Source organism: Streptomyces sp. NPDC047049, from assembly GCF_040643995.1.
GTDB lineage: Bacteria > Actinomycetota > Actinomycetes > Streptomycetales > Streptomycetaceae > Streptomyces > Streptomyces mooreae.
This window is the reverse complement of record NZ_JBEYVM010000007.1, coordinates 173,015-230,685: the sequence shown is the minus strand read 5'-3', so window position 1 is coordinate 230,685 and position 57,671 is coordinate 173,015. Positions and strand designations below refer to the sequence as shown.

General features: G+C 71.3%; 44 protein-coding genes and 1 pseudogene (2 of these 45 running past the window's edge). 29 read left to right on the top strand and 16 right to left on the bottom strand.

All coding sequences use genetic code 11. The features are described 5' to 3' along the window. Positions 1-2,179, top strand: partial view of an AAA family ATPase gene (locus ABZ851_RS19035; RefSeq protein ID WP_361128933.1) — the 3' portion only. It extends 950 nt beyond the left edge of the window; only the last 2,179 of its 3,129 coding nucleotides appear in the window; its start codon lies off the left edge, out of view; its stop codon occupies positions 2,177-2,179. 23 nt (positions 2,180-2,202) lie between these two features. Here the strand turns inward: ABZ851_RS19035 and ABZ851_RS19030 are convergent, their stop codons facing one another. The 3 genes from ABZ851_RS19030 to ABZ851_RS19020 form a co-directional block, all read right to left on the bottom strand. Further along, a complete protein-coding gene (locus tag ABZ851_RS19030) occupies positions 2,203-2,424 on the bottom strand; it encodes a DUF6191 domain-containing protein (RefSeq protein WP_361128656.1) in 222 nt (73 codons plus the stop codon). Between the two features lie 85 nt (positions 2,425-2,509). Continuing rightward, the gene (locus ABZ851_RS19025) at positions 2,510-3,685 is read right to left on the bottom strand and encodes a PQQ-dependent sugar dehydrogenase (protein WP_361128653.1); all 1,176 of its coding nucleotides are present in this window, start codon (positions 3,683-3,685) and stop codon (positions 2,510-2,512) included. A gap of 189 nt (positions 3,686-3,874) precedes the next feature. Then, a complete protein-coding gene (locus ABZ851_RS19020) occupies positions 3,875-4,915 on the bottom strand; it encodes an aldo/keto reductase (RefSeq protein WP_361128650.1) in 1,041 nt (346 codons plus the stop codon). An 88-nt stretch (positions 4,916-5,003) separates the two neighbouring features. Between ABZ851_RS19020 and ABZ851_RS19015 the strand changes: the two genes are divergently transcribed. The 8 genes and pseudogenes from ABZ851_RS19015 (at position 5,004) to ABZ851_RS18980 (ending at position 16,137) form a co-directional block, all read left to right on the top strand. Beyond that, positions 5,004-5,966 carry a 2-hydroxyacid dehydrogenase gene (locus tag ABZ851_RS19015; protein WP_361128647.1) on the top strand — a complete coding sequence of 321 codons (963 nt, stop codon included), beginning with the start codon at positions 5,004-5,006 and terminating at the stop codon, positions 5,964-5,966. Between the two features lie 341 nt (positions 5,967-6,307). Then, positions 6,308-9,205, top strand: a complete 2,898-nt coding sequence (locus tag ABZ851_RS19010) for an EAL domain-containing protein (protein ID WP_361128930.1) — start codon at positions 6,308-6,310, stop codon at positions 9,203-9,205. 207 nt (positions 9,206-9,412) lie between these two features. Then, positions 9,413-11,272 carry an acetolactate synthase large subunit gene (locus ABZ851_RS19005; RefSeq protein WP_361128644.1) on the top strand — a complete coding sequence of 620 codons (1,860 nt, stop codon included), beginning with the start codon at positions 9,413-9,415 and terminating at the stop codon, positions 11,270-11,272. A 40-nt stretch (positions 11,273-11,312) separates the two neighbouring features. Beyond that, on the top strand, positions 11,313-11,837 hold the full coding sequence (gene ilvN / locus ABZ851_RS19000) for an acetolactate synthase small subunit (RefSeq protein ID WP_030816355.1): 525 nt from the start codon (positions 11,313-11,315) through the stop codon (positions 11,835-11,837). Between the two features lie 100 nt (positions 11,838-11,937). Continuing rightward, positions 11,938-12,936 carry a ketol-acid reductoisomerase gene (gene ilvC / locus ABZ851_RS18995; protein WP_088800215.1) on the top strand — a complete coding sequence of 333 codons (999 nt, stop codon included), beginning with the start codon at positions 11,938-11,940 and terminating at the stop codon, positions 12,934-12,936. A gap of 301 nt (positions 12,937-13,237) precedes the next feature. Beyond that, the gene (serA, locus tag ABZ851_RS18990) at positions 13,238-14,830 is read left to right on the top strand and encodes a phosphoglycerate dehydrogenase (RefSeq protein ID WP_361128639.1); all 1,593 of its coding nucleotides are present in this window, start codon (positions 13,238-13,240) and stop codon (positions 14,828-14,830) included. Between the two features lie 136 nt (positions 14,831-14,966). After that, a pseudogene (locus ABZ851_RS18985) lies at positions 14,967-15,287 on the top strand (PRC-barrel domain-containing protein); the annotation flags it as partial. 250 nt (positions 15,288-15,537) lie between these two features. Beyond that, positions 15,538-16,137: a TetR/AcrR family transcriptional regulator gene (locus tag ABZ851_RS18980; protein WP_361128636.1), complete on the top strand. Its 600-nt coding sequence runs from the start codon at positions 15,538-15,540 to the stop codon at positions 16,135-16,137. Between the two features lie 49 nt (positions 16,138-16,186). Here ABZ851_RS18980 and ABZ851_RS18975 read toward each other — a convergent pair whose 3' ends face one another. After that, positions 16,187-17,551 (bottom strand): helix-turn-helix domain-containing protein, encoded by a 1,365-nt coding sequence (locus tag ABZ851_RS18975; RefSeq protein ID WP_361128633.1) that lies wholly within the window; start codon positions 17,549-17,551, stop codon positions 16,187-16,189. A 337-nt stretch (positions 17,552-17,888) separates the two neighbouring features. On the opposite strand from ABZ851_RS18975, the gene ABZ851_RS18970 reads away from it, so the two are divergent. Further along, positions 17,889-18,815, top strand: coding sequence for a proline dehydrogenase family protein (locus ABZ851_RS18970; protein ID WP_088800219.1), 927 nt, complete (start codon positions 17,889-17,891; stop codon positions 18,813-18,815). Between the two features lie 149 nt (positions 18,816-18,964). Further along, positions 18,965-20,596 carry an L-glutamate gamma-semialdehyde dehydrogenase gene (pruA, locus tag ABZ851_RS18965; protein WP_336050081.1) on the top strand — a complete coding sequence of 544 codons (1,632 nt, stop codon included), beginning with the start codon at positions 18,965-18,967 and terminating at the stop codon, positions 20,594-20,596. 63 nt (positions 20,597-20,659) lie between these two features. Here the strand turns inward: pruA and ABZ851_RS18960 are convergent, their stop codons facing one another. Next, positions 20,660-21,292, bottom strand: coding sequence for a Uma2 family endonuclease (locus tag ABZ851_RS18960; RefSeq protein ID WP_361128629.1), 633 nt, complete (start codon positions 21,290-21,292; stop codon positions 20,660-20,662). A 352-nt stretch (positions 21,293-21,644) separates the two neighbouring features. Here ABZ851_RS18960 and ABZ851_RS18955 point away from each other — a divergent pair, with 352 nt between their 5' ends. After that, positions 21,645-21,776, top strand: coding sequence for a hypothetical protein (locus ABZ851_RS18955; RefSeq protein WP_088800221.1), 132 nt, complete (start codon positions 21,645-21,647; stop codon positions 21,774-21,776). A 165-nt stretch (positions 21,777-21,941) separates the two neighbouring features. Here ABZ851_RS18955 and ABZ851_RS18950 read toward each other — a convergent pair whose 3' ends face one another. Continuing rightward, entirely contained in the window at positions 21,942-23,543 is a 1,602-nt protein-coding gene (locus ABZ851_RS18950; protein ID WP_361128624.1) for a fibronectin type III domain-containing protein, read from the bottom strand. A gap of 129 nt (positions 23,544-23,672) precedes the next feature. Here ABZ851_RS18950 and ABZ851_RS18945 point away from each other — a divergent pair, with 129 nt between their 5' ends. Beyond that, positions 23,673-24,713: a 3-isopropylmalate dehydrogenase gene (locus ABZ851_RS18945; RefSeq protein WP_361128621.1), complete on the top strand. Its 1,041-nt coding sequence runs from the start codon at positions 23,673-23,675 to the stop codon at positions 24,711-24,713. Positions 24,714-25,099: 386 nt separating this feature from the next. Beyond that, positions 25,100-26,188, top strand: a complete 1,089-nt coding sequence (locus ABZ851_RS18940; protein WP_361128618.1) for a branched-chain amino acid aminotransferase — start codon at positions 25,100-25,102, stop codon at positions 26,186-26,188. 95 nt (positions 26,189-26,283) lie between these two features. Here the strand turns inward: ABZ851_RS18940 and ABZ851_RS18935 are convergent, their stop codons facing one another. Further along, positions 26,284-27,741, bottom strand: a complete 1,458-nt coding sequence (locus ABZ851_RS18935; protein ID WP_361128615.1) for a cytosine permease — start codon at positions 27,739-27,741, stop codon at positions 26,284-26,286. 244 nt (positions 27,742-27,985) lie between these two features. Between ABZ851_RS18935 and ureA the strand changes: the two genes are divergently transcribed. From ureA to cimA, 8 genes are all read left to right on the top strand, one after another. Beyond that, the gene (gene ureA / locus ABZ851_RS18930; protein WP_361128612.1) at positions 27,986-28,690 is read left to right on the top strand and encodes an urease subunit gamma; all 705 of its coding nucleotides are present in this window, start codon (positions 27,986-27,988) and stop codon (positions 28,688-28,690) included. Further along, complete coding sequence (locus tag ABZ851_RS18925; protein ID WP_361128609.1) at positions 28,687-30,381, top strand: urease subunit alpha; 1,695 nt, start codon at positions 28,687-28,689, stop codon at positions 30,379-30,381. Before ureA ends, ABZ851_RS18925 begins: the two co-directional genes overlap by 4 nt. A gap of 159 nt (positions 30,382-30,540) precedes the next feature. Beyond that, complete coding sequence (locus ABZ851_RS18920; RefSeq protein ID WP_361128606.1) at positions 30,541-31,581, top strand: agmatine deiminase family protein; 1,041 nt, start codon at positions 30,541-30,543, stop codon at positions 31,579-31,581. Positions 31,582-31,616: 35 nt separating this feature from the next. Further along, positions 31,617-32,249: a TetR/AcrR family transcriptional regulator gene (locus ABZ851_RS18915; protein WP_361128603.1), complete on the top strand. Its 633-nt coding sequence runs from the start codon at positions 31,617-31,619 to the stop codon at positions 32,247-32,249. 133 nt (positions 32,250-32,382) lie between these two features. Then, entirely contained in the window at positions 32,383-32,718 is a 336-nt protein-coding gene (locus ABZ851_RS18910) for a hypothetical protein (protein WP_361128600.1), read from the top strand. Between the two features lie 259 nt (positions 32,719-32,977). Next, on the top strand, positions 32,978-34,279 hold the full coding sequence (locus ABZ851_RS18905) for an MFS transporter (RefSeq protein WP_361128927.1): 1,302 nt from the start codon (positions 32,978-32,980) through the stop codon (positions 34,277-34,279). A 118-nt stretch (positions 34,280-34,397) separates the two neighbouring features. After that, the gene (locus ABZ851_RS18900; protein WP_361128597.1) at positions 34,398-35,807 is read left to right on the top strand and encodes a S28 family serine protease; all 1,410 of its coding nucleotides are present in this window, start codon (positions 34,398-34,400) and stop codon (positions 35,805-35,807) included. 282 nt (positions 35,808-36,089) lie between these two features. Further along, positions 36,090-37,793: a citramalate synthase gene (cimA, locus tag ABZ851_RS18895; protein WP_361128594.1), complete on the top strand. Its 1,704-nt coding sequence runs from the start codon at positions 36,090-36,092 to the stop codon at positions 37,791-37,793. Positions 37,794-37,884: 91 nt separating this feature from the next. Here the strand turns inward: cimA and ABZ851_RS18890 are convergent, their stop codons facing one another. After that, positions 37,885-38,526, bottom strand: coding sequence for a YceI family protein (locus ABZ851_RS18890; protein ID WP_361128591.1), 642 nt, complete (start codon positions 38,524-38,526; stop codon positions 37,885-37,887). Between the two features lie 253 nt (positions 38,527-38,779). Between ABZ851_RS18890 and ABZ851_RS18885 the strand changes: the two genes are divergently transcribed. From ABZ851_RS18885 to ABZ851_RS18870, 4 genes are all read left to right on the top strand, one after another. Beyond that, complete coding sequence (locus ABZ851_RS18885) at positions 38,780-41,221, top strand: polysaccharide lyase 8 family protein (RefSeq protein ID WP_361128588.1); 2,442 nt, start codon at positions 38,780-38,782, stop codon at positions 41,219-41,221. Between the two features lie 216 nt (positions 41,222-41,437). Continuing rightward, positions 41,438-43,021, top strand: a complete 1,584-nt coding sequence (locus tag ABZ851_RS18880) for an acyl-CoA carboxylase subunit beta (RefSeq protein ID WP_088800235.1) — start codon at positions 41,438-41,440, stop codon at positions 43,019-43,021. A gap of 55 nt (positions 43,022-43,076) precedes the next feature. Next, a complete protein-coding gene (locus ABZ851_RS18875) occupies positions 43,077-43,286 on the top strand; it encodes an acyl-CoA carboxylase epsilon subunit (protein ID WP_129294023.1) in 210 nt (69 codons plus the stop codon). A gap of 487 nt (positions 43,287-43,773) precedes the next feature. Then, on the top strand, positions 43,774-44,430 hold the full coding sequence (locus ABZ851_RS18870; protein WP_361128584.1) for a DUF4360 domain-containing protein: 657 nt from the start codon (positions 43,774-43,776) through the stop codon (positions 44,428-44,430). A gap of 146 nt (positions 44,431-44,576) precedes the next feature. Here the strand turns inward: ABZ851_RS18870 and ABZ851_RS18865 are convergent, their stop codons facing one another. The 8 genes from ABZ851_RS18865 to ABZ851_RS18830 all read right to left on the bottom strand — a co-directional run bounded on the left by ABZ851_RS18865 (position 44,577) and on the right by ABZ851_RS18830 (position 55,029). Beyond that, positions 44,577-45,155: an ATP/GTP-binding protein gene (locus tag ABZ851_RS18865; protein WP_073447656.1), complete on the bottom strand. Its 579-nt coding sequence runs from the start codon at positions 45,153-45,155 to the stop codon at positions 44,577-44,579. Beyond that, positions 45,136-45,672: a DUF742 domain-containing protein gene (locus ABZ851_RS18860; RefSeq protein WP_361128581.1), complete on the bottom strand. Its 537-nt coding sequence runs from the start codon at positions 45,670-45,672 to the stop codon at positions 45,136-45,138. The genes ABZ851_RS18865 and ABZ851_RS18860 overlap by 20 nt, the downstream gene beginning before the upstream one ends. A gap of 138 nt (positions 45,673-45,810) precedes the next feature. Further along, positions 45,811-46,224, bottom strand: coding sequence for a roadblock/LC7 domain-containing protein (locus ABZ851_RS18855; protein ID WP_018087204.1), 414 nt, complete (start codon positions 46,222-46,224; stop codon positions 45,811-45,813). A gap of 10 nt (positions 46,225-46,234) precedes the next feature. After that, entirely contained in the window at positions 46,235-49,345 is a 3,111-nt protein-coding gene (locus ABZ851_RS18850; RefSeq protein ID WP_361128578.1) for a nitrate- and nitrite sensing domain-containing protein, read from the bottom strand. Between the two features lie 401 nt (positions 49,346-49,746). Continuing rightward, positions 49,747-50,340, bottom strand: coding sequence for an ATP/GTP-binding protein (locus tag ABZ851_RS18845; RefSeq protein WP_129294020.1), 594 nt, complete (start codon positions 50,338-50,340; stop codon positions 49,747-49,749). Further along, positions 50,321-50,731: a DUF742 domain-containing protein gene (locus ABZ851_RS18840; RefSeq protein ID WP_030087818.1), complete on the bottom strand. Its 411-nt coding sequence runs from the start codon at positions 50,729-50,731 to the stop codon at positions 50,321-50,323. The genes ABZ851_RS18845 and ABZ851_RS18840 overlap by 20 nt, the downstream gene beginning before the upstream one ends. Before the next feature lie 104 nt (positions 50,732-50,835). After that, positions 50,836-51,249, bottom strand: a complete 414-nt coding sequence (locus ABZ851_RS18835) for a roadblock/LC7 domain-containing protein (protein WP_018087200.1) — start codon at positions 51,247-51,249, stop codon at positions 50,836-50,838. A 9-nt stretch (positions 51,250-51,258) separates the two neighbouring features. Beyond that, positions 51,259-55,029: a nitrate- and nitrite sensing domain-containing protein gene (locus tag ABZ851_RS18830; RefSeq protein WP_361128574.1), complete on the bottom strand. Its 3,771-nt coding sequence runs from the start codon at positions 55,027-55,029 to the stop codon at positions 51,259-51,261. A 590-nt stretch (positions 55,030-55,619) separates the two neighbouring features. Between ABZ851_RS18830 and ABZ851_RS18825 the strand changes: the two genes are divergently transcribed. The 3 genes from ABZ851_RS18825 to gltX form a co-directional block, all read left to right on the top strand. Next, the gene (locus ABZ851_RS18825) at positions 55,620-55,811 is read left to right on the top strand and encodes a hypothetical protein (RefSeq protein WP_088800241.1); all 192 of its coding nucleotides are present in this window, start codon (positions 55,620-55,622) and stop codon (positions 55,809-55,811) included. An 83-nt stretch (positions 55,812-55,894) separates the two neighbouring features. Continuing rightward, positions 55,895-56,668 (top strand): fumarylacetoacetate hydrolase family protein, encoded by a 774-nt coding sequence (locus ABZ851_RS18820; RefSeq protein WP_311622768.1) that lies wholly within the window; start codon positions 55,895-55,897, stop codon positions 56,666-56,668. Beyond that, positions 56,661-57,671 carry the 5' portion of a glutamate--tRNA ligase gene (gltX, locus tag ABZ851_RS18815; protein WP_361128569.1) on the top strand. The gene runs 480 nt beyond the window's last position, so only the first 1,011 of its 1,491 coding nucleotides appear in the window; its start codon is at positions 56,661-56,663; its stop codon lies beyond the right edge, outside the window. The genes ABZ851_RS18820 and gltX overlap by 8 nt, the downstream gene beginning before the upstream one ends.

Below are 57,671 nucleotides of genomic sequence, written 5' to 3'. Positions count from 1 at the left end.
CGAGGACGACCTCATCGAGGCGCTGCGGTCCGCCGTCGGCAGCAACACCCTGGTGCCCACCCGGGACGGCACGGGCTACCGCTTCCGGCACGCCCTCGTCCGCGAGGCCGTCGTGGACGACCTGCTGCCCGGCGAGCGCACCCGCCTCAACCGCCGCTACGCCGAGGCACTGGAAGCCAACCCGTCGCTGGTCCGTGCCGATGTCTGCGCCGCCCGGCTGGCCAGCTACTGGTACAAGTCCCACGACGCCGCCAAGGCGCTGCCCGCCGTCCTCGCCGCCTCCGTCCAGGCCCGCCGCCGCCATGCCTACGCCGAACAACTGCGGCTGCTGGACCGCGCCCTGGAGCTGTGGGACGACGCGCCCACCGAGGTCCGCCAGGGGGTGCGCCCGGTCGACTACGCCGAGGCGTACCCGGCCTGCGGCTGCCACGACGGCGACGCCCTGCGCTTCCTCGACCTGCTCGCCGAGATCGCGGTGGCCGCCCGGCTCTCCGGCGACAACGAACGCGCCTTCACGATCGTCAAGCGCGCCCTGCGATCGCTGCGCGGCGAGAGCGACCCCCTGCGTACGGCGTGGTTCCTGGTACAGCGCTCCCGGCTCTGCCAGTGCACCGGCCGCGGCAACGGCTGGCAGGACCTGGGCGCCGCCCAGGAGCTGATGCGCGGCCTGCCGCCGTCCTCCGTGCACGCCGAGGTGCTTGCCGCCGTCGCCAGCTGGGCGATCCTGCACGAACCGGGTCCCGGCAGCTTCGCCACGGCCGAACGCGCCGTGGAACTCGCTCAGTTGGTGGGTGACGAAGAGGCCGAGCTCAACTCCCGGCTGACCCTGGCGGGGCTGCGGGTCGACTCCGGGGAGGTCGACGCGGGCCTCGACGATTTCCGCACCAGCCTCGCCCTCGCCGTCGACCGCGGCTACTTCGCCGTCATCGCCCGCGGCCACATCAACTTCCCGTCCGCCCTGGAAGGCGTCGGCCGCTCCCGCGAAGCCGTCGAGGTCAGCGAGCAGGGCGTCGAACTCACCACCCGCTACGGCCTCAAGGACAGCACCAGCTGGGTCCTGGGCAACCGCGCCGAATCCCTGCAGTCGCTGGGCCGCTGGGCGGAAGCCGGCCGGGCCGCCGCCGACGCCCGCCGCCTCGCCCAGACCCCCCGGACCATCGCGCTGGCCGCCAGCCGCCACACCGATCTCGCGCTGGACGAGGGAGACTTCGCCGCCGCCGCTCGCGAACTGGCCGTCGCCCAGGAGCACTACGGCACCCACGACCCGCAGCCGCAGAACGTCCTGGTCATGGCGCGGCACGCGCTGCGGATCGCCGCCCACCAGGGCCGCGTCCTCGATGCCCGCAGCATTCTCCAGCAGGCCCTGGACGCCGGCTTCCCGCCCGGCACCCAGCGCTACGCCTGGCCGTTGCTCTGGTCGGCCACCACCGCCGAAGCGGACGCCCGCGGGCTTCCCGCCGCCGAGCCGGGACGGGCCGCGGCCCTCGCCCGCATCCGGGAGGCCGGGAAGCAGCTGCCCCGGCTCTGCCCGGTCTGGGCGGCCCACGGCCTCGCGCTGGACGCCGAACTCCGCCGCGCCGAAGGCCGTGAAACCCCCGACGCCTGGGCGGAGGCGGTCGCCGCCTTCGAACCCCTGGAGCGCCCGCACGAGCTCGCCCGGACCTGCTACCGCTGGGCGGAATCCCTCCTCCACGGCAGCGAGCGGGCCACCCTCGGACTGCACGGCCGCACCCCGCGCGAGGCCGCCGTACTCCTGCTCACCCGGGCGCACACCGCCGCTGTGACGATGGGCGCCCGCCCGCTCGCCGAAGAATTCGCCCTCCTCGCCCAGCGGGCCCGCGTCCCGCTGCCCGGCCCGCAGGCCGGGGCCGCGACGGAGCCGGCCTGCGAAGCCGTCTCCGCGGCGGCCGCCGATCCGTCACCCGCCGGCGCCGTCCCCGCCGAATCCCTCGGCCTGACCCCGCGCGAACGCGACGTACTGCGCCTGGTCGCCGACGGGCGCAGCAACCGCCAGATAGCCGACGCCCTGTTCATCTCCCCGAAGACCGCCAGCGTCCATGTCTCGAACATCCTCGCCAAGCTGGGCGTCTCCGGGCGCGGAGAGGCGGGCGCGGTGGCGCACCGCCTGCGCCTGTTCGGGGAGCCGATACCCGGTCAGGGGCCGGCCCCGGCCCCCTGACGGACACGGCCGGGCGCTCCCGCCTACGACCGTCCCCGGTCCTGCTCCCCGCTCCGTTCCCGGCCGCGGTCCGCGTCCTGCCGCTGCCGGGGTGCCCTGACGACGACGGTCCCCGAGGAGAGATCGATCGGGCCCTTGCCGGGGTCCCCGTCCCCCACGTCATCGACGACGAGCGACATCTTCTGCCGCTCCTCGTCGGTGTGCTTGCGCCCCGGTGCGAACAGTTCCTCCGCGATGTTGAACATGGTGCCCTGCCCCCTCGTCGGTCGACACGCACCCGTCCCCCTGCCCCGAGTGTAGGCAGGCCGCCCGAAAAGGGGATCAGCCCGGTCAGCTCACCTGGAGGCGGAGAATCCGGTCATCGCCCTTGTGTGGTGTGCCCCGTCCGTCCGTGTTGCTGGTGACCAGCCACAACGCCCCGTCATCGGCCGCCACCACGGTCCGCAGGCGCCCGTAGGTGCCCTTCAGGAAGGCCTGCGGCGCCGCCACCGGCTTCGTCCCGTTCAGCGGGATCCGCCACAGCCGTTCACCGCGCAGCGACGCCATCCAGATCGAGCCTTTGGCGTAGGCGATACCGCTGGGCGAGGCGTCCGCGGTCCTCCACACCTCGACGGGGTCCGTGAAAACGGAGCGCGCGGCCCTGCGCTTGCCCTTGCCCTCGACCTCGGGCCAGCCGTAGTTCTTGCCCGGCTCGATCAGATTGAGCTCGTCCCAGGTGTTCTGGCCGAACTCCGAGGCCCACAGGCGCTTGTCGTCGTCCCAGGCCAGGCCCTGCACATTGCGGTGGCCGTAGTCGTACACCACCGAATCCGCTTTTGGGTTGCCGTGCGCCGGCTGTCCGTCCGGCGTCATCCGGAGGATCTTGCCGCCCAGGGACTGCTTGTCCTGCGCCAGCCCGGTGTCGCCGGTCTCACCGGTGCCGGCGTAGAGCATCTTGTCCGGGCCGAACGCGATCCGGCCGCCGTTGTGGATCTGCCCCTTGGGGATCCCCTTGAGGACGGTGTCGGGCGCGCCCAGCTGATTGCCCGGGGCGCGCTTCTCGTCGTAGATCATGCGGGCGATGCGGTTGTCGGACGCGGTGGTGAAGTACGCGTACACCTGGTGGTCCGTGCCGAAGGTCGAGGACACCGCGATCCCCAGCAGTCCGCCCTCACCCCCGGGATCCACCCCCGGCACCGATCCCAGCTCGGTGATCTTCCCGCCGTGCGCCGCGACCCGGAAGATCTTCCCGGTGTCCCGGGAGGAGACCAGCAGATCCCCGCCCGGCAGCACCGCCACGCCCCACGGCGACTTCAGCCCCGTGGCCAGCGTGCCGGTCACCTGCACCGAGCCCTTGGCGGGCGGCGCGGGCGACGACGCCGTGGCGCGCGGCGAGGCGGCTCCGCCACGGTTCTCCGACGGGCCGGTGCCTCCCCCGCCCCGGGGCTGCGCACCGCCGGACGTGCAGCCCGCTGCCAGGAGCAGCGAAGCGGCGGCCAAAGCGGCGGTCTGGAAACGGCGTTGCACGGCAGGGGTCCTCTCGTCGGCAGGACGTGGAGTGGACCAGAACACCACACCGCGCCCTCGCCATGCCGCGCGTTGTCCGTTCCGGCGCCACTCCCACCTGCCATGATCCGGTCGGGGCGGCCGCGCCGCGAGCGGGACACGCGGGGCCTTCCGCGCCGCGCCGCCCTCCCCGCACCGGGGAGGCCCCGTTCAGTACCAGGACCCGCGCGCCGGTGGCAGCGCGGCGATCTCCGCCAGGTCCGCGCGGGTCAGTGTCAGCTGTGCGGCCTTGGCGTTCTGCGCGGCCCAGCGTTCCTTCTTCGTGCCCGGCACCGGCACCACATGCCGGCCCTGCGCCAGTACCCACGCCAGCGCCACCTGCCCCGGCGTGGCACCGTACCGGGCGCCGACCCGCCGCAGCCCCGCCACCACCGGCTGGTTCGCGGCCATCATCTCGGCGGTGAACCGGGGGTGGCGGGCCCGTATGTCCTCCCGTTCGAAGCCCTGCCCCGGGGTGAGGGTGCCGGTCAGATAGCCGTTCCCCAGCGGCATCGCGGCGAGGAAACCGACCCCCCGCGACTCACACCACGGCAGCAGCTCCTCCAGCGCCTCCGGCGACCACACCGACAGCTCCGCCTGCACGCTGCTGACGGGGAACACCTGCTGGATGCGCTCCAGTTGGGCCAGCGTGCCGTCGTGCATCCGGGAGCGGGGCCGCGCCCCGCCGCCCGCCGGGCGCCGCTCCGTACGGGCCGCGCGGGACGGCCGTACCGCCTGCGCGCCCACCGCACACAGCCCCAGCGACCGCACCTTCCCCGCCGCCACCAGCTCCGCCATCGCTCCCCAGGTCTCCTCGACGGGCACCTCGGGGTCGGCCCGGTGCAGCTGGTAAAGGTCGATACGGTCGGTCTGCAGCCGCCGCAGCGAGGCGTCGCAGGCGCGCTTGACGTAGCCGGGCCGCCCGTTGGCGACGATGTGCTGCTCACCCACCAGCAGCCCGCACTTCGTCGAGACGAACGCCTCCGCCCGCCGCTCCCTGAGCACCCGCCCCACCAGCAGCTCGTTGGTGAACGGGCCGTACATATCGGCGGTGTCCAGCAGGCTGCACCCCCGGTCCAGCGCGGTGTGCACGGCCCGCAGCGAGCTGTCCAAGCTGCGCTGCGACTCGGTGTACCCCCAGCTCATCGGCATACAGCCGAGCCCGATGGCGCCCACGTCGAGAGTCGCCGCACCGATTGTCCTGCGCTCCACCTGGCTCTGCCTCCGTCCCCTCGCCCCCGATCAAGGGCCAGACCAAACTAACGTCTGAGCAGAACGTCTCTTCGCATAGCCTGCGGCCATGGCAACCGCAGACCAGCGCACCGATGCGCATGACGTATGGCTCCCGATCCCGCCCGACGAGATCGACGGCCTCCCCGGCGGCCTCCGCTACGTCCACTGGGACGCGGGCCCCGACTACCCGGCCGACCCGGCCCGCTGCGCCTTCTACGCCGTCCCCTACATGAAGGACACGGAGACCAGCCTGCGCCCGCTGTCCCGGATGAGCCGTGTGAGGGTGGTGCAGACGCTCACCGCCGGTGTCGACACCATGCTCCCGGGACTGGCGCGGATGCCGTCCGGAGCCCAACTGTGCAACGCGCGGGGGCTGCACGACGCCAGCACCGCAGAGCTGGCGCTCACTCTGATCCTCGCCGCGCTGCGCGACGTCCCGGGCTTCGTACGGGGCCAGGACGCGGGGGAGTGGCGGCACGGCTTCCGGCCGGCGCTCGCCGACAAGTCGGTCCTCATTGTGGGCTATGGTTCGATCGGCAGTGCCATCGAAGACCGGCTCACACCCTTTGAGTGTGCGCGGGTGACGCGCGTCGCGCGCACCGCGCGTGACACTGTGCGCGGCCTCGTGCATCCACTCTCCGAACTGTCCGCCCTCCTGCCCGATGCGGACGTGGTCGTGCTGGCGACTCCGCTCACCGATACGACGCGTGGCCTGGTCGGACCCGATTTCCTGGCGCGGATGAAGGACGGCGCACTGCTCGTGAACATCGCGCGCGGCCAGATCGTCGACACCAGCGCGCTGCTCGCCGAACTGGAATCCGGACGGCTGCGCGCCGCACTCGATGTCACCGATCCGGAACCCCTGCCCCCCGGGCATCCGCTGTGGCACGCTCCGGGCGTACTCATCACTCCACACGTCGGTGGCCCCAGCTCTGCCTTCCTGCCCCGTGCGAAGCGGCTGCTGCGCGATCAGTTGACGCTTTTCGCGGCCGGCGAGCCCCTGCGGAACGTGGTCGCCACCGCCGATTGACCGCTTGCGCGTAGCAGTACGGGGCCGTACGACTGCGAAGCGTGTTCGCCCTTCGCTGACAGTCACGCTCCGTAGAGGCGCTATGTCCCTGAGTGACGGAACTGGTGTATCGTCCCGAGCGGGGACGACGCCGGGAAGGACGCGGCGCGTTGCGAAAGATCCGGAACTCGAGGGGGGCGACGGGCGATGTACAGCCGATGGATGATTCGCGAAAAGCGCGATCCACGACCGCCCACGGGGATACTGCGAGGCCCGCAGGCGCACCGCTCGCGATGCCCGGTACGGACGACGCGGCGCCCGGTACGGACGAGGGGAAGAGTCCGGTGAGCGCCCCCGGGGCGATGCTCTCGCGGCCACCGGCACCGGCCGGCAACCCACCGGGTGTGGGGCCGCAGATCGTCCTCGCCGTGCTCTGCGGCGGCTATGCCGTCGGTGCCGCCTTCGGCTGGGGGTCGCCCGAAGTAGCCGCGATCATGGGGGACTTCGGCCTCAGCTTCGCGGCGTTCCTGGCGGCCTTCTCCTGTGGTCTGTACGCCCGCAAGCGCCGCACCCGGTTCCGTCCGGCATGGATGCTGTTCGCCGCCTCGTCCGGCATGGCCGGTCTCGGCAACGGCGTCTGGGGCTGGTACGAGGTCATCCAGGGCACCACGGTCCCCAGCCCCTGCCTGGCCGACTTCTGCTTCCTGCTGTTCGCGCCACCCGCCATCGTCGGTCTGCTGGTGCTCGCCAAGAGGCCGGTGACCAGGGCCGGCTGGGTCTGCCTGGGCCTCGACTCCTGGCTGATCGCGGGATCGCTGGTCACCCTCTCATGGAGCCTCGCGCTCGCCCACACCGCCCACTTCCAGGGCCGCAGCGTGGCGCAGAGCGCGCTGTCGCTGGCCTACCCGCTGCTGGACATCGTGCTGGTGAGCATGGTGCTCGCGCTGCACTTCCGGCGCTCCTCGGTGCACCGCTCGGCCATCAACACCGCCGTCGCGGCCCTGGCACTGACGGTGCTGTGCGACGCCCTGTTCAGCTCGCCGCTGCTGCGCGAGCACTACCGCTCCGGACAGATCCTGGACGCCGGCTGGTTCGCCGGCTCGATGCTGCTCGCGTACGCACCCTGGGTCGCCCGCCGCGCGGGCGAGGAGTGCCCCGAGGAGGACGTCAAGCCCGCCCGCCGGGTCCCGCCGCACGGCAGCCGCCCCATCGCGGGCTCGCTCGCCGCGCTCACCCCGTATCTCGCCGCCGCCGTCTGCACGCTCGGCATCCTCACCAACGTCCTCGACGGGCGCCGCATCGACCGCGTGGTGCTCTTCACCGGCTGCACGGTCGTGCTGGCGCTGGTCGTCCGCCAGGGCATCATGCTGCTCGACAACATCACCCTCACCCAGGAGCTGGCGCAGAAGGAGAACCACTTCCGCTCGCTGGTGCAGGGCTCCAGCGACGTCATCATGATCGCCGCCCCGACCGGTGTGCTGCGCTATGTGAGCCCGGCGGCGGCCGGGGTCTACGGGCGCGACGCCGAGGAACTGGTCGGCTCCGAACTGGCCTCGCTGATCCACCCCGAAGACCTGGGCCGGGTGGTCCACGAGGTCCGCAGATTCCTCGCCGCCGCCCCCGAGGACGAACCCACCACCCGGATCGAATGCCGCTTCCGCGCGGGCGAACAGCGCTCCGGCGGCGACGGCTGGCTGAACGTCGAATCCACGGTCAACCGCCACCACGGCGGCCTGATCTTCAACTCCCGCGATGTCACCGAACGCGTCCGGCTGCAGGCCCAGCTCCAGCACAACGCCTCCCACGACGCGCTCACCGACCTGCCCAACCGCGCGCTGTTCACCGAACGCGTCACCCAGGCCGTCACCGGCCGCCGGGCCAGCGACCACGACACCGCCGTGCTCTACATCGACCTCGACGGCTTCAAGCAGGTCAACGACACCATCGGCCATCAGGCCGGTGACGAACTGCTGGTGCAGGCCGCCCGCCGGCTCGGTGACTCGGTGCGCTCCGGGGACATAGCGGCGCGCCTGGGCGGCGACGAGTTCGCCGCGCTGATCACCGGCGACGGCACCCGCGACCGCGCCGCCCGCGAATTCCGTATCCACGAGATCGCCGACCGGCTGCGCATCAAGCTCTCCGAGCCCTACCGCATCGACGGCCGGGACGTCCGGGTGGCGGCCAGCATCGGCGTAGCCTTCGCCGACCCCGGGGTGAGCCCCGCCGGCCTGCTGCGCAACGCCGACCTGGCGATGTACCGCGCCAAGCAGGCCGGCAAGGGCCGGGTGGAGCTGTACGCACCCCAGATGCAGAGCGAGGTGGCACACCGTGCCGAGCTCGCCACCAAGCTGCGTACGGCCCTGCACGACGGGGCGTTCACGCTGCTGCACCAGCCGGTGGTGGAGCTGGCCGGCGGCCGGGTCACCGCGGTCGCGGCCCACGCCCGCTGGCGCTCCGCCCAGGGCATCCTCTTCACCCCCGCCGAATTCCTGCGGGTCGGCGACCGCGGCCGGTTCACCGACGACGGCGAGCGCGCCGCGGAGCTGGACCGGTGGCAGCTGGAGGCGGCCGTCGAGCAGGCCGCGGTGCGCCACCGCGCGGGCTACCCGGTCCCGGTCGCGGTCCGGCTCTCCGCCCGCCGGCTGCTGGACCACGCACTGTCCCCCAAGGGCGTCGAGTCGCTGCTCACCCGGCACGGCCTGCCCTCGCGGGCGCTGGTCCTGGAGCTGTCCGACAGCGACTCCCGCATCCCGCTCGACGACCTGGAGCGCCGGCTGGTCGCGCTGCGCCGCCTCGGCGTACGGATCGCCCTGGACGGCTTCGGCAGCGGATACGCCGCCATCAGCGCGCTGCGCCGGCTTCCGGTCGACGTCCTGCGGCTGGACCGCGGGCTGGTCGACGGAGTGGTGGAGTCCGCCCGGCTGCACAAGATCACCGCAGGGCTGCTGCGGATCGCCGGAGACCTGGGGATGCAGTCCGTCGCCGACGGCGTCGATCTGCCCGAGCAGGTCCTCGCGCTGCGCTCCATGGGCTGCACGCACGGCATGGGCATGGCCTTCTCGGGGCCGCTCGACGAACACCGGCTGCGGCGGTCCCTGACGCACGCCCACTACCCGGTGCCGGACCTGCCGGGCCAGAGCCGGGCCGTGGTGCTCACCGGCAGCGGACTGCCCGTCCGGCACGGCGGACCGGCCGGTCCGGATTCGCTCATGCATCCGCCATTGCGCTCAAATAGTGAGACCTCCGTCCCACCCACTTGACACTCGGTGCACGGCGGGGGGAGGGTCTGTGCCATGCGCACCCGAATTCTCGTACTTGGAAAGCGCGTCGGCTGAGGCCGGGTCACTGACGAAACCCGACTCGCACACCGACGCGCTCCCCTCGCTTGCCACCTGGCACGGGGGGTTTTTTGTTGCACAGCAACCTCACATATCCGTCAAAACCCTCAGCTTCGAGAAGAGACGCAGATGACCGAGCAGGCCTCCGGGGCCCACCATCCGCAGCCGCGGGCCCGTCACTCCGGCGGACCGCAGCAGCCCGCCGCCGTCGAGCACGTCACGGGTGCGCAGTCGCTGATCCGTTCGCTCGAGGAGGTCGGGGCCGACACCGTGTTCGGCATTCCCGGCGGTGCGATCCTTCCTGCGTACGACCCGATGATGGACTCCTCGAAGGTCCGGCACGTCCTGGTGCGCCATGAGCAGGGCGCAGGCCACGCGGCCACCGGCTACGCCCAGGCCACCGGCAAGGTCGGCGTCTGCATGGCGACCTCGGGCCCCGGCGCCACCAACCTCGTCACCCCGATCGCCGACGCCCATATGGACTCCGTCCCGATGGTGGCGATCACCGGTCAGGTCGCGTCCAAGGCGATCGGCACGGACGCCTTCCAGGAGGCGGACATCTGCGGCATCACGATGCCGATCACCAAGCACAACTTCCTGGTCACCGACCCCGCCGAGATCCCCCGGACGATCGCGGAGGCGTTCCACATCGCGGCCACCGGCCGCCCCGGCCCGGTCCTGGTCGACATCGCCAAGGACGCCCTCCAGGCCCGGACCACCTTCGTCTGGCCGCCGCACACCGAGCTGCCCGGCTACCGCCCGGTGACCAAGCCGCACGCCAAGCAGATCCGCGAGGCCGCCCGGCTGATCGCCGAGTCCAAGCGCCCGGTGCTCTACGTCGGCGGCGGCGTGATCAAGGCCGGCGCCACCGCCGAGCTGAAGGTGCTCGCCGAGCTGACCGGCGCCCCCGTCACCACCACCCTGATGGCCCTGGGCGCCTTCCCCGACAGCCACCCGCAGCACGTCGGCATGCCCGGGATGCACGGTGCGGTCACCGCCGTCACCGCGCTGCAGAAGTCGGACCTGCTGATCACCCTCGGCGCCCGCTTCGACGACCGCGTCACCGGCAAGCTGGACTCCTTCGCGCCGTACGCCAAGGTCGTCCACGCGGACATCGACCCCGCGGAGATCGGCAAGAACCGCGCCGCGGACGTGCCGATCGTCGGCGACGCCCGTGAGGTCATCGCCGACCTGATCGTCGCCGTCCAGGCCGAGCACGACGCCGGCCACAAGGGTGACTACACCGCTTGGTGGAAGGACCTCAACCGCTGGCGGGAGACCTACCCGCTCGGCTACGACCTGCCCGAGGACGGCAGCCTCTCCCCGCAGCAGGTCATCGAGCGGATCGGGCAGCTCGCCCCCGCCGACACCATCTACGCCGCGGGCGTCGGCCAGCACCAGATGTGGGCCGCCCACTTCATCGGCTACGAACAGCCCTCGACCTGGCTGAACTCCGGCGGCGCCGGGACGATGGGCTACGCCGTCCCCGCCGCGATGGGCGCCAAGGCCGGCCGCCCGGACCGTACGGTCTGGGCGATCGACGGCGACGGCTGCTTCCAGATGACCAACCAGGAGCTGGTCACCTGCGCGCTGAACAACATCCCGGTCAAGGTCGCGATCATCAACAACGGTGCGCTGGGCATGGTCCGCCAGTGGCAGACCCTCTTCTACAACCAGCGCTACTCCAACACCGTGCTCCACTCCGGCCCCGACGCCGACGGCAAGCAGCCGAGCGCCGGCACCCGGATCCCGGACTTCGTGAAGCTGGCCGAGGCGATGGGGTGCGTGGCGATGCGCTGTGAGGACCCGGCCGAGCTGGACGCGGTCATCGCCAAAGCCAACGCCATCAACGACCGCCCGGTCGTGATCGACTTCATCGTGCACGAGGACGCCCAGGTGTGGCCGATGGTCGCCGCCGGCACCTCCAACGACGAGGTCATGGCCGCCCGGGGCGTGCGTCCCGACTTCGGCGACAGCGAAGACGACTGAGCCCAGGACGTCACGGACGCACGGAAGAAGAGAGAAGACCATGTCCAAGCACACGCTCTCCGTCCTGGTGGAGAACACCCCCGGCATCCTCGCCAGGATCGCCGCGCTGTTCTCCCGCCGCGGCTTCAACATCGACTCGCTCGCGGTCGGGGTCACCGAGCACCCCGACATCTCCCGCATCACCATCGTGGTCAGCGTCGAGTCGCTGCCGCTGGAGCAGGTCACCAAGCAGCTCAACAAGCTCGTCAACGTCCTGAAGATCGTCGAGCTGGAGCCGGGCGCCGCGATCCAGCGCGAACTGGTCCTGGTGAAGGTCCGCGCCGACAACGAGACGCGCTCGCAGATCGTCGAGATCGTCCAGCTCTTCCGCGCCAAGACCGTGGACGTCTCGCCCGAGGCCGTCACCATCGAGGCCACCGGATCCAGTGAAAAGCTGGAGGCGATGCTCAAGATGCTGGAGCCGTTCGGCATCAAGGAGCTGGTGCAGTCCGGGACCATCGCCATAGGCCGCGGTGCCCGGTCCATCACCGACCGCTCGCTGCGCGCACTGGACCGTTCGGCCTGACCCTGCGGTCCGACCGGACCGTATGGCGAGACCCACCGCCTTTCCTCACCCCGCCCGACGTACTGTGTGGGCACCCGCTAGATCCAAGGAGATACCCGAAGTGGCCGAGCTGTTCTACGACGACGATGCCGACCTGTCCATCATCCAGAACCGCAAGGTCGCGGTCATCGGCTACGGGAGCCAGGGCCACGCCCACGCGCTGTCCCTGCGCGACTCGGGTGTCGATGTGCGCGTCGGTCTGCACGAGGGCTCCAAGTCCAAGGCCAAGGCCGAGGAGCAGGGCCTGCGCGTGGTGACGCCCGCGGAGGCGGCCGCCGAGGCCGACGTCATCATGATCCTGGTGCCGGACCCGATCCAGGCCAAGGTCTACGAGGAGTCCATCAAGGACCACCTCAAGGACGGCGACGCGCTGTTCTTCGGCCACGGCCTCAACATCCGCTACGGCTTCATCAAGCCCCCGGCCGGCGTGGACGTCGCCCTCGTCGCCCCCAAGGGCCCGGGCCACCTGGTCCGCCGCCAGTACGAGGAGGGCCGCGGCGTCCCGTGCATCGCGGGCGTCGAGCAGGACGCGAGCGGCAACGCCTTCGCGCTCGCGCTCTCCTACGCCAAGGGCATCGGCGGCACCCGCGCCGGCGTCATCAAGACCACCTTCACCGAGGAGACCGAGACCGACCTGTTCGGTGAGCAGGCCGTCCTGTGCGGTGGCGCCTCGGCGCTGGTCAAGGCCGGCTTCGAGACCCTGGTCGAGGCGGGCTACCAGCCCGAGATCGCGTACTTCGAGTGCCTCCACGAGCTGAAGCTGATCGTGGACCTGATGTACGAGGGCGGCCTGGAGAAGATGCGCTGGTCGGTCTCCGAGACCGCCGAGTGGGGCGATTACATCACCGGCCCGCGGATCATCAACGAGAACACCAAGGCCGAGATGAAGAAGGTGCTCGCCGAGATCCAGGACGGCACCTTCGCCAACAACTGGATGGCGGAGTACAACGCCGGTCTGCCGAAGTACAACGAGTACAAGAAGGCCGACGAGGACCACCTCCTGGAGACCACCGGCAAGCAGCTGCGCAAGCTGATGAGCTGGGTGGACGACGAGGCGTAAGCCGAACGGACAGGGGGCCGCGAAACTGCTCGCGGCCCCCTCGTCCATGCGCCCGGCCGGCTGCCGGAGCGCCTTGTCCGCCGCGTCGAACCACGCACGGGTGATCCTTACGCACCGGCACAGGACGCGCCCCCCACCGCCACTACACTTGCCAATCACAAGCGCGTCAGGCTCACAGCGTCGTGCGTCTTCCACGCGGCTTTCCCCCTTCACCGCCTTCGGCCGTCGGGACGGCCGCCCTCCCCCCACAGCCTTGAGGGCGTGGGAGGTACCCCCAGGACTAGTGAGGACTGAAGAGCACGTGAGCCCGAAACCAGTCGTACTGATCGCTGAAGAGCTGTCGCCCGCCACCGTCGACGCCCTCGGTCCGGACTTCGAGATCCGGCACTGCAACGGCGCGGACCGCGCGGAGCTGCTGCCCGCCATCGCCGATGTCGACGCCGTCCTCGTGCGCAGCGCGACGAAGATCGACGCCGAGGCCATCGCCGCCGCCAGGAAGCTCAGGGTCGTCGCCCGCGCGGGCGTGGGCCTGGACAACGTCGACGTCTCCGCCGCCACCAAGGCCGGCGTGATGGTCGTCAACGCCCCGACCTCCAACATCGTCACCGCCGCCGAGCTCGCCTGCGGTCTGCTGGTGGCCACGGCCCGCAACATCCCGCAGGCCAACACCGCCCTGAAGAACGGCGAGTGGAAGCGCAGCAAGTACACCGGTGTCGAGCTCAGCGAGAAGACCCTCGGCGTGGTCGGCCTCGGCCGGATCGGCGTCCTGGTCGCGCAGCGCATGTCGGCCTTCGGTATGAAGGTCGTCGCCTACGACCCCTACGTCCAGCCGGCCCGTGCCGCGCAGATGGGCGTCAAGCTGCTGAGCCTGGACGAGCTGCTGGAGGTCGCGGACTTCATCACCGTCCACCTCCCCAAGACGCCCGAGACCGTCGGCCTCATCGGCGACGAGGCGCTGCACAAGGTCAAGCCGTCCGTCCGGATCGTCAACGCCGCCCGTGGCGGGATCGTCGACGAGGCGGCGCTGGCCACCGCGCTGAAGGAGGGCCGGGTGGCCGGCGCGGGCCTCGACGTCTACGCGACCGAGCCCTGCACCGACTCGCCGCTCTTCGAGTTCGACCAGGTCGTCGCCACCCCGCACCTCGGTGCCTCGACGGGGGAGGCGCAGGAGAAGGCCGGCATCTCGGTCGCCAAGTCGGTGCGGCTCGCGCTGGCCGGCGAGCTGGTGCCGGACGCGGTCAACGTCCAGGGCGGCGTGATCGCCGAGGACGTCAAGCCGGGCCTGCCGCTGGCCGAGCGCCTGGGCCGGATCTTCACCGCGCTGGCCGGCGAGGTCGCCATGCGCCTCGATGTCGAGGTGTACGGCGAGATCACCCAGCACGACGTCAAGGTGCTCGAACTCTCCGCGCTCAAGGGCGTGTTCGAGGACGTCGTGGACGAGACGGTCTCCTACGTCAACGCCCCGCTGTTCGCGCAGGAGCGCGGGGTGGAGGTGCGGCTGACGACCAGCAGCGAGTCGCCCGAGCACCGCAATGTGGTGACCGTGCGCGGCACCCTGGCGGGCGGCGACGAGGTGTCGATCTCCGGCACGCTGTCGGGCCACAAGAACACCCAGAAGATCGTCGCGGTCGGCGAGCACTCCATCGACCTGTCGCTCGCGGACCACATGGCCTTCATGCGCTACAGCGACCGCCCCGGTGTCGTCGGCACCGTCGGCCGGATCCTGGGTGAGGCGGGCATCAACATCGGCGGGATGCAGGTCTCCCGGGCCGATGTCGGCGGCGAGGCGCTGGTCGCGCTGACCGTCGACGACACGATTCCCCCGAACGTGCTCACCGAGATCGCCGAGGAGATCGGCGCGACCTCCGTGCGCGCGGTGAACCTCGGCGACTGAGTCGCAGGTTTTCGCAGGCCAACCGGGCCCGGACCCCGCTTCGGCGGAGTCCGGGCCCGGTTGCGTCCGCGGGGGCGGCGTCGCGCAATGGAAAGTGTGCGTGCCCCCGCCGGTGCGTGCGGAAGGAGGGAACGCCATGGAGGCACCCCTGGACGGCGCCCCCGGGAGCCTGACCGGGCTGCATGTCGTCGATGCGGACGGCGCCAAGGTGGGCAAGGTCCAGCAGGTCTACCGGGACGACGCCACCAACGACCCCGAGTGGATCACGGTGCGCACCGGGCTGTTCGGGATGAAGGAGACCTTCATCCCGCTCGCCGGGGTCCGTCGGACCGGCGACGATCTGCACGTTCCGCACGCCAAGGAGACCATCAAGGCCGCGCCGCGGATCGACGCGGACGGCCACCTCGACCCCTCGGAAGAGGACGAGCTCTACCGCCACTACGGGATGGCCCGGCGGGGTGCGGCGGGCCCCGGCGACATGTCGGGCCCCGGGGAGACGGCGGACCCCGGCTCCAGGGGCACACCGGATCCCGGCTCCGGAACCCCGAACCCCGACGGCACACCGGGCGGCTAGCCGCGGGGCGCCCGGCACCGGCCCGCGGCCGGGAGAGCGCCGCCCGCGGTGCCCCATCCCTGGGAAGGGCAGGTATACGCGCGTCTTATACGGACGTATGGTACGAGCGTATGTCCGGCGATAGGCTGACTCCATGGGACACCGTGAAGACCTTCTGGAGGGCGCCAAGCGCTGCCTCCTGGAGAAGGGGTACGCGCGCACCACCGCCCGCGACATCGTGGCCGCGTCCGGCGCCAACCTCGCCTCCATCGGATACCACTACGGTTCCAAGGACGCCCTGATGCGCCAGGCGATCATCTCGTCCACCGAGGAGTGGGCTGCCGGTGTGACCCGGGCGCCGGCCGCCGGCGACGGGACGGAGAAGGGGGACGCGGCTCCGCTGGAGCGGTTTGCCGCGGTCTGGGACGCGGTCCTGCAGCGGATCGTCACGGAACGGGAGTTCATCGCCGCGCAGGTCGAGGTGCTGGGGCTGCTGCCGCGCGACGCGGCGTTGCGCGAGGCGGTCGGCGAGGTGCTTCCGGAAGGCGGCGAGGGGCTGGTCGCGGCCTTCGAGGGGGTGCCGGACACCGAGGTCGACCCGGAGGCGGCCCGTATCGTCGGCTCCTTCTACCAGGCCCTGCTCACCGGCCTGATGGTCCAGTCACTGCTCACACCGGACACCATGCCCTCCGGCCAGGACCTGGCGACCGCGCTGCGCCGGGTCACCGCGGGCGAGGTGCTGAGGCGGAAGTGACGCACCCGGCGGTGGGGCTCGTTGCCGTCGTCCGGCCCGGCCGTACGCCTCACAGCCGCGCCGCCTTCAGTGCCATGTGCAGCAGCAGCCGGTGCTCGCCGTCGTCCAGGTCGAGGCCGGTCAGTTTCTCCACCCGGCCCAGGCGGTAGTAGAGCGTCTGGCGGTGGATGCCCAGGGCCTGGGCGGTGCGGCTCGCCTGGCCCGCGCAGTCGAGGAACACCTCGGCGGTGCGCGCGAGTTCGGCGTGCGCGGGGGTCAGCAGCGGGCCGACGGCAGGGTCGGGGGCGGAGTCCGGCAGCGCGGTCAGCATGCGGTACGGGCCGAGGGCGTCCCACTGGGTGACCGGGCCCAGCCGGGGCTCGGCGCGGGCCGCGCGGGCCGCGTCCAGCGCTTCTCGCCAGGTGGCCGGGAGGTCGGCCAACTCCTGTGTCCCGGCGCCGATTCCGGCGGCACCCGGCCGGAGCGGAGGGTGCCCGGCGGGGCCGCCGGGGCGCGCGCCGCCGCGGGCCGCCCGGCCCTCGGCCGGTACGGCACCGGCGCGCGGGGAGCGCAGCAGATGTTCGGCCACCGCATGGGCGGGGGCGAGCGCGCCGGCCGAGCGCAGGCGTACCAGCGCGGCCAGGGCGGGTGCGGCGGCCGCGGGCTGCGGACGGGCGCCCGTCCCGGCGCGGCCGGCGGGCCCGCTGCCGGGTGGCGCGGCGGCATCCGCCTCGTCCGCCCGCCCGGCCGCGAGGGCCGGCCCGCCCGCGGGCAGCGCACACGCCGCCAGCAGGCCCGGCAGGCTGGGCAGCGGCGCCACATCGGTGTCCGAGGTGTCCCAGGGCAGCACCGCGACCAGGGTGAGCGGGATGCCCGGGGTGGAGCGCAGGCTGTCCCGCAGCGCATCGCTCAGCGCGGCCGCCGCGGCCGGCCGTCCGGAAGGCGGGGCGGCCAGCAACTCCCGCAGCAGATCGCCGATTTCGGACCCGGCGCGGGCCTCGTCGGCCAGCAACGCGCCGATCCGGGCGGCGGTCTCCATCGCCTGGGCGATCCGCGGGTCCGGCGGTGCGCCACGGCTGCCCAGTTCGAGATCGGTCAGATGCCCGTCGTCCAGCAGCCAGACATAGCCGTGCACGACGCCCCGATGGCGTACGGGCAGACAGATCCGGCCCTTGAAGACCCCGGCCGCCGGGTCCGGGGGGATGCGCAGCGCCGTGCGGGCGCGGGCGATCCCGAACGCCTCGAACCAGGCCCGTACCGCCGCCGACGAGCGGCGCTGCAGGATCGAGCGGGTCCGCACGGGGTCCATGACCTCGTCGTCGTCGCCCTCGTGCGCGCCGAACGCGATCAGTCCGAAATCCCGGTCCTCCAGCGTCGCCGGGGCGCCGAGCGCCGCCGAGATCTCGTCCACGAGCTGCTGGTAGTCGCCCCGCATCCGCCGCCCGGCTCCTCTCCTGTCGTCACACCACCGGTCGCTACCGGCCGCCTGTCACCGCACCACCGGTCGCCTGCCGTCACCCCACCGGCCTCTTGCCACCGCACCACCGGCATCACCAGTACCTCGGACACCTCTCACGCCACCGGCACCACTGACCCGGTCCTCACTCCTCCATTCTCATACATCTGTCTGAGATCCCGACCACGAAGGCGTGACAGCTGTCGATGGCCGGGAAGTGGCGGGATCCTTAAGTTTCAGGTGGCTCAATCTTGCCGACGCGTCCGTCCCGTCCGGCGTCCGCCGGTACTTGTCACCCTGAATCGTGGAGGTGCCCATGCTGGGTCCCGTGCTCCTCGCCGCAGCGCGCAGCAACAGCATCCGCCGCATCGTTGCGGCCGCCCCGGTCACCCGCCCCGTGGTGGACCGGTTCGTTGCCGGCGAGCGCCTGGACGAGTCCATGGCGGCCGTGCGGTCGCTGGCCGCGCGCGGCCTGGAGGTCACCCTCGACCACCTCGGCGAGGACATCACCGACCCGGCAGAGGCACTGCGCAACCGCGATGCCTACCTGCACCTGGCCGCGGCCCTCAAGGAGCAGGGACTGGGCGTCAAGGCCGAGATGTCGGTCAAGCTGTCCGCTTTCGGGCAGGCACTGGCCGGCGGCCACGAGCTGGCGCTGAAGAACGTCACTCCGGTGGTCGAGGCCGCCGCCGAGGCCGGTACGACGGTGACCCTCGACATGGAGGACCACACCACCGTCGACTCCACCCTCGCGATCCTCGCCGACCTGCGGGAGCGCTTTCCCCAGACGGGCGCGGTGCTGCAGTCCTACCTCTTCCGTACCGAGGACGACTGCCGTGCGCTCGCCGGGGAAGGCTCCCGGGTACGGCTGGTCAAGGGCGCGTACAAGGAGCCCGCGACCGTCGCCTTCCAGGACAAGCGGGAGGTCGACAAGGCCTATGTGCGCTGCCTGAAGATCCTGATGGCCGGGGAGGGCTACCCCATGATCGGGTCGCACGACCCGCGGATGGTGGCCATCGGCCAGGACCTGGCCCGCCGCAACGGGCGCAAGCCGGCCGACTACGAATTCCAGATGCTGTACGGCATCCGCGAGGGCGAGCAGCAGCGGCTGGTCGCCGACGGGCACCGTATGCGGGTCTACATCCCCTATGGCACCGACTGGTACGGATACTTCATGCGCCGGCTCGCCGAGCGCCCTGCGAACCTCGGATTCTTCCTGAGGTCGCTGGCGACCCGCGGCTGATCCGCCCCGTGCGGGCGGGCGCGGGTGGATGCTGGAAGCCCGGGGTACCTCCCGGACGGCGCCGCCCGCAGCCGCCCACCCGACGCGGCCGCGGCCGCACCACCGACGTACGACAACCGACGAGCGAAATCGAAGGAGACACGGCCGCTATGGACGCTGTGACCCAGGTCCCCGTGCCGGTGAACGAGCCGGTCCACACCTACGCCCCCGGCAGCCCGGAGCGTTCCCGTCTGGAGGCCAAGCTCAAGGAGCTGGCCGACAACCCGATCGAGCTGCCGATGACCATCGGCGGCGAGCGCCGGATGGGCGGCGGCGAGCGTTTCGACGTCGTACAGCCGCACAACCACGCCTCCCGGCTCGGTACGTACGCCAACGCCACCGTCAAGGACGGCCAGGACGCGGTCGACGCCGCGCTGGCCGCCGCCCCGGCCTGGCGCGCGCTGTCCTTCGACGACCGCGCCGCGATCATCCTCAAGGCCGCCGACCTGCTCTCCGGCCCCTGGCGCGAGACGATGGCCGCCGCCACCATGCTCGGCCAGTCCAAGACCGCCCAGCAGGCCGAGATCGACACCCCCTGTGAGCTCATCGACTTCTGGCGCTTCAACGTGCACTTCGCGCGCCAGATCCTCGCCGAGCAGCCCCCGGCGAACTCCCCGGGCGTGTGGAACCGCTCGGACCACCGCCCCCTCGAAGGCTTCGTCTACGCGATCACGCCCTTCAACTTCACCGCGATCGCCGGCAACCTCCCGACCGCGCCCGCCCTCATGGGCAACGTCGTGGTCTGGAAGCCCTCCCCGACGCAGACCTACGCCGCCGTGCTGCTGATGCAGCTGCTGGAGGAGGCCGGGCTGCCCAAGGGCGTCATCAACCTCGTCACCGGCGACGGCAAGGACGTCTCCGAGGTCGCCCTGACCCACCCGGACCTCGCGGGCATCCACTTCACCGGTTCGACCAAGACCTTCCAGTACCTGTGGAAGACGGTCGGCAACAACATCGAGAACTACAAGACCTACCCGCGCCTCGTCGGCGAGACCGGCGGCAAGGACTTCATCGTCGCCCACCCCTCGGCCGACCGCGCCGTGCTGAAGACCGCCATGACCCGTGGCGCCTTCGAGTTCCAGGGCCAGAAGTGCTCCGCGGCCTCCCGCGCCTACGTCCCGGCCTCGCTGTGGAACAACGGTCTCAAGGAGGAGTTCGCGGCCGAGGTCGACGCCCTGTCCATGGGCGACGTCTCGGACCTGTCGAACTTCATGTCCGCCGTCATCGACGAGCGCTCGTTCGCCAAGAACAAGGCGGCGATCGACCGTGCCAAGGCCGATCCGACCATCGAGGTCGTGGCCGGCGGCACCTACGACGACAGCGAGGGCTACTTCGTCCGCCCGACGGTCCTGGTCTCCACCGACCCGGAGAACGAGATCTTCAAGGACGAGTACTTCGGCCCGATCCTCGGCGTCTACGTCTACGACGACGCCGACTACGACGCGATGCTCACCCAGATGGAGTCCGCCTCGGCGTACGGCCTGACCGGTTGCGTCATCGCCCAGGACCGCGCCGAGGCCGCCCGCACCTGCGAGCTGCTGCGCTTCGCGGCCGGCAACTTCTACATCAACGACAAGCCGACCGGCGCCGTCGTCGGCCAGCAGCCCTTCGGCGGCGGCCGCGCCTCCGGCACCAATGACAAGGCCGGCGCCAAGCAGAACCTGATGCGCTGGACCTCCACCCGCTCCATCAAGGAGACCCTGGTCCCGCCGACGGACTACCGCTACCCGCACATGGGCTGACGCCCGCGTGCGCCGACGGCCCGGCTCCCCTCTCCCCGGGGGCGCCGGGCCGTCGGCGTTGCGTCAGGCGTTCCGCGGGGGGCCGGTGATCGCCTCGGTGATGGTGAAGCCCTTGGCGGGGCCTTCGGGGATGGTTACTTCGGTGCCGTATGCCACGCGGTTCTCGTTGTTGTAGATCGCCTCGTCGGGACGGGGGCCGGTAAGCACGCTGATCGTGCCGTGTCCGTCGTAGGCGTCGATGAGGATGTAGAGGGGAATGCCGGCGCGGGCGTAGGCACGGCGCTTGCGGACGCGGTCGCGCTGCGTCCCATCGTGACCGGGCGAGACGACTTCGATGATGAGTGCCACGCAGCGGGCGTCGAGGCCGAGGCCGTCGTCGGTGACGAACTCGTCGTCGTCTTCGGGAGCGACGACTGCGTCCGGAATCCAGACCTTGCGTCCGTGTACAACGTTTATGTCGTTGTTGACGACGAACGCGCTCGACTGACTGTCCAGATACCGGGTCAGCTCGCGGTGTAGCTGATTACTGACCTTGCTGTGGCTGTGGCGACCAGTGGGCGACACCTCGATGAACCCCTCAACGATCTCGGCGCGAAGGCCCTCTGGGAGTTCCATGGCTTTCCATGCCTGCCACAGGAGCTCGTCCAGGTCCGGTCCGGACGTCATCTCGGGCGCCTCGTGTGCGAGAGCGGTCATGGTGCAGCACCTCCTCCTCAAGTGTGGGCGGGCTTGGCCGGGCGGCACAAGCGACACCCTCAAGCTAGGGAGCCGGAGACCCCTCGACCTGCGAATGTCCGTAGGTCACTCGTTCGAGTACACGCCGGCCGTCTCAGATAGTAGGAAGCCCAAGTAATTGTGCAGACATCACGGCCGAGCTGTCCTAGCGTTGTAGGAAGCCGAACGTAACGCTCGATCGAGCGCATGCGGATGCGGCCCGGTGCGCAAGCGCAGGTGACCCCTGTCGTGCCGAGGCCCCCGCGTTTTCCGGCCGCTTCTGGATCGACGCATCCCATTTGTTCTCGGGGCTCTGGCATAGGAGACGTGAATCATGGCTGAGACTGCCGTCCGCAGGACCCGTCACTCCGCCCGTACGACCAGCGACGCCGACCGCAGGAACGCCGCGGCCGCTCTCCAGCGCGCCCTCGACCGCCGTGACAACGGCGGCTCCACCGGGCACTGAGACGATGCGCGCGCGACCCGGGTCGGTGCTGTCGAGGCCGGCGTCGGTGCCCTGCCGCTGCTGCTGGCGGATCCGGCTGTCGGTGGCCCGGTGGCTCTTTCTCTCCTGAACGATCTTCGCCTGTAGGGGCGCCGTTGTGCGGGCGCCCCTACAGCTGATCGCCGCTCACTGCGCGGGCGAGCGGGTCACCTCGAAGTGGTCGATGCGCTCGCCGGACTCGGCGAGGGCGGTGACCTTCATCCGCGGGCGGTGGCCGGGTGAGACCTCCACGGCGATGAAGGAGTAGCCGGTGTAGCGGACCCGGGACCACTCCACGGTGTCCTTGTTCTTCTCCTGGCCCTTGGCCCAGTGGTAGGTGTCGATGTGGTCGACGTCCTTCACGTGGCCCTCGTAACTGTCGGGTGCGGGGAAGTCGTACAGCGCCCGGCCCGCGCCGCCGGCGGTCACGTACACGATGCCCTCGCGCGTGGTGTCGACGCTCTCGCCGATCGGCATCTTCTTGCCGACCCGGCCGCCCTTGAGGGCATCGGTCCGCTCGTAGACGTGGTTGTGCCCGTTGATGACCAGGTCCACCTGGTGCTTCTCGAACAGCGGCAGCCAGGCATCGCGCACCCCGCCGTCGGAGGCGTGCGAGTTGGTGGTGGAGAAGGCGCAGTGGTGGAAGAAGACCACGATGAAGTCGATGCCGTCGGCCGCGCGCAGTTCCGCCAGCCTGCGGTCCAGCCAGCGGGTCTGCTTGCCGCCGGTGTAGCCCTGGTTGGCGGGGATCTCGTACGAGACGTCGTTGGCGTCCAGGGCGACGACCGCGGTGTTGCCGTAGGTGAACGAGTAGACGCCGGGGGCGTTCTCGGCGTCCGGGCCGTTCCCCGGCAGCGTCCAGCGGGCGTTCTGGCCGCCGTAGCCGTGGGGGGAGTACCAGGCCTCCATGTCGTGGTTGCCGGTGGTCACCATCCACGGCACGGACTGGGCCACCGACTCGGTCTGCGCGAGGAACTGGTCCCAGACCCGGGCGTCGTAGGCGTCGTGCTCGGAGCCGTCGCCGTCGGTGTCCGCGTAGCAGATGTCGCCCGCGTGCAGGTGGAAGGAGGGGTTCTGACCCAGGATCAACTGGTCGTTGGCGAGGGCGTGGTAGCTCACGCCCTGGTCGCCGAAGGCCGTGAAGACGAACGTCCCCGGGCGGGCCGGGGCGGTGCGGAAGGTGCCGATGGTGGAGAAGTGGCGGGGGTCGGCCGGGTCGAAGCCGTCGTGGCCGACGCCGTAGTAGTACGTGGTTCCCGGGCGCAGCCCGTCCAGGGCGGCGTGCAGGTAGTACTGCTGCACGGCGGGCAGCTTGGCGGACAGGGACGGGGTGTGCAGGTCGCGCACCTCGGCGTCGATCTTGCGCCCCAGGTCCCAGGGCGTGAGCCCCACCCGCAGATACGGCCGCCGCACGGCGAGCGGCACCTGCCAGCTCACCCGCATCTGGCTCTTGGGGTCGGCACCGAAGGCCAGGTGACGGCCGAACGGGGCGACCAGCGAACCGTCGACGCGGGCCGTGGAGGGCGCGGCCAGCAGGGTGGGGGAGGCCTGGGCCGAACCGGCCAGCAGGCCGGAGCCCGCCACCACTCCCGCGGTCGCGGCCGAGGTACGCAGCAGACCGCGGCGGCTCAGCTTGGTACGGAGGTAGTCGTGCTGCTCGGGCATGCTCATCCGGGCCGCGAGCCGCTCCGGTATGCCGACGCGCGGGGTGTGCGAGGGCGGGTGGGTGCCCCGGGTGGTTCCAGTCATGCCGCCGAATGTCGCAGGGCGACCCGACCGCGACGGGGACAGCGGGTGAACGGCGGCTGACCGACGGCCCACGTGTCCGTATGGCGGACGTTACGTGTCAATCAATGGGACGGCGAGTAGGGTCCCCCCATGTCTCGCAGCATTCGCCTCGCAGTGATCCCCGGTGACGGTATCGGCCAGGAAGTCGTGGCCCAGGGCCTGAAGGTCCTGACCGCGGTCCTCCCGCAGGACGTCAAGCTGGAAACCCAGGAGTACGACCTCGGCGCCCGGCGATGGCATGCGACCGGTGAGACCCTTCCCGACGCGGAGCTGGAGTCGCTGAAGCAGCACGACGCGATCCTGCTCGGCGCGATCGGCGACCCGTCCGTACCCTCCGGCGTGCTGGAGCGCGGGCTGCTGCTCAAGCTCCGCTTCGCCTTCGACCACTTCGTCAACCTGCGCCCGTCGAAGCTCTTCCCGAACACCACCACGCCGCTCGCCGGCCGCCCCGACATCGACTTCGTGGTCGTCCGCGAGGGCACCGAGGGCCCGTACACCGGCAACGGCGGCTCGCTGCGCACCGGCACCCCCGCCGAGGTCGCCACCGAGGTCAGCCTCAACACCGCCTACGGTGTCGAGCGCGTGGTCCGCGACGCGTACGAGCGGGCCAACGCCCGCCCGCGCAAGAAGCTGACGCTGGTGCACAAGAACAACGTCCTGGTGTACGCGGGCCACATGTGGAAGAACATCTTCGACAAGGTCGGCCAGGAGTACCCCGAGGTCACGACCGACTACCTGCACGTCGACGCCGCGACGATCTTCTTCGTCACCCAGCCCGAGCGGTTCGACGTGATCGTCACCGACAACCTCTTCGGCGACATCCTTACCGACCTCGCCGCGGCCGTCACCGGCGGTATCGGCCTGGCCGCCTCCGGCAACATCAACCCGACCGGCGAGTTCCCCTCGATGTTCGAGCCCGTGCACGGCTCCGCACCGGACATCGCGGGCACCGGCAAGGCCGACCCCACGGCGACGGTCCTCTCCGTGGCCCTGCTCCTGCGCCACCTCGGGTTCGCGCCGCAGGCCGCCCGGATCGAGGAGGCCGTGGCGGCCGACCTGGCGGCCCGGGACGGCTCGCCGCGCAGCACGGACGAGATCGGCGACGCGCTCGCCGTACGCGTAGCCGGCTGAGGCCCGCAGCGCACACAGGCACCACCGACAGCGCCGGGCCGTACCAGGCCCGGCGCTGTCCGTATTGGTCCGCTCCGGTCCTGCCGCCCGGCGGGGTGCGACCATCGGACGGCGACCATCGGACCCGGAACGCGCCCTCGGTTCCGGCGGCACGGACCCACGGGCGATAATCGGACGTGGCATCGCCGCCCGCGAGGAAACTCGGACGTCCCAGTAACGACCGGTACGTTCAAGATCCGAGCGTGGTCGCCACACACCGCACCGGTGCCGCATGGTGGGGGCCGACCCCCCGACCCCCGGCCGGAGGGCTGGGCCGGTGACGCTCCCCCAGTGAACGCTGGGAGGTACCCCCAGGTATCGGAACACGCAGTGAAGGACACGCATTCATGACGACGCCCACCATCGAGCTCAAGCCGTCCTCGCATCCGCTCTCCGACGCGGAGCGGGCGAAGATCCTGGCCGCCCCCGGCTTCGGCCGCCACTTCACCGACCACATGGTGACGATCAAGTGGACGGAGGGCCGCGGCTGGCACGACGGCCAGCTCGTGCCGTACGGGCCGCTCTCCCTCGACCCGGCGACCAATGTCCTGCACTACGCGCAGGAGATCTTCGAGGGCCTGAAGGCCTACCGGCAGCCCGACGGCTCCGTCGCCACGTTCCGCCCCGACGCCAATGCCCGGCGCTTCCAGGCCTCCGCGCGCCGGCTGGCCATGCCGGAACTGCCCGTCGAGACCTTCATCGAGGCCTGCGACCTGCTCGTCCGGCAGGACCGGAACTGGGTGCCGGCGCACGGCGGCGAGGAATCGCTCTACCTGCGCCCCTTCATGATCGCGACCGAGGTCGGGCTGGGCGTGAAGCCGGCCAACGAGTACCTTTTCGTGGTCATCGCCTCGCCCGCCGGCGCGTACTTCGCCGGGGGCGTCAAGCCCGTCTCCATCTGGCTCTCCGAGAACCGGGTGCGCGCCGTCCCCGGCGGCATGGGCGACGCCAAGACCGGCGGCAACTACGCCGCGTCGCTGCTCGCGCAGGCCGAGGCCGCCGCGCACGGCTGTGACCAGGTCGCCTACCTCGACGCCGTGGAGCACAAGTGGGTCGAAGAGCTGGGTGGCATGAACCTGTACTTCGTGTACGGCGACAAGATCGTCACGCCCACGCTGACCGGCTCCCTCCTCGCCGGCGTCACCCGTGACTCCCTGCTGTCCGTCGCCCGCGACCTGGGCTACGAGTCTCAGGAGGCCCGGGTCTCCATCGACCAGTGGAAGGCCGACACCGAGAACGGCACCCTCACCGAGGTCTTCGCCTGCGGTACGGCCGCCGTGATCACTCCCGTCGGCACGGTCAAGAGCGCGGGCGGCGAGTGGGTCCAGTCCGGCGGTGAGCCCGGCAAGGTCACCCTGAAGCTGCGGGACGCGCTCCTCGACATCCAGCGCGGTATTGCCGAGGACCAGCACGGCTGGATGCACCCGCTGGGCTGATCCGGGACCCGGGCAGCCGGCCGGGGCCGCGCCTGGACGGACCGAGGCCGCCGCCGACATCGCGTCGGGGGCGGCCTCCGGCGTGTCCCGGCCCCTCAGCCGGCCTCCGCGGGGGCCTTCGCCGGGGCGGACGCGCCGGGGGCGGGCGGCACCGCGCGCAGCGCCGCGACCGGGCGCGGGTCCCGGGCGGTGAGGGCCAGGTAGGTGAGGCCGCCCACCGCCGCCGCGAGCAGGAAGCTGAGGTCGATGCCACCGGTCAGGGGGAGCAGCGGTCCCTGGAAGAGGGGCGTGTCCACGCCCATCAGGCCGACCGCCGAGCCCAGTGCCCAGGCGACGGCGGCCCGGACGTGCCAGCCGCCCCGGTACCAGTACACGCCGCCCCGGGTGCCGCGGTTGTAGACCTGCAGGGACTTTGGGTCGTACGTGCCGCGGCAGCGGACGAAGCCGATCACGGTGATCACCGCCCAGGGCGTGCCGACGGCCGTCATCAGCAGGACGAAGGAGGTCATCGCGTCCTGCGCGGCCCACAGGAAGTGACCGGCGTAGACCAGCGCGGTCGAGACGCCGGCGACGACGTAGGTGGCCTGGGTGCGGGTGGCGCGCGGCAGGATCGCGTCCAGGTCGAGGCCCATGCTGTAGAGCATCAGACCGGCGTTGCCGACCGAGCCGGCCGAGGCGTTGACCAGCAGCAGCGCCAGGTACCACAGCGGTGCGCCGGCCACCAGCGGGCCCGCGTAGTCCGCGCCCGCCCCGACGGCGAGCGCGGTGAACGTACCGAAGAGCTGCGGCACCAGGAGGCCGGCCAGCAGGCCCAGACAGGTGGCGCCGAAGACCTTCGTGGAGCTGTGCCGCTGCGGGGAGATGTAGCGGCTGTAGTCGCCGAGCAGGGTGATGAACGCGATCGGGCCGCTGAGCCCCGCGGAGACGGCGGCCAGCAGCCAGGTCTGCCAGAAGCCGCCGAGCAGATAGCCGCCGCCGTGTGGCGCTGCGGTGGTGAAGGTGCCCGCGTACGCGACGATGCCGACGGCCAGCAGCACGGTCAGACCGAGGGCGAGCACCTTGCTCAGCCGCAGCAGCACCCGGTAGCCGTAGACCGCGCTCACCGCGGTGGCGCCCGCCAGCAGGGCGTAGACCAGCGCGTACGCCATCCCGCTCGACGGCAGCCCGGTCAGGCGGTGCAGCGTGCCGACGACCGCGTCCCCGCCCACCCACAGCGTCAGCGCGGTGTAGCCCAGCGACAGCAGCAGGCCGATGACCGAGCCGATCAGCCGGCCGCGCACACCGAAGTGGGCGCCGCTGCTGGTGGACAGGTTGGTGGCGCTGCGCAGGGAGACCAGCGCGAGCGGGGCGGTGAGCAGGGTGCCGAGGGCGGTGCCGGCCGCCAGGGAGGTCACCGAGGGCCAGAAGCCGAGCCCGAAGGAGACCGGGAGCCAGCCGAAGATCACCACCCCGAGGGCGAGGTTCGACCCGAGCAGGATCGAGATCAGGTCGCGAGGCCCGCTGGTGCGTTCCTCCTCCGGGACGGTGTCGACTCCGCGTTGTTCTATCGGCATGAGGGCTCCCCTGAGAGGCCGGACAACAGTGGGTGAGCAGGGTTTCGGGGGCCGTGTTCCGTACGGGGGCGGTGGGCGCCGCGTGCTGCTCACGCTGTCGAGATCATGTAGAGCGGCGCGCTGTCCGCCGCAACTTTTAGAGCAGCGCTCAATGTCGCCTATCCCAGTGCCCACGGTCAATGCTTCCCTCCTGGGCATTTTCGGGTTTAGAGTGCTGCTCTAATCGATTGGGAGGAGTGGCGGGATGCGGTTGACCCCGACGGAACGCGACCGGCTGCTGCTGTTCGGCGCGGCCGAACTGGCGCGGACGCGCCGGGCCCGCGGACTGCGGCTGAATGTGCCCGAGGCGACCGCGTTGATCGCGGACACGGTCTGCGAGGCGGCGCGGGACGGGCGCCGCCTCGCCCAGGCCATCGAGGCGGCCCGCGGCGTGCTCGGCCCGGACGATGTGCTGCCGGGCGTGGCCGACGTGGTCACCGAGGTGCATGTGGAGGCCGTCTTCGACGACGGCTCCCGGCTCGCGGTGGTCAGCGACCCGATCGGCGCCGGTGCACGGGACGGGGAGCACCGCCGGGTGCCCGCGCCCGGCGCGGTGCTGCCGGGACCGGCCGCCCCGGAGCCCGCGCCCGCGGTCGTGCTGACCGTGCGCAACACCGCGACCGTGCCCGTCAGCGTCACCTCGCACTTCCACTTCTTCGAGGCCAACCCCCGGCTGGACTTCGACCGCGGCGCCGCGTACGGCATGCGGCTGTGCGTCCCGGCCGGCTCGTCGGTGCGGTTCGACCCCGGCGGCACCGAAGAGGTCGGCCTGGTCCCGATCGGCGGCGACCGGATCGCGATCGGCTTCGCCGGTCTGGTGGACGGCCCGCTGGACGCACCGGGCGCGAAGACCGAAGCGCTGCGGCGGGCCGCCGCCTGCGGCTACCTGGGAGCGGAGGAACAGGCATGACCGGCACCATCGACCCTCACGAGTACGCGTCGGTACACGGCCCGCGGGCCGGCGACCGGGTCGTCCTCGGCGACTCGGGCCTGGTCGTCCGGGTCGAGTCCGACGCGCAGAAGCCCGGTGACGAGTTCCTGGCCGGCTTCGGCAAGACCGCCAGGGACGGGCTGCACCTCAAGGCCGCGGCGGTCCGTGAGACCTGCGATGTGGTGATCAGCAACGTGCTGGTCATCGACGCGGTCCAGGGCATCCGCAAGGTGTCGGTCGGCATCCGTGCGGGCCGGATCCACGCCATAGGACGGGCCGGCAACCCCGACACCCTCGACGGCGTCGATGTCGTCGTCGGCACCGGCACCTCGATCGTCTCCGGCGAGGGCATGATCGCCACCGCGGGCGCGGTCGACACCCATGTCCATCTGCTCTCGCCGCGCGTCATGGAAGCCTCGCTGGCCTCCGGCGTGACCACGATCATCGGCCAGGAATTCGGTCCGGTCTGGGGCGTCGGCGTCAACTCCCCCTGGGCGCTGGGCCACGCCTTCAGCGCCTTCGACGCCTGGCCGGTCAACATCGGCTTCCTCGGCCGTGGTTCCTCCTCGGGCGAGGCCCCGCTGGTCGAAGCGCTCGCCGAGGGCGGCGCCTGCGGCTTCAAGGTGCACGAGGACATGGGCGCGCACGCCCGCGCCCTGGACACCGCCCTGCGGGTCGCCGAGGAGCACGACGTCCAGGTCGCGCTGCACAGCGACGGCCTCAACGAATGCCTCACCGTCGAGGACACCCTGCGCGTCCTGGACGGCCGGACCATCCACGCCTTCCACATCGAGGGCTGCGGCGGCGGCCATGTCCCCAACGTCCTCAAGATGGCCGGCGTCCCCCACGTCATCGGCTCCTCCACCAACCCCACCCTCCCCTTCGGGCGGGACGCGGTCGCCGAGCACTACGGCATGATCGTCTCGGTCCACGACCTGAAGACCGATCTGCCGGGCGACGCCGCCATGGCCCGCGACCGCATCCGGGCAGGCACCATGGGCGCCGAGGACGTGCTGCACGACCTCGGGGCGATCGGCATCACCTCCTCCGACGCCCAGGGCATGGGCCGCGCGGGCGAGACGGTCCGGCGTACCTTCGCGATGGCGGGCAAGATGAAGGCCGAGCTCGGGCCCCTGGAGGGCGACGGCCCGCACGACGACAACGCCCGGGTGCTGCGCTATGTCGCCAAGCTGACCCTCAACCCCGCCATCGCGCACGGCCTTTCGCACGAGATCGGGTCGATCGAGGTCGGCAAGATGGCCGACCTCGTGCTGTGGAAGCCGCAGTACTTCGGTGCCAAGCCACAGCTGGTGCTGAAGTCCGGCTTCCCCGCCTACGGCGTCACCGGCGACCCGAACGCCGCCACCGACACCTGCGAACCCCTGGTGCTCGGCCCGCAGTTCGGCGCGTACGGGGCGGCCCCCGCCGAGATCTCCGTCGCCTTCGTCTCCCGCGCCGCGGCCGAACAGGGCGGTGACCATCTGCCCACCCGCCGCCGCCGGGCCGCCGTCCGCGGCACCCGCGGTATCGGCCCCGGCAACCTCGTCCACAACTCCCGTACCGGACAGGTGCAGGTCGACGAACGCAGCGGTCTGGTCACCCTCGACGGCGATCCGATGCGCTCGGAGCCGGCCGACACCGTCTCGCTCTCGCGCCTGTATTTCCTGTGACAGCACGGCCCCTGGCGCCGCCGCGGCCGGCGGGGCGGGCCACCGTGCCTGCCACCCACCCACCGTGCCTGCCACCCGCCGTGCCTTTCGCCCCGCCACCGACACCCGTGACGCCGCCACCGTGCCGCCGGCCGTCACCGCGAACCGTGAGGACCCCGCATGAACACCCCTGCCGCCGACGGCTTCCGCATGCCCCCGGAGTGGGCCCGTCACGAGCGCACCTGGATGGCCTGGCCGGGCCCCAACTTCACCTTCGGCGAGGAGGGCGGCGAGACCCTGGCCGCCGCCCGCCGCGCCTGGGCCGCGGTCGCCCGCGCCGTGCGCCGCTTCGAGCCGGTCACCGTCGTCGCGGGACCGGGGCAGTCCGAGGGCGCCCGCGCGCTCCTCGGCGACGGCATCGACCTCGTCGAGCGCCCGCTGAACGACGCCTGGATGCGCGACATCGGCCCCACCTTCCTCACCGACGGCACGGGCCGGCTCGCCGCCACCGACTGGGTGTTCAACGGCTGGGGCGCCCAGGACTGGGCCCGCTGGGACCTCGACGAGAAGATCGCCGAGCAGGTCTGCGGGCTGGCCGGCGCCCACCGGTATGCCACGCCCCTGGTCAACGAGGGCGGTGGCATCCACGTCGACGGCGAGGGCACCGTCCTGCTCACCGAGACCGTGCAGCTCGACCCGGGCCGCAACCGCGGCCGCAGCCAGGAGGAGGTCGAGGCCGAGATCCACGCCCACCTCGGCACCACCAAGGCGATCTGGCTGCCGCGCGGCCTGGCCGCCGACTACGGCCGGTTCGGCACCCGCGGCCATGTCGACATCGTCGCCGCCTTCGCCCGGCCCGGTGTCGTCCTCGTGCACACCCAGCCCGACCCCGGCCACCCCGACCACGCGATCTGCCAGGAGATCGCCAAGCTGCTGCGTTCCTCGACCGACGCCAGGGGCCGCCGGCTGGAGGTCGTCGAGGTGCCGGCGCCCACCGTCCTGGAGGAGGACGGCGAGCTGGTCGACTACTCCTACATCAACCACTACCTCTGCAACGATGGTGTGGTGCTCTGCGGCTTCGACGACCCGCGCGACGAGGAGGCGGCCGCGGTCTTCCGCCGGCTCTTCCCCGGGCGGACGGTGACCCTGGTGGACGCCCGTACGATCTTTGCAGCGGGTGGCGGTATCCACTGCATCACCCAGCAGCAGCCCGGGGTCTGACCCGCAGACCCCGGCCGGCCTACCCGGAGGTCCCCGTGCCCGGTCCCGTGCGCCGCCCCCGGCGCCGGCTCAGCCAGCCCCGCGAGCAGGTCCTCGCCGCGGCGATGACGACCATCGCCGCGGAGGGCCTGGACCGGCTGACCATGGCCGGTCTGGGCCGCGAGGTCGGCATGAGCAGCGGCCACATCCTCTACTACTTCGGTACGAAGGACGAGCTGCTGCTGCAGACCCTGCAATGGAGCGAGGAACAGCTCGGCGCCGAACGCCGGGCCGCCCTCTCCCGCCGCGTCCCCGCCCGCGAACGGCTGGACGCGCTGGTCGGCCTCTACCTCCCCGAGGGCCACCGCGATCCGCGCTGGACGCTGTGGCTGGAGGTGTGGAACCGCTCCCGGAGCGCCGACGACGAGGCCCGCGAGCGCCAGCTCGACCTCGAACTCGCCTGGCACCGCGACCTGGTGGCCCTTCTCGTCGAGGGCATCTCGAAGGGCGAGTTCCGCTCCGTCGACGCCGAACGCTTCGCGACCCGCACCCGCGCCCTCCTCGACGGCTTCGGCTCCCAGCTCGTCGTCGGCCTCCCGGGCACGGACCGGGAACAAGTCCTGGACCACGTACGCGAGTTCCTGGACGAGGCGCTGGAAACCGGTACGGCGCGGCCCTTGAATCCGTGATCTTCGTCCCCTAGCGTCGCCGGATGCGCGTGCGTGACCGAACGCCTGGGGGGCGTGCATGACCGACCGCCCCCTCGCACGCGCCCGACCGACGTGCCTGCTCCACGCGCACGTCCACACGAGGGGAACAGAAGTGATCTCACGGAAGAAGGCCCCGTTCGCGGCCCTGGCCGTCCTCGGCGCCACCGCGCTGCTGGGCCCGGCGGCGCCCGCGGCGAACGCCGCGACGCCGGCCACCGCCAAGGCCTCGGCCACGATGACCAAGTGCGGAGTGCACACCGGTGGCAGCGCCGGGCTCTACTACCACAACTGCTCGAAGAAGTACTGGCACAAGGTGACGGTGGACCACATCATGGCGCCGGACCTGACCTGGTGCATCAAGCCGGGCAAGGACGAGTTCCTGGGCACCGTCGCCCCGCTCCCCACGAAGGTGCGCGGCGCCAAGTACCTGGGGCACTGCAAGCCCTGACCGCAACGGAGGAAGGGGCGGGCGCGGCCCAGGGCCGCGCCCGCCCCTTCCACGGGCCGTGTACACAACGCACGCAAGTACGCCCGATCGTTGCCCGCCGTGCTCTTGTCAGCCACCGCGCAGATCGACGAGCGTAACCGCTGGCCGGTCGACCGGCCCGTGAAGCGAGGAGGCTGGCGTGACACAGCGCCCGGGTGAGACGGATCCAAGCGGTGGCAGGGCCAACTGGCGGAAGATCTGGGTGGGTTCAGCGGGGAACATGGTCGAGTGGTTCGACTGGTTCGTCTACTCCAGCTTCGCGGTGTACTTCGCAGGCTCCTTCTTCCCCGAAGGCAACACCACCGCACAACTGTTCAATACCATGGCCATCTTCGCCGTCGGCTTCATCATGCGCCCCATCGGCGGCTGGCTGCTGGGCCGGATCGGTGACCGGCGGGGACGGAAAGCCGCACTGACGCTCACCGTCACCCTGATGTCCGCGTCCGCGATCCTCATCGCCCTCGCGCCGACCTACGCGGTCGCCGGCTACGGCGGGGTGGCTGTCCTGCTGATCGCCCGCCTCCTTCAGGGTCTGTCCGTCGGCGGCGAGTACGCGGCGAGCGCGACCTATCTCACCGAGGCGTCCGCGGAGGGCAAGCGCGGCTTCGCCTCCAGCTTCCAGTACGTGTCGATGACCGCGGGCCAGCTGATCGGGCTGGCGCTGCAGATCGTCCTGCAGAACACCCTGTCGGACGAGGCGCTGCACGGCTGGGGCTGGCGCATCCCGTTCATCATCGGCGCCCTGGGCGCGGCCGTCGTCTTCTACCTGCGACGGAACATGCTGGAGACCGAGGTCTTCAACGAGGCGGGCGAGACGGTCGGCGGCGACGCGGGCCACGACGGGGCCGGGCGCGGCACCCTCAAGGCACTGTGGCAGCACAAGCGCGAGGCGTTCCTGGTCATCGCCCTGACGATGGGGGGCACCGTCGCCTACTACACGTACACGACATACCTGACCAAGTACCTGTCGGGGACCGCGGGCCTGCCCAAACAGACCGCGACCCTGGTCAGCTTCTGTGCGCTGTTCGTGTTCATGTGCCTCCAGCCGCTCGCCGGGGCACTCTCGGACCGGATCGGCCGGCGTCCGCTGCTGATCACCTTCGCGGTCGGCGGCACCCTCCTGACCGTGCCGATCATGTCACTGCTCAAGTACGCCGGCAGCTTCTGGCCGGCCTTCGGCCTGGCCCTGCTCGCCCTGGTGATCGTCACCGGCTACACCTCGATCAACGCCTGTGTGAAGGCCGAGCTGTTCCCCACCGGCATCCGGTCCCTCGGCGTCGCTCTCCCGTACGCCATCGCCAACGCGCTCTTCGGCGGCACCGCCGAGCCGCTGGCACTGCGGCTGAAGCAGTCGGGCATCGAGTCGGCCTTCCCCTGGTACGTCGCCGGCTGCGCCGCCGTCTCGCTGATCGTCTACCTCACGATGCGCGAGACCCGCACCATCGACCTGCACCGGGTCGGCCGGCAGGACGAGCACACGGGAGCCGGCCGCACGCGGGTGGGGGAGCCCGTCGCCGACTGAGCCGCCGGCTGAGTCACCGGCCGAGGGGCGTCCGTCCTGACCGGAACCGGCCTTCCGCGCCCGCGGCAGGGCCGGTTCCGGGATAGGCACGCGGGGCGCCGGCTGGTTGGCTGAACGCTTGAAGATCACGAGGCAGTTATGCCTGCCGCTGCTGCTGACCGGCCTGCTGGCCTCGGCCGTCGCGGCCCCGTCCACAGCGACCGCCCGCACCGGCGGGGCCCACCCGGCCACGGCGCCGCCGGGCACGGTGCGCCCGGCCGCGCCCCGCCGGGCCGCCGACGACATCCGGGCCCGGATCGCAGCCCTCCCCGGGATGCGGGTGGTCAAGGAGAACCCCGCCCCGGCCGGCTACCGCTCCTTCGCGCTGGTCTACCGCCAGCCCGTCGACCACCGGCACCCCGGCAGGGGCAGCTTCGAGCAGCGGCTGTCGCTGCTCCACCGGTCCACCGCCCGGCCGATGGTGCTCTACACCGGCGGCTACGACCTCAACACCCGGGACCCCGCCTTCCGTGCCGAGCCGACCACGATCGTGGACGGCAACCAGATCAGCGTCGAGCAGCGGTACTTCGGCACCTCCCGCCCCCACCCCACCGACTGGTCGAAACTCGACATCCGGCAGGCAGCGAGCGATCACCACCGGCTGATCCGGGCCCTCAAGACGGTCTACCGCGCCGCCTGGATCTCCACCGGCGGCAGCAAGGGCGGGATGGCCACCGTCTACCACCGGCGCTTCTACCCGCACGATGTGGCCGGCTCCGTCGCGTACTCGGCGCCCAACAACACCGACGACCGGGACGACACCGCCGAGGACCGCTTCCTCCAGCGGGTCGGCTCGCCCGCCTGCCGCAGTGCGCTGACCGCGCTGCAGCGCGCGATGCTCGGGACCCGGCGGGCGGAGATGGCGGGCCGCCTCGCACGCTGGGCCGCGGACCAGGGCTCCACGTTCCACACCGTCGGCAGCGCCGACCGCGCACTGGAACTCACCGTGCTGGAGCTGCCCCTGCTCTTCTGGATGCAGCAGGAAGAGGGGGACGACTGCGCGATCCCCGGGCCCGCCGCCCCCGGCGACGCGCTGTTCACCTGGTTCGCCGAGAAGACCATGCTGCCGGCCTTCAGCGACTACCACCTGGCCGCCATGACCGCTTCCTACTACCAGTTGGGCACCCAGCTCGGCCAGGTGGCGATGGCCGCGCCACAACTGGCCGGGCTGCTGCGCTACCCCGGCATCCAGGAGATGCGCACCTATGTGCCGCGCAGCATCCCGCTGCGTTTCCAGCCGGAGGCCATGCCCGACATCGACCGCTGGGTGCGGCACCACGGCAGCGAGCTGCTGTTCGTGTACGGCGAGAGGGACCCCGCCCGGGCCGAGCCCTTCCGTACGGGCCGGGGTAGCCGGGACGCACACGTCTATCTGGCCCCGCACACCAGCCACGTCGTGAGCATCGGGAAGCTGGCGCCCCGGGACCGTGCACGGGCCACCGCCGCGCTCCGGCGCTGGGCAGGGGTGGACAGTCCGACCGAATCGTGAGACGGCCCGCGTGTCCGGTCCGGGGCTGTGGCACACTGCGGACCGTGCTCTCGTTCGCCATGATTATTGGCAGCAGGCGCGCCGGTCCGCAGTGACCGCCCCGTACGAACCGAGTACGGCGCGGCCATCGTCGTCCCAGACCCGCGCGCAGACCTCTCGCACCCGCGAGAGGTTTTTTCGTTTCCGGACCACACCGCACCGGAGGCGGAGCGCGAGGGACCATGGAGGGACGGTGGAACCGGTTATTCCGGTAGACCGAGACCCGACAGGAGCCAGACCAGCATGACGGACGCACCCTCCCACCCGTCTCCCGCCACCACCCCGGCCGGAGCCGCTGCGCGGCGCATCTCCCCGACCCCGTCTCCCGCCCCCCTCCCCGCCGGCGCGGTGCCCGACGACTTCCATGTCTTCGACACCACGCTCCGCGACGGTGCGCAGCGCGAGGGCATCAACCTCACCGTCGCGGACAAGCTGACCATCGCCCGGCACCTCGACGACTTCGGCGTGGGCTTCATCGAGGGCGGCTGGCCCGGCGCCAACCCGCGGGACACCGAGTTCTTCGAGCGGGCCCGTGCGGAGATCGACTTCCGGCACGCGCAGCTGGTCGCGTTCGGCGCCACCCGCAAGGCGGGCGTCCGCGTCGAGGACGATCCGCAGGTCGCCGGGCTCCTGGCGTCCCAGGCGCCGGTCATCACGCTGGTCGCCAAGTCCCATGTCGGGCATGTGGAGCTGGCGCTGCGGACCACGCCGCAGGAGAACCTGGCGATGGTCCGGGACACCGTCGCCTACCTGCGCGAACAGGGCCGCCGGGTCTTCCTCGACTGTGAGCACTTCTTCGACGGCTATGCGCTGGACGCGGCCTACGCCAAGGAGGTCGTGCGCACCGCGAGCGAGGCCGGCGCCGATGTCGTGGTGCTCTGCGACACCAACGGCGGCATGCTTCCGGCGCAGGTCACCGCCGTCGTACGGACGGTCTTCGCGGACACCGGCGCGCGCCTGGGGATCCATGCCCAGGACGACACCGGCTGCGCGGTCGCCAACACCCTGGCCGCGGTGGACGCGGGCGCCACCCACGTCCAGTGCACCGCCAACGGGTACGGCGAACGGGTCGGCAACTCCAACCTCTTCCCGGTCGTCGCCGCCCTGGAGCTCAAGTACGGGCGCCCGGTGCTGCCCGAGGGCAAGCTCGCCGAGACCACCCGGATCTCGCACGCCATCGCCGAGGTCGTCAACCTCACGCCCTCCACCCACCAGCCCTATGTCGGCGTCTCCGCCTTCGCCCACAAGGCCGGACTGCACGCCTCCGCGATCAAGGTCGACCCGGACCTCTACCAGCACATCGACCCGGCGCTGGTCGGCAACACCATGCGGATGCTGGTCTCCGACATGGCCGGCCGGGCGTCCATCGAGCTCAAGGGCAAGGAGCTCGGCGTCGACCTCGGCGACGACCGCGAGCTGGTCGGCCGGGTCGTCGAGCGGGTCAAGGAGCGGGAGCTGGCGGGCTACACCTACGAGGCCGCCGACGCCTCCTTCGAGCTGCTGCTGCGCGAGGAGCTGCAGCGGGCGGCGGGCGGCCGGCCGCGCAGCTACTTCACGGTCGAGTCCTGGCGCGCGATCGTCGAGGACCGCCCGGACGGTACGCACGCCAACGAGGCGACCGTGAAGCTGTGGGCCAAGGGCGAGCGGATCGTCACCACAGCCGAGGGCAACGGCCCGGTCAACGCGCTGGACCGGGCGCTGAAGGTGGGACTGGAGCGGATCTATCCGCAGCTGGCCCATATGGAGCTGGTGGACTACAAGGTCCGCATCCTGGAGGGCGCCCTGGGCACCGGCTCGATCACCCGGGTGCTGGTCTCCACCAGCGACGGCCGGGGCGAGTGGTCCACGGTCGGCGTGGCGGAGAACGTCATCGCCGCGTCCTGGCAGGCGCTGGACGACGCCTACGCCTACGGACTGCTGCGCGCCGGGGTCGAGCCGCAGGAGTGAGCGCCGCGGCAGCGGCACGACCGCGGCCCCGTACGACCCTCGGGGGAGGGGGTCCGTGCGGGGCCGCGGTCGCGTGGCGCGCCATGCCGGGTCAGGCCTGCCCGGCGGCCTTGACGGCGGAGATGTCGAAGAGGAGCTTGACCTTGTCGCTGACCATCACGCCGCCGGTCTCCAGCGCGGCGTTCCAGGTCAAGCCCCAGTCGGAGCGCAGGATCTCGGCGCTGCCCTCGAAGCCGACCCGCTCGGCGCCGTAGACGTCGGTGGCCGCGCCGTGGAACTCCAGGTCGATGGTGAGCGGCTTGGTGACGTCGCGGAGGGTGAGATCGCCGGTGATGCGGTAGCGGTCACCGGACACCTGCTCGGCGGCGGTGCTGCGGAAGGTCATCAGCGGGAAGGCCTCGGCGTCGAAGAAGTCGGCGCTGCGCAGATGGCCGTCGCGGTCCGCGATCCCGGTGTCGATGCTCGCGATCGTGACGTCGAGGGACGCGGTGGAGCGGGACGGGTCGGCGCCGTCGAGGTGCAGCGTGCCCTCGTAGTCGCCGAACGCGCCGCGGACGTTGGTGACCATGGCGTGCCGGACGGTGAAGCCGATGCTGCTGTGCGCCGGGTCGATGGTGTAGTCGCCGGTCAGCGCCGCGAGTGCGGGGTCGGCGTCGAGGACGGCAGCACGGGTGGCGGCGGGGGCGGTGGTGCCGCCGGTGTCGGCGGTGCGCTTGCGGTGGAACAGAGCCATGGCTCCTCCTCGAAGACGGCGCACCGGGTGGGTGCGCAGATTTGTTTAAGCTTCAACGAGATGCACCGTAACGACATCTGGTTCAACATTCAACCTCTCTGTCGGTGGGATCCGCAGGGCGGTTTCCGCCAGGCGGGTGGCGGACGGTGCTCCGGCGCGGTCATTGCCGCTCACCGACGGCTCGTGCTAGACCATCGGGAACTCCCAAGTGCGCAGCGCCACCCTCCAGTTGCCGCCATGGAGAGGACCGACCGTGCCGCCCTTCCCCGCCACGTCCGTCTGCTCACGCCGAGGATTCCTCGCCACCGCCACGGCCACCGCCGCTGCGGGCGCCCTCGGCCTCACCGCCCGCCCCGCCGGTGCCGCCCCCGGGCCGGCCACCGCTCCCGGGGACGAGTTCGCCGCCCTCCGGGCCCGCTGGTGCGAACTCACCCTCGGCAGCGGCTTCGACCCCGCCGCCCCGCCGTACGCCGCCGCCCTCCAGGAGACCGGCGCCCTCGCCGAAGCCTTCCGGGCGAGCATGCGGCCGGCCGCCACATCCCTCTGGCCGGACTGCCGCTACGACCCGCCGTCCGGCATCACCCGGAGCTACAGCCGGCTCGCCACCATGGCCCAGGCCTACGCCCAGCCCGGCACCGGCCGCACCGGCGACCCCGGCCTCGCCACTGCCCTGCTCACGGGCCTCGACCACCTCGAAGCCACCGTCTACAACACTGCCACCACCCGCTACGGCAACTGGTGGGAGTGGCAGATCGGCAGCCCCAGACTCCTCCTCGACACCCTCGCGATCCTCGGCCGGTACCTGCCCGACGGCGGCCCCGACGACGCGCTGCGCGACCGCTGCCTGGCCGCCGTCGACCACTTCGTCCCGGACGGCCTGCTCGGCGACTACACCGGGACCAGCACCGGCGCCAACCGCGTCGACCTGTGCCGGGTGGTCGCGCTGCGCGGCATCCTCGGCCACGCCCCTGCCAAGATCGCCCTGGCCCGCGATGCCCTCTCGCCGGTCTTCCCCTACGTCACCCGGGGCGACGGCCTCTACGCCGACGGCTCCTTCGTCCAGCACACCTGGGTCGCCTACTCCGGCACCTACGGCTATGTCCTGCTGGACGGCCTGGGCCGGCTGTTCACCCTGCTCGGCGGCTCATCCTGGCAGGTCACCGACCCGGCACGGCAGATCATCTTCGACAGCGTCGAACGGGCCTGGGCCCCGCTGCTGTACAACGGCCTGATGATGGACAGCGTCAACGGGCGCGCCATCAGCCGCGGCTACCTCCGCAGCGACGAACGGCACATCCTGCGCAGCGACCACTATCACGGTCATGCGCTGATCGCCGCCATCGCGCTGCTCGCCCAGGCCGCGAGCGGCGCCGAGCGGGACCGCTGGCACGCCATGGTCAAGGGCTGGATCGCCCGGGACAGCACGCTGCCGGTCCGCACCGACCGGCAGTACCCGGTCGCCGACCTGGCCCGGCTCGCGAAGATCGCCGACGGCCCCGCGGCCGCCGCCCCCGAACCCGTCGGCCACCGCCTCTTCCCGGCCATGGACCGTGCCGTGCACCGCCGCCCCGGGTGGGCCGCCGGCCTGGCCATGGCCTCCGACCGCATCGCGTACTACGAGAACGGCAACGGCGAGAACCCGCACGGCTGGCACACCGGCGCCGGCATGCTCTATTGGTGGGGCGCCGACTCCGGGGGCGACCAGTACACGGACGCCTTCTGGCCCACCGTCGACCCCTACCGGCTCCCCGGCACGACCGTCTCCACCAAGAGGCTGGCCGACAACGAGGGCGGCGGCTGGGGCGAGCCCAAGCCCGCGGCGCGCTGGGCCGGCGGCACCACCGACGGGGAATTCGCCGCGATCGGCCAGGACCTGCGCGGCCTGTCCTCCACCCTCACCGCCAGGAAATCCTGGTTCGCGCTCGCGGACTGCCTGGTCTGCCTCGGCGCCGGCATCACCGCCCGCGACGGGGTGCCGGCCGAGACGATCGTCGACAACCGCTGCCTGGGCGAGCGGGGCACCGCCGCGCTCACCGTCGACGGCGTACGCCAACCCGGCACGCTCGGCGTGACCACCTGCTTCCGCCGCGCCCACTGGGCCCACCTCGCGGGGCACGGCGGCTACGTCTTTCCCGGCGGCGCGCCCCTCAAGGCGCTGCGCGAGGCCCGCACCGGCTCCTGGCACGACATCAACACGACCTCCTCCACCGAGCCGTTCACCCGCCGCTACCTCACCCTCTGGCACGACCACGGCACCGACCCGGCCGACGCCCGCTACGCCTACCTCCTCATGCCGGGCGCCACCGCCCGCACCCTCGCCGCCCGCGCCGCCGACCGGTCCTGGCTCACCGTGCTCGCCAACGACGCCGGCCGCCAGGCGGTCGCCGTCGACCCGCTCGGCGTAACGGCCGCCAACTTCTGGCGGGCCGGCCGCGCGGGGCCGCTCACCAGCAGCGGCCCGGCGAGCGTGCTGGTGCGCGAGCGGCACGGGCGGCGGCGGCCGACCGCGCTGCTGTGCCTGGCCGCCCCGGAGCGCACCGGCGACATTCTGGACATCACCTGGTCACGGCCGGTGCGCACGGTGCTCGCCCACGACCCGGCGATCGAGGTGCTGGCCACCGGGCGCGCCCTGCGGCTGCGCCTGACCCCCGGTACGAGCTGCGCCACCCACACCTGCACGGTGCGGCTCGCCTGACCGGCACCGGGCCCCGCCGGTCCACCGGTCACCACAACATCGCTACCCTCCGGTTTGTGGGCCTCCTACAGGCGCGGGGAGGCGCCGCCACCCGAACGGAGGCCGGGACGCGGGGCGCGTACAGCACGGTTCTGTACTGCCTGCCCACCAAATCGCATGCGACGTTGTACGAAACCGACATCGGTGCGGGGCGCCTCGCACACGTACCGTCGAGGCATGACCACTGTCGAAGATCTGCCCGCCGGCGCCAACGACGCCCGCGGGCGCGTCGCCGAGCTGCACGCCATCCGCGAGCAGGTCCGGCGAGGACCCAGCGAGCGGGCGACCGAAGCACAGCGTGCCAAGGGCAAGCTGACGGCGCGCGAGCGGATCGAGCTGCTGCTGGACGAGGGTTCGTTCAACGAGGTCGAGCCGCTGCGGCGGCACCGGGCGACGGGCTTCGGCCTGGAGGCCAAGAAGCCCTACACCGACGGCGTGATCACCGGCTGGGGCACCGTGCACGGCCGGACCGTGTTCACCTACGCGCACGACTTCCGGATCTTCGGCGGCGCGCTGGGCGAGGCCCACGCCACCAAGATCCACAAGATCATGGACATGGCCATCCAGGCCGGTGCGCCGCTGGTGTCGCTCAACGACGGCGCCGGTGCCCGTATCCAGGAGGGCGTCTCGGCGCTGGCCGGCTACGGCGGCATCTTCCAGCGCAACACCAAGGCCTCCGGTGTCATCCCGCAGATCTCGGTCATGCTCGGCCCCTGCGCCGGCGGCGCGGCCTACAGCCCCGCCCTGACCGACTTCGTCTTCATGGTCCGCGAGACCTCGCAGATGTTCATCACCGGCCCCGACGTGGTGCGCGCGGTGACCGGCGAGGAGATCACCCAGAACGGCCTCGGCGGCGCCGACGTGCACGCCGAGACCTCCGGCGTGTGCCACTTCGCCTACGACGACGAGGCCACCTGCCTGGAGGAGGTCCGCTACCTCCTCTCGCTGCTGCCGGCGAACAACCGGGAGAACCCGCCGTCGGTGCCCTGCGAGGACCCCGCCGACCGCTCCGGTGACGCACTGCTGGACCTGGTCCCGGCCGACGGCAACCGCCCGTACGACATGCGCAAGGTCATCGAGGAGATCGTCGACGACGGCGAGTTCCTGGAGGTCCACGAGCGCTGGGCGACCAACATCATCTGCGCGCTGTCCCGGCTCGACGGCCGGGTCGTGGGCATCATCGCCAACCAGCCGCAGTCCCTGGCCGGTGTCCTGGACATCGAGGCGTCCGAGAAGTCGGCCCGCTTCGTCCAGATGTGCGACGCCTTCAACATCCCCATCGTCACCCTGCTGGACGTCCCCGGCTTCCTGCCCGGCGTCGACCAGGAGCACGGCGGCATCATCCGGCACGGCGCCAAGCTGCTCTACGCCTACTGCAACGCCACCGTCCCCCGGATCTCCCTCGTGCTGCGCAAGGCCTACGGCGGCGCCTACATCGTCATGGACTCGCAGTCCATCGGCGCCGACCTGACCTACGCCTGGCCCACCAACGAGATCGCGGTGATGGGCGCCGAGGGTGCGGCCAACGTCATCTTCCGCAAGCAGATCGCCGAGGCGGACGACTCCGAGGCCATGCGGGTGCGCATGGTCAAGGAGTACAAGTCCGAGCTGATGCACCCGTATTACGCGGCCGAGCGCGGCCTGGTCGACGACGTCATCGACCCGGCCGAGACCCGCCACACGCTCATCCGGGCCCTGGAGATGCTGCGCACCAAGCATGCGGACCTGCCGGCCCGTAAGCACGGCAACCCGCCCCAGTAGCCACACCCGCACCCGCTCTCGGCACCACGCCCACCGCGACGACGGAGAACACACCGTGAATCCTGCCCACCGCACCGACTCCATCCGCGTGGAGAAGGGCCAGGCCAGCGAGGAAGAACTCGCCGCCCTGACCGCCGTCCTCCTGGCCCGCGCCGCCCACCGGCCGGCCGCCGCCGCCCCGTCCCGCCCGCACGCCACCGCCGCGCGGTGGCGGCGTCTGGAGCGGCAGGGTGGCTTTCATGGGGCTACCAGCTGGCAGCGGTAGCGCTTCGCTGATTTTGCCGACCAGGGGCCCCGTGTGGTGCGGGGTCCCTTTCGTCTGCCTGCGGGCCCGGTTGTGGCTGGGCACGCAGTTCCCCGCACCCCTTTGGGGCGCCGTTGCGCGCCGGTCTGCGGTGTCGTCGGTTGGTTTGTGGGGGCTGGTGCCTTTGCGGGGGCGGTGAGTGCCGCGGGGGCCGGAGGGGACGCACCCCCGCAGCGATGAGGCGCACCGGGCCTCAGCCAAAGGCAAACCCGCGCCCCCATGAGGCATATACCGCCCAACACCCCGTCAACCAGGGTGATATGGCGCCTCATCACTTTTCGGACGCGGTATTCCGGTTTGGCAGGTGGTGTCCGGATCAAGGCGTAGGTTCGCCCCAACCATGCGGAGCAGAGCTGTTCAAGCCGCTCTGCCCGTGCTGGCATGCGCTCGTCAATCCACTCCTGGCGTTCCCGCACCGCGGGTCCTAGGACGACCGGAAGGAAAGCCCATGCTCAGCACGCTCAGTGCTGGTGCCGCCGTGGCATCGTTGCTCCTCGCCGGATCGGCATCCCCCACCACCGCCCACCGGTTCGGCGACGACCCGCCGAGCGGGAAGATCACCATTACCGTCGCCACGGTCAACGGCTCGGGCTGCAGACCCGGCAGCGCCGCCGTGGCCATCGCCCCCGACAACACGGCGTTCACCGTCACGTACAGCGAGTACCTCGCCCAGGCGGGCGCCGGCAGCAAGCCGACCGACTCCCGCAAGAACTGCCAGATCGCGCTGAACGTGCACGTTCCGCAGGGCTTCACCTACGCGGTCGCCCGGGCCGACTACCGGGGCTACGCGTCCCTGGCCCGGGGCGCCAGAGGGCTGGAGCAGGCGGGCTACTACTTCCAGGGCCAGCAGCAGACGGCCCGTAAGAGCCACACCTTCGTCGGCCCCTACGACTCCAACTGGCAGACCTCGGACGAGACCGACGTCGACGCCCTGGTGTACGCCCCCTGTGGCGAGGAGCGCTACTTCAACATCAACACCGAGATGAGGGTGGACGCCAAGTCGGCGGACCCCAAGGCCACCAGCTACATGGCCATGGACTCCACCGACGGCAGCATCAACACGGTGTACCACTTCGCCTGGAAGGAGTGCCCCGCGCGCAAGTGAGCCCCGCCGCCGGCCCCGGGCCCGTACGGCGCCGCGTACGGGCCCTGAGGCCGGGTACGACGAAGGCCCCCGCACCAAGGAGGTGTGGGGGCCTTTCGTCGTACGGCGCGTGCGGGCACGCGTCCCGTGGGCCGCTTGGCGCGGCCTCAGCGCAGGCGGGCCATCAGCGCGTGCTCCACGAGCGTGATGAGCGCGCTCTTGGCCTCGCTGCGGTGCCGGGCATCGGTCGTGATGATCGGCGCGTCCGGGCCGATCTGCAGCGCCTCACGCACCTCGTCCGGCGTGTACGGCTGGTGGCCGTCGAAGCCGTTGAGGGCGATGACGAACGGCAGGCCGCTGTTCTCGAAGTAGTCGACCGCGGGGAAGCAGTCGGCGAGACGCCGGGTGTCGACCAGTACCACGGCGCCGATGGCACCGCGGACCAGGTCGTCCCACATGAACCAGAAACGGTCCTGGCCCGGCGTACCGAAGAGGTACAGGATCAGGTCCTGGTCCAGGGTGATCCGGCCGAAGTCCATCGCCACGGTCGTGGTCGTCTTGTCCGGCGCGTGCGTGAGGTCGTCGATCCCCGCCGAAGCGGAAGTCATCACGGCTTCGGTACGCAGCGGATTGATCTCTGAGACGGCCCCGACGAACGTGGTCTTGCCCACGCCGAAGCCGCCCGCCACCACGATTTTCGCGGAGGTGGTGGAGCGGGCTGCACCGCTAGAGCTTGCGAAGTCCACTGAGCACCCTTTCGAGCAGTGTCACATCTGGCTGTCCGCCGGCGGTCTCGTCCCCGCCGGGCTGATGGATGGCGACGAGTCCGGCCTCCGCCAGGTCGGCGACGAGGATCCGGGCGACGCCGAGGGGGATGGAGAGAAGCGCGGAGATCTCGGCAACTGACTTGATCTCGCGGCAGAGGTGGCAGATGCGCTGGTGCTCCGGCAGCTGGCCCTGCATCTTCGCGGGGTCGGCGGTCGTGCTGACCAGCGCCTCGATGGCGAGCTGGTAGCGCGGCCTGGTCCGGCCTCCGGTCATGGCGTACGGGCGCACGAGCGGGTTGTTCGAGCCCGTGGGGGAGGGCTCGGGCGCGCGCCGCTGCGGCTGCACCGGCTGGATGCGCGGTGCCTGCGGCTGGTCGTACACCGATGGCTCGTACGGCTGGGAGCCGTACGGCCGGGGCTGCTGCTGCGGGGGCCGCTGCGGCCGGCGGCTCGGCGCAGACGGGAAGTTGAAGCGGTTGTTATGGGTTTCGCCCACAGGCCCGGACTGCTGTCCGGAACCATACGGGTATCCGCTCGGGGGCGTTGCCACGTCTCCTCCTCCAACTTGCCTGTCTGACGCCGGTCGCGCCACCGAACCATAAGGCGCGGTGGCGGGAAACGCACTGCCTGTCTTTTAGTTGAGAAGGCTGCCCTGCAGTTCGGCACGCAGATCCGGCGTCAGTACCGTGCCCGCGCGGTCGACCAGCAGAGCCATCTCGTAGCCGACCAGACCGATGTCGCACTCGGGGTGTGCGAGCACGGCCAGCGACGATCCGTCCGAGACGGACATGATGAAGAGGAAGCCGCGCTCCATCTCCACCACGGTCTGGTTGACGCTCCCGCCCTCGAAGATGCGGGACGCGCCGGAGGTCAGCGAGGTGAGGCCGGAGGCCACCGCCGCCAACTGATCGGCTCTGTCACGAGGGAAACCCTCGGACATGGCAAGGAGCAGCCCGTCCGCGGAGACCACGACCGTGTGGGACACCCCGGGGGTGTTGTCCACGAAGTTGGTGATCAACCAGTTCAGATTCTGCGCCGCCTGGCTCATCGGGCTCACACTAACGCTCCTGATCGTAGGTGCTGCCGGGGCCGAAGCCCTGTTGGTCATTCTGGGGGACCCCGGAGGGGTCCGTGCCGACGTTGCGTCCCTGCTGGACACCGCGGCGCAGGTTACTCAGCCTGCCGCGGACGTCCTCCGGGGCGCGGGAGACCTGGGGGCCGCCCTGCGGCGTCTGCTCCGCGGCACCTTCGACCAGGTTGGCCTTGGGCACCCGCCGGGGGAGACCGGAGGAGGTGACTCCGCCCGCCTTCGGCTCGCGCAGCCGCTCCGCCCTCTCCCAGCGATCATCGTTGGAGCTGCGCCAGTCGGAGCCGTCCTGGCCGGTCTCCGGCGCGCTCCGCTGCTGCTGCACCTGCGGTGCCTGCTGGTCGCGGCCTCCGCGGCGCGGAAGGCCGGCGTCCGTCAGCGACGGGGCGTCGCTCGGTGTGGGGCCCGGACGCTCGAATGGTACGCGCTCGGGGGCGTCAGCGGGAGCGGCAGTGGTATTCCGGTCGGATTCCGCTTCCGTCCCGAAGTAGCCCTCGAAGGCAGGGCGTTCGGGCCAGTCGTCCGACGGTCCCGCTTCGCGGGAGACAAAGGGCTGCTGGCCCGTGGTCTCGGCGAAGCTCCCCTCGCCGAACGCCTGGTGGCCCTGGGACCGGTCGTCGTAGAGCGGTTGATCGGCTTCCGCATATGCCTGGGACGGGTAGTCCTGGTAGGCACCGGGGGATTCCTGGTAGCCACCGGCGGACTGCACCTCGTCACGGAAGAGCGGACGCTCGCCGCCCTCGGCGGCCTGCTCACCGCCCGTCTGGGCCTCCAGGGCTGCCCGGCGCTCCTCGCGGAGCAGCGAGCGGCCCATCATGTCCAGATCCGCGCCGTCCGTACGGCCGTAGCGGCTGTCGTCGAAGCCCAGCTCGGCGGCGGTGCGCTGATGGGACTCGTACGACGCCTGCTGGTGCTCCGGAACGATCCGGGAGACCGTGAAGTCGGCATCGTAGTCGGCGGCGTGCTCCTCGCCGCCACCACCGTGGGTGATCGCCTCGGGCAGCATGACCAGGGACGTGGTGCCCGCCTGCTCGCCGGAGGGGCGCAGCTGCACCCGGATCCCGTGCCGGTCGGCCAGCCGGCCGACCACGAACAGGCCCATGCGCTGGGAGATCGCGGCATCCACGCTCGGCGGGTTGGCCAGCTTGTGGTTGATGTCCGCGAAGTCCTCGGGGGTGAGCCCGATGCCCTTGTCGTGGATCTCGATCATCACCCGGCCGTCGGGCAGCCGGGTCGCGGCGACCCGCACCTTGGTCTGCGGCGAGGAGAACGTGGTGGCGTTCTCCAGCAGCTCGGACAGCAGGTGCACGAGGTCGGTCACGGCGGTGCCGTGGATCTCGCTCTCGGGGACGCCGGTGAGTTCTATTCGCTCGTAGGACTCGACCTCGGAGATCGCCGCCCGCAGGACGTCGACCAGCGGCACCGGCTGGTTCCAGCGCCGGCCGGGCTCCTCGCCCGCGAGGATGAGGAGGTTTTCGCCGTTGCGCCGCATACGCGTGGCGAGGTGGTCGAGCCGGAAGAGGTTCTCCAGCTGGTCCGGGTCCGCCTCGTTGTTCTCCAGGTCGGTGATCAGCTCCAGCTGGCGCTCGATCAGACCCTGGTTGCGGCTGGAAAGGTTGGTGAAGATCGCGTTGACGTTGCCCCGCAGCAGGGCCTGTTCGGCGGCGAGCCGGACGGCCTCGCGGTGCACCTGGTCGAAGGCGCGGGCGACCTCGCCGATCTCGTCGGTGGTGGCGATCGGGATCGGCTGCACCCGGGTGTCGACCCGGCCCGGGTCGGTCCGCGAGAGCTGGTCGACCAGCATCGGCAGCCGCTGCTCGGCGATGCCGAAGGCGGCGGTCCGCAGCTGGCGCATGTTCCGGCTCATCCGGCGGGCCATCAGGCCGGCCACCACGAAGGCGATGATCAGCGCGGCCAGCACGATGCCGGAGTCGACGAAGGTGGACTGCCGGGCGTCCTCGGAGATCTGGGCCGCCTCGTTCACGGCCTTGTTCGCCAGGTCCTTCTCGATGGACCGGTACATGTCGAACTTGCCGGTCGCAGCCGCGAAGTAGCTGTCCGAGGTGACGCCGCGCGCGCCCAGCGTCTCGGGCGCCGCGCCGGTGCCGATCAGGGTGCCCATCTGGTCGATCGACGGCGGGGTGCGGAACGGCCGGCCGGCGGCCTGTGCCTGCGCCTTTGCACGTGCGATCTTCTGCTGCGCGGCCTGCTTGAGCGCGCCGGCGTCCTTGGTCAGCCGCTCGACGTCCTCGGGCGTGCCGCCGGAGGTGTACTCGCCGATGGCGATGCCCTCCAGGTAGCGGTACGACGCGAAGGCGGTCAGCTGCAGCTTGTGCTCCTTGCCGCCCTGCGGGGTCGCCGGGTCCACCAGGAGGTGGGTGCCGATGGAGCGCTCGAGGGACTCGGCGGCCTTGGCCAGCGCGATGGCGTAGACCGTACGGCCGTAGGAGGTGATGTTGCCGGTGCCCAGGCCGAGTTCGTTGGCGAACTCCATCAGCGGGTGCTGGACCTCGACATAGCCCTCTTCGGTCTGCACACCGTGCAGCCGGGAGGTGTAGGCGGCCTGACGCAGCTTCTGGAGCTTGGGCTCGACCTTCTCGAACGCGGCGAGACGGCGGTTGAGGCCCGGCTTGTCCGGAACGGTCTTGGCGGCCTGGTGGAAGGCGTCGGCGGCGGCGTCGGTGGTGTCCCGCGCCTGCTGGACGACGGGGTCGTCCTTCTTGCCCTTCAGCAGCGGCGCCGCGGTGCGGTCGCGCTCGTCGATCAGGGCGGTGCTGTAGGAGAGCGCGGCGCGCACCAGCTTCGCGGTGTTCTCCGCGTCCTGCGCTTCCTGCCAGGTGCCGAACGAGCTGTCCACGCGCAGACCGCCGAAGACCAGGGCGAGCAGCACGGGGATCAGCAGAATGGCGTTCAGGCGGGTCGCCACGCGCCAGTTGCGCGGGGAGTACTTACCGCCACTGACCGGAGGCTTCGCGGCCGGATTTTCGGGCGCGTCGGAAGCCGGTAGGCCACCTCTGGGTGGCGGGGTGAAGTTGCCCCGCCGCGGTTCCTGCGGCTCAGGGCTCGCCTTGCTTCGCCTCACTCGACCAACAACCTCTCGGCGCCGGCACTGATTTGCTGTGCCGTTTCTTCTGGGCGTTCCTACTCCGGAGTTTCAGCGAATTTCAGCACGTCAGGGCGGTGCGTTCCAAACACTGGGTAAAGCCGGAGCGGGGCCGAAAGGGCCTGAGATAAAAGGGGCGTTAAGGGCGAGCGGCGCCAAAATGCAGGAGATCTGTGAGCGCAGCGAAGCCGGGCATGCGCGCGGGGTGTCGAAAGCCCGCTGATTCACTGTCGAAACGTTATGAAGCAAATTTGATGGCGTGTCGAAGGACACAGATCCACTCACGGATGCCGGGAACCCGGCCTGGGCAGGGGGCCACGCCCCGCCGGTGACAACTGCCCTGCGGCCCGCTCCCGGTGCGGGAGCGGGCCGCCTGAGCGCTACTGCAGCCGGGCCATCAGCGCATGCTCCACGAGCGTGATGAGCGCGCTCTTGGCCTCGCTGCGGTGCCGGGCGTCGGTCGTGATGATCGGGGCCCCCGGGCCGATCTGCAGCGCCTCACGCACCTCGTCCGGCGTGTAGGGCTGATACCCCTCGAAACCGTTGAGGGCGACGACGAACGGCAGACCGCTGTTCTCGAAGTAGTCGACCGCGGCGAAGCAGTCGGCGAGACGCCGGGTGTCGACCAGCACCACGGCACCGATGGCACCGCGGACCAGGTCGTCCCACATGAACCAGAAGCGGTCCTGGCCCGGCGTACCGAAGAGGTACAGGATCAGGTCCTGGTCCAGGGTGATCCGGCCGAAGTCCATCGCCACGGTCGTCGTGGTCTTGTCCTGGACGTGGCTGAGGTCGTCGATCCCCGCCGAGGCGGAGGTCATCACGGCCTCCGTGCGCAGCGGATTGATCTCTGAGACGGCCCCGACGAACGTGGTCTTGCCCACGCCGAAGCCGCCCGCCACCACGATCTTGGCGGAGGTGGTGGCGCGGGTGGCGTTCCCGTCGGAGCTGCTGTCAGAGCTTGCGAAGTCCACTGAGCACCCTCTCGAGCAAGGTCACGTCCGGTGTACCGCCGGCCTCACCGCTGCCGCCGGGCTGGTGGATCGCCACCATGCCGGCCTCTGCCAGGTCCGCGACCAGAATCCGCGCCACACCCAGCGGGATGTGGAGCAGCGCGGAGACCTCGGCAACCGACTTCACCTCACGGCACAGGTGGCAGATCCGCTGGTGCTCGGGCAGCAGCCCGGGCAGCTGAGAGGGGTCGGCGGTCGTGCTGACCAGCGCCTCTATGGCGAGCTGGTAGCGCGGCCTGGTCCGGCCTCCGGTCATGGCGTACGGGCGCACCAGCGGCTGGTCACCTTCGCTCCCGTACGGCGCTTGGCTGTAGGCGCCGTACGGGCCGGAAGTGGCAGGTGGCGGGGTCATGGGTCCTCCGGGCGGGACAACTGACGTGTCGTCGGGTTGGGCCGGTGGGGGGTGCGGCACACGGGTGGTTGGGTGCTGAACGGTGCGGCGCTGCGGGCGCCGCTTCAGTGCAGCAGGCTGCCCTGCAGTTCGGCGCGCAGATCGGGCGTCAGGACCGTGCCCGCGCGATCGACCAGCAGCGCCATTTCGTAGCCGACCAGGCCGATGTCGCACTCGGGGTGCGCCAGAACGGCCAGCGACGATCCGTCGGAGACGGACATGATGAAGAGGAACCCCCGCTCCATCTCCACAACGGTCTGGTTCACCGTCCCGCCCTCGAAGATGCGGGACGCGCCGGAGGTCAGCGAGGTCAGGCCGGAGGCCACCGCCGCCAACTGATCGGCACGGTCGCGGGGGAAGCCTTCGGACATCGCGAGGAGCAGTCCGTCCGCGGAGACCACCACCGTGTGCGACACCCCGGGGGTGTTGTCCACGAAGTTGGTGATCAACCAGTTCAGGTTCTGCGCCGCCTGGCTCATCGGACTCAACTAACGCTCCTGCTGGTGTGTGGGATCGACAATGCCGTGATTGCCGGTGGACGACGTCCCGGCCTGCCGGCCTTGCTGGATACCCCGACGGAGATTGGTCAGCCGTCCCCGCACATCGCCGGGCGCACGCGAGACCTGCGGACCGCTCTGGGTGGGCTGCTGTTGCGCGGTGCCCGCGACGAGGTTCGCGCGCGGCACCCGGCGGGGCAGCCCCGAGGTGGTGATGCCGCCCGCGGCGGGCTGGCGGATCTGCTCCGCCTGCCGCCAGGTCTCGTCGTTCGGCGAGCTGCGCCACTGCGCGGCCTCGGCGGGCGCCGCGTTGCGGGCGCCGTTGACCGGTGCCTCGCCGCGGGCGCCACCGCGTGCCTCGCCGTCCTGGGCGGATCCGCGGCGCGGCAGCCGCGGGGCCTCGGGCTCGGCGTCACCCTGGGGCGTCACCCCGGCAGCGGCGGCCGCGGGGGTGTTGAACCAGTTGGACTCGATGGTGTCGAAGATCGGCGTACGGCCGTCGCCGGGACCGGCGTCCGCGTTGCCGAGCACATCGGCGGACGGCGCACCGCCCTCCTGCGGCTGCGGCGCCGGGAACTGCCCGGTGCCCTGCGACTCGTCGGCGTACCCACCGCGGTCGGCGTCCGGCCGCTGGTACTGGCCGGTGTTGCTGTCAGGTCGCTCGTACTGGCCGGTGTCGCTGTCGGGCCGCTGGTACTGGCCGGTGTCGCTGCCGGGCCGCTCGTATGCGCCGGTGGTGCTGCCGGGCTGCTCGTACTGCCCGGTGTCACTGCCGGACTGCGGGAACCGGCCTGTCTCGTACTGGCCGGTGTCGTACCGCCCGGCGTCGTACTGCTCCGTCTCGTACCGGCCCGTCTCGCGCTGACCCGCGCCGGGCCGGCCCGTCCCGGTCTCCGGCACGGCGAACTGCCCGGTGCCGTCGGGCTCGTTGCCCGCGCCCCGGCCGGCCGGACGCGCGCCGGGCCGGCCGCGTCCGCCCTGGGAGCCGTCCGCGGCGGGCGGCGGCCCGTTGAAGTCGGGACGGGCGAACGCCGCGGTGTCACCGGGGCCGCCGCCCGGCGCGGGCCGCTCGAAGCTGCCGGTGCTCTCCGGCTCCTCGTGCCCACGGGGCCGGTCCTGCGCCTCGCGGGGCGTCAGCGGCCAGTCGTCGGAGCCGCCGCGCTCACGGCGCGCACCCCAGCTCGTACCGCCCGGCTGCGCAGTGCCCTGGCCGCCCTGGCCGCCGGCCGGCGAACCGCCCGGCAGTTCGGCAGCGGGATTCCGGGCCGGCAGCTGCGGACGCTCCTCATGGCGCGGTGCGCCGGTGGGCGGCGCCACGGTGGGCGCCGGGCCGTTGTCCGCGCCGCGGGTGGGCAGCGAGGGACGCGATTCGCCGGGGCGGCCGGCGACCGGGCGGGCGTCGCCGCCGCGCGCCGGGGCGCCGGGCGCGCCGGGAGGCGCCGTACGGCCGGCCGGTGCCGGGGCACCGAAGGCGTTCGGCGTACCGCCGCCGGGCCCGCCGCGGCCGGGCAGCGCGGGGCGCCCGCCGGCCGAGGGGCCCGAGCCGACCTGTCCGCGCGGCTGCAGCCCGGCGAGCCGGCTGGACTGCCCGCCGCCGTGGTCGCCGCCGGCCTTGGCGTTGCTCGGCGCCGGCTTCTTGCCGCCCTGGGCGACATCGACCGGCAGCATGACCAGCGCGGTGGTGCCGCCGGAGTCGGAGGGCCGCAGCTGGATACGGATGCCGTGGCGCAGCGACAGCCGGCCGACCACGAACAGACCCATCCGCCGGGACACCGAGACGTCCACGGTCGGCGGGCTGGCCAGCCGCTCGTTGATCGCCGACAGGTCCTCGGGGGACAGGCCGATACCGGTGTCGTGGATCTCGACCAGCACCCGCCCGTCGGGCAGCGCGTGACCGGTGACCTTGACCTTGGTCTGCGGGGAGGAGAACGAGGTGGCGTTCTCCAGCAGCTCGGCGAGGAGGTGCACGAGGTCGTTGACGACCCGGCCCGCGACCTCGGTCTGCGGAACGGCGTTGAGCTCGATCCGCTCGTACTGCTCCACCTCGGAGGCGGCGGCACGGAGCACGTCGACCAGCGGCACCGGCCGCGTCCACCGGCGCCCCGGCTCCTCACCCGCGAGGACCAGGAGGTTCTCGCCGTTACGGCGCATACGGGTCGCGAGGTGGTCGAGCTTGAAGAGGGAGGACAGCTGGTCCGGGTCGGCCTCGCGGGACTCCAGTTCGGAGATCAGCGAGAGCTGACGCTGGATGAGGCCCTGCGAACGGCGCGAGAGGTTGGTGAACATCGCGTTGACGTTGCCCCGCAGCAGCGCCTGCTCGGAGGCGAGGCGGACCGCCTCGCGGTGCACGTCGTCGAAGGCTGCGGCCACCCGGCCGATCTCGTCCCGGCTGTGCACACCGACCGACTGGACGGAGGTGTCCACGTCCTGCGGGTCGGACTCGGACAGCTGCTTGACGAGCTCGGGCAGCCGGTCCTGGGCGACCTTCTGCGCGGTGTCCTGCAGCCGGCGCAGCGAGCGGACCATGGACCGGGCCACGACGAACGCGCCGACCAGCGAGACGCCGAGGACGAGCAGGATCAGCGCACCGCTGATGATCGCGGACTGGGTGGCCTCGTTGCGCAGCTCACGGGACTTCTGCTCCATCTCCGAGAGCAGCGTGGTCTCGATCCGGGACATCTCGTCGATCTTGACGGTGTCGGAGTCGTACCAGTCGAGGTAGCGGTAGTCCTGGCTGCGGATGCCGGAGCCGCTGGCGAAGGCGCGGTGGGCGAAGGCGACCGCGGCCTTGATCTCGTCGTTGTTGCCGTCCAGGCCGCGGGTGAGCGCGCCGGCGTTGTTGGTGTAGATCTGCGAGAAGCGGTCGCGGGCCGCCTTCTCGCTGTCCTCGGCGTTACGGCCGGCCAGCCGGTCGTTGGAGGACAGCTCGGGGCCGCCCCGGTGGGCGAGACCGGCACTGACCAGGGCGCGCTGGATCGACGCATACTCCTTGGCCGACGAGAACGCCGCCAGCGCACGGGTACTGCGGATCATCTCCGGGTTGCTGGTCGCCTGCGCCATGTCCTGGGACAGCGAGAGCAGCGAGTTGATCAGCTGGTTGTAGCTGGTGACGGTCCGCGCGGAGTTGTCGTCGTCCTTGTAGGCGTTGGCGCGGATCTCGTTGAGGGTGTTGAGCTGGCGGCCGATCTCCAGGACGGTCGCCCGGACACCGGCCATCGTGGCGTCCTGGCCCTGGATGTCGCCGGTGGCCTGGTTGAACGACAGCTTGGCGCGGTCGGTTGCCTCACGGGGCGCGACGACGTTCGCGTCGTCCTTGGAGTTGCCGCTGCCGGCCAGCGGACCGGCCGACTTGTCCCGCTCGACCTGCAGCGCGTCGGCGAGCTCGGTCGCCTGCCGGGTCATCTCGGTGAGCAGCTGCATCTTGTCGAGCTGGTCGATGTTCTCCATCGACGTGCCGATGCGCATACCGCCCAGCGTGGTCGCGGCGACCACGGGAAGCGCGAGCAGGGACACCAGGCGGGTGCTGATGCGCCAGTTGCGCAACGCTATTCGCGAACCGGGGCCCCCGGCACCCTTCGGCGCCTTGGCCTTACCGCTGTCCGCGGCGTCATTGCCCGGCGCCTGACCGCCTCCGTCGACGGGCAGAGTGCCCCCCGCGGAACCGCTGCTCTGGGCGCGCTGGGGCGAGGAGGCGCGGTCTGTCCCGCCGCGCAGCTCCGGGTCCGCCGCAGCGCTGCCATCCCTCTTGAAACGTCCCTGCACTAGCGTCGCAACCTCTGGACCAGGCGTCCCACCTCGGCGGGACGGTGTCGAGTCGTATGGGGGACCGCTGAGTCCCCCATGGCGGTCGTGAGTGACCGGCGGGCTGCTCTCTCTGGCCGAGAGAGCGGCACCACCGCGCGGCGCTACGTTGCGCCCTGCGCGCCGGCTGAAACGTGCGGCGGTCCGTGGAATTCCAGCACAGTGCAGGATCTCCAACAAGAGCGGAACCGCGCACTGTGACGTGGGTGACGCAATGTACGGAGCGCGTCACGACTTGTAGAACGTACCCCTGTGCATAACGGACGTTTGCCCGCGAGTCGTTCGCCCGCAGCGGCTGTCCCAGGTGCGGTGATCGGGAGCGGAACGTGCAGTTCAATCCGCCATTGTCCGTTTCGCCCGGGGATGTTGATCATGGGAAATGTGGCATTTGTCGCACAGTTCGTGAGCAAACTCACAGGAAGATCATTGAGTTTCCCAGCACTTCGCAGGGAATAGCGTGCATAGCCTGACGCTTTACACAGTTGCCGGATGTGACAAGGCAGCTTTCCGCAGGCCCTTTCCCGACCTTTGATGACGCGAGGCAAGCAGCAGTGAAGACGACGACGATGTTCCGCAACATAGCCAACCCGCGGCGCACCACCCTGGCTCACCTCAACGACGCCGGCGAGCTCGGCACCGAGGCACTCCAGGCGCCGGAGCACACCGTCGACCTGCCGGCCCAGACCGCCAACCCCCGCCGCACCGTCCTGATGGACGCGCCCGCGCAGGACGTCCCGGCGTAAAGCGTCACCGGATCGGCAGCGGCCCCGCGATAGCCTGGAGTGTCAACTCCGGCCAGTGATCAATTGAGGGGCAGCGGCAACCCGTGCGCATCGCCAGATTCTCCATCGACGGCAACGTCGGCTTCGGCGTCCTCGAAGGCGACGAACTCGACGTCATCAAGGGGCATCCCTTCGCAGAATTCGAGCGCTCGGGCCAGAAGGTCCCCCTCGACAAGGTCCGGCTGCTGCCGCCGGTCCTGCCCAACAAGGTCGTGGCGATCGGCCGCAACTACGCCGATCACGCCGCCGAGCTGGGCAACGCCGTCCCGGACGTGCCGGTCACCTTCTTCAAGCCGTCCACCTCGGTGACCGGCCCCGGCGACCCCATCGCGTACCCCTCCTTCTCGCAGGAGGTGCACCACGAGGCGGAGCTCGCCGTCGTGATCGGCCGCATGTGCCGGGAGGTGCCCCGCGAGCGCGCCAAGGACGTGATCCTCGGCTACACCTGCGCCAACGACGTCACCGCACGCGATGTGCAGCAGCGTGAGAAGCAGTGGGCCAGGGCCAAGGGCTTCGACAGCTCCTGCCCCCTCGGCCCCTGGATCGAGACCGGGCTCACCCCCGAGGACATCGCCGCGGGCCTCGCCGTCCAGTGCACGGTCAACGGCGAACAGCGCCAGCTCGGCCGCACCAGCGACATGGTCCGCCGGGTCGAGGACCTGATCGTCCACATCACCGAGGCGATGACCCTGCTCCCGGGCGACGTCATCCTCACGGGCACCCCGGCCGGGGTCGGCCCGCTCAACGTCGGCGACGAGGTCGCCGTCACCATCGAAGGCATCGGCACTCTCACCAACAAGGTGATCAAGCGTGGCTAACGCGACCCCCGGCACCCCCGTCCGCGTCCGTTTCTGTCCCTCCCCGACCGGTAACCCCCATGTCGGCCTGATCCGTACCGCCCTGTTCAACTGGGCCTACGCACGGCACAACAAGGGCACCCTGGTCTTCCGGATCGAGGACACCGACGCGGCCCGCGACTCCGAAGAGTCCTACCGCCAGCTGCTGGACTCCTTCCACTGGCTCGGCTTCGACTGGGACGAGGGCCCCGAGGTCGGCGGCCCGCACGCGCCCTACCGCCAGTCGCAGCGCATGGACCGCTACCAGGACATCGCCGGCAAGCTGCTCGCGGCGGGCCACGCCTACCACTGCTACTGCACCACCGAGGAGCTGGACGACCGCCGCGACGCGGCCCGCAAGGCCGGCCGCCCCTCCGGTTACGACGGCACCTGCCGCACGCTCACCGACGAGCAGAAGGCCGCGTACGAGGCCGAGGGCCGGTCCTCCATCGTCCGCTTCCGGATGCCCGACGAGCCGATCACCTTCACCGACCTGGTGCGCGGCGAGCTGACCTTCTCCCCGGAGAACGTCCCGGACTACGGCATCGTCCGCGCCAACGGCGCGCCCCTCTACACCCTCGTCAACCCCGTCGACGACGCCCTGATGGAGATCACCCACGTCCTGCGCGGCGAGGACCTGCTCTCCTCCACCCCCCGCCAGATCGCCCTCTACAAGGCGCTGATCGAGCTGGGCGTGGCCAAGGAGATCCCGGCCTTCGGCCACCTCCCGTACGTCATGGGCGAGGGCAACAAGAAGCTCTCCAAGCGCGACCCGCAGGCGAACCTCAACCTCTACCGCGAGCGCGGCTTCCTCCCCGAGGGCCTGCTCAACTACCTTGCGCTGCTCGGCTGGTCCTTCTCGGCGGACCGGGACCTCTTCTCCGTCGCCGAGCTGATCGAGAAGTTCGACATCGCGGACGTCAACGCCAACCCGGCCCGCTTCGACCTCAAGAAGGCCGAGGCGATCAACGCCGACCACATCCGC

What these genes read in the sequence shown, in the direction of transcription:
- ABZ851_RS19030 (WP_361128656.1), bottom strand. Translation starts at nt 2,424, where the DNA reads ATGTTCAACATCGCGGAGGAACTGTTCGCACCGGGGCGCAAGCACACC.
- ABZ851_RS19015 (WP_361128647.1), top strand. Translation starts at nt 5,004, where the DNA reads ATGGCAACCGCAGACCAGCGCACCGATGCGCATGACGTATGGCTCCCG.
- ABZ851_RS19010 (WP_361128930.1), top strand. Translation starts at nt 6,308, where the DNA reads ATGCTCTCGCGGCCACCGGCACCGGCCGGCAACCCACCGGGTGTGGGG.
- ABZ851_RS19005 (WP_361128644.1), top strand. Translation starts at nt 9,413, where the DNA reads ATGACCGAGCAGGCCTCCGGGGCCCACCATCCGCAGCCGCGGGCCCGT.
- ilvN (WP_030816355.1), top strand. Translation starts at nt 11,313, where the DNA reads ATGTCCAAGCACACGCTCTCCGTCCTGGTGGAGAACACCCCCGGCATC.
- ABZ851_RS18980 (WP_361128636.1), top strand. Translation starts at nt 15,538, where the DNA reads ATGGGACACCGTGAAGACCTTCTGGAGGGCGCCAAGCGCTGCCTCCTG.
- ABZ851_RS18975 (WP_361128633.1), bottom strand. Translation starts at nt 17,551, where the DNA reads ATGCGGGGCGACTACCAGCAGCTCGTGGACGAGATCTCGGCGGCGCTC.
- ABZ851_RS18970 (WP_088800219.1), top strand. Translation starts at nt 17,889, where the DNA reads ATGCTGGGTCCCGTGCTCCTCGCCGCAGCGCGCAGCAACAGCATCCGC.
- pruA (WP_336050081.1), top strand. Translation starts at nt 18,965, where the DNA reads ATGGACGCTGTGACCCAGGTCCCCGTGCCGGTGAACGAGCCGGTCCAC.
- ABZ851_RS18960 (WP_361128629.1), bottom strand. Translation starts at nt 21,292, where the DNA reads ATGACCGCTCTCGCACACGAGGCGCCCGAGATGACGTCCGGACCGGAC.
- ABZ851_RS18955 (WP_088800221.1), top strand. Translation starts at nt 21,645, where the DNA reads ATGGCTGAGACTGCCGTCCGCAGGACCCGTCACTCCGCCCGTACGACC.
- ABZ851_RS18950 (WP_361128624.1), bottom strand. Translation starts at nt 23,543, where the DNA reads ATGACTGGAACCACCCGGGGCACCCACCCGCCCTCGCACACCCCGCGC.
- ABZ851_RS18945 (WP_361128621.1), top strand. Translation starts at nt 23,673, where the DNA reads ATGTCTCGCAGCATTCGCCTCGCAGTGATCCCCGGTGACGGTATCGGC.
- ABZ851_RS18940 (WP_361128618.1), top strand. Translation starts at nt 25,100, where the DNA reads ATGACGACGCCCACCATCGAGCTCAAGCCGTCCTCGCATCCGCTCTCC.
- ABZ851_RS18935 (WP_361128615.1), bottom strand. Translation starts at nt 27,741, where the DNA reads ATGCCGATAGAACAACGCGGAGTCGACACCGTCCCGGAGGAGGAACGC.
- ureA (WP_361128612.1), top strand. Translation starts at nt 27,986, where the DNA reads ATGCGGTTGACCCCGACGGAACGCGACCGGCTGCTGCTGTTCGGCGCG.
- ABZ851_RS18925 (WP_361128609.1), top strand. Translation starts at nt 28,687, where the DNA reads ATGACCGGCACCATCGACCCTCACGAGTACGCGTCGGTACACGGCCCG.
- ABZ851_RS18920 (WP_361128606.1), top strand. Translation starts at nt 30,541, where the DNA reads ATGAACACCCCTGCCGCCGACGGCTTCCGCATGCCCCCGGAGTGGGCC.
- ABZ851_RS18905 (WP_361128927.1), top strand. Translation starts at nt 32,978, where the DNA reads ATGGTCGAGTGGTTCGACTGGTTCGTCTACTCCAGCTTCGCGGTGTAC.
- cimA (WP_361128594.1), top strand. Translation starts at nt 36,090, where the DNA reads ATGACGGACGCACCCTCCCACCCGTCTCCCGCCACCACCCCGGCCGGA.
- ABZ851_RS18890 (WP_361128591.1), bottom strand. Translation starts at nt 38,526, where the DNA reads ATGGCTCTGTTCCACCGCAAGCGCACCGCCGACACCGGCGGCACCACC.
- ABZ851_RS18880 (WP_088800235.1), top strand. Translation starts at nt 41,438, where the DNA reads ATGACCACTGTCGAAGATCTGCCCGCCGGCGCCAACGACGCCCGCGGG.
- ABZ851_RS18870 (WP_361128584.1), top strand. Translation starts at nt 43,774, where the DNA reads ATGCTCAGCACGCTCAGTGCTGGTGCCGCCGTGGCATCGTTGCTCCTC.
- ABZ851_RS18855 (WP_018087204.1), bottom strand. Translation starts at nt 46,224, where the DNA reads ATGAGCCAGGCGGCGCAGAATCTGAACTGGTTGATCACCAACTTCGTG.
- ABZ851_RS18840 (WP_030087818.1), bottom strand. Translation starts at nt 50,731, where the DNA reads ATGACCCCGCCACCTGCCACTTCCGGCCCGTACGGCGCCTACAGCCAA.
- ABZ851_RS18835 (WP_018087200.1), bottom strand. Translation starts at nt 51,249, where the DNA reads ATGAGCCAGGCGGCGCAGAACCTGAACTGGTTGATCACCAACTTCGTG.